This window comes from Streptomyces sp. NPDC048479 (assembly GCF_040651435.1).
Lineage (GTDB): Bacteria > Actinomycetota > Actinomycetes > Streptomycetales > Streptomycetaceae > Streptomyces.
On sequence record NZ_JBEZKA010000004.1, the window covers coordinates 224,275 to 280,646 of the forward strand.

A 56,372-nucleotide genomic window follows, 5' to 3' on the forward strand; every position below is an offset into this window, starting at 1 on the left:
GGATCCCGGCGACACCGACACTGCTGCAGCCGCTGGTCGCGACCGTGCCGCTGCAGGTCTTCGCGTGCGAACTGGCGACGGCGCGCGGCAACGAGGTCGACCAGCCGAGGAATCTCGCGAAGTCGGTGACAGTGGAGTGATCATCGGGGTGGGGATCGACGTTGCCGAGATCGACCGCTTCGCCGCGTCGATGCGGCGTACACCGGGGATGGCCGGACGAGTGTTCCTGGAGGAGGAGTTGTTGCTGCCGAGCGGTGAGCAGCGCGGCTACGCCTCCTTGGCGGCACGGTTCGCCGCCAAGGAGGCGGTCGCCAAGGCGCTCGGCGCGCCCGGCGGGCTGCACTGGACGGACGCCGAGGTGTACGTCGAGGACAGCGGACAGCCGCGGCTTCGGGTGCGCGGGACGGTCGCGGCACGGGCGGCGGAACTCGGTGTGCGGTCGTGGCATGTCTCGCTGAGCCATGACGCGGGGGTGGCGTCGGCCGTGGTGATCGCGGAGGGTTGACCGTATGCGTACCGCTTACAGCGTGGAGACCGTACGGGCCGCCGAGGCCGAGCTGATGGCGCGGCTGCCGGAAGGCGCGCTCATGCAGCGCGCGGCCGCCGGACTGGCCGCCGCCTGCGCCGCTCTGCTGGGCCGGGTGTACGGGGCGCGGGTCGTCCTGCTCGTCGGGAGCGGGGACAACGGCGGCGACGCGCTGTACGCGGGGGCCCGGCTGGCCCGCCGCGGGGCCGGGGTCGCGGCGGTGCTGCTGGGGGCCCGCGCACACGAGGGCGCCCTCGCGGCCCTCCTCGGCGCCGGCGGACGGGTCGCGGACGACCCCTTCGAGGTACTGGCCGTCGCGGACCTGGTCATGGACGGCGTCACCGGGATCGGTGGGCGCGGCGGGCTGCGTCCCGACACGGTGCCGGTGGTGCGGGCCGCGCGCGGGTCCAACGCCGCCGTGGTCGCCGTCGACCTGCCGAGCGGCGTCGAGGCGGACACCGGTGAGGTGCGGGGCGAAGCCCTGCACGCGGATGCGACGGTGACCTTCGGTACGTACAAACCGGGGCTGCTCATCGACCCGGCACGGGAGTACGCAGGGACGGTACGGCTCGTCGGCATCGGGCTCGAGGACCATCTGCCGTCCGTGCCCGATCTCGAGGCACTCCAACACGAGGATGTGGCATGGCTGTTGCCGGCGCCGGCCGCGGAGAGCGACAAGTACCGGCGGGGTGTCGTCGGCGTCGTCGCCGGGTCCGCGCGCTATCCGGGCGCGGCGGTGCTCTCGGTGGCGGGTGCGCTGCGCGGCGGATCCGGGGCCGTGCGGTATGTCGGGCCCGCGGCCGACGCGGTGATCGCCCGCTTCCCCGAGACCCTGGTGCACAGGGGGCCGCCCGCGAAGGCGGGACGGGTCCAGGCGTGGGTCGTCGGGCCGGGGATCGGTGACGACGCCGAAGTGGTGGGCGAAGTCCTGGACTCCGACGTCCCCGTGCTGGTCGACGCGGACGGGCTGCGGCTGCTGGACGCGGCGGCGGTACGGGACCGCGGCGCGCCCACGCTGCTGACCCCGCACGCCGGGGAGGCGGCCGCGCTGCTCGGCGTGGCGCGCGAGGAGGTGGAGTCGGCGCGGCTGGCCTCCGTACGGGAGCTGGCCTCGCGCTATGGAGCGACGGTGCTGCTCAAGGGCTCGACGACACTGGTTGCCGCGCCGGACGACGGCCGGTCCCCGGTCCGGGTCAATCCGATGGGCACGCCTTGGCTGGCCACGGCGGGCAGTGGCGATGTGCTCTCCGGCCTCGCCGGCTCGCTGATGGCCGCGGGGCTCGACGCGCGGGACGCGGGGTCGGCCGCCGCGTATCTGCACGGGCTGGCTGCCCGCCATGCGGCGTCCCGGGGCACGCCGATCACGGCGTACGAGGTGGCGGCGGCACTCCCGGCCGCCTGGCGCGACGTGCACGACTGACGGGCGGGCGTGATGGGGGCGTGATGCGGGCGTGGCGCGCCGGTGTGACATGCCTGCCTGACGCGCCTGTGTGACGCAGCCGCCGCTTGTTGCGCCCCTGGTGGTACGAGTGTTGTCGTACGGCTCTGAGACACTGGGCGCGATGAGCACGACACTGCCCCTCCGAGCCCGCGCCGAGATCGACCTCGCGGCCCTGCGCGCCAATGTGCGCGCGCTGCGCGCCCGCGCGCCCCGCGCTGCCCTGATGGCCGTGGTGAAGTCGGACGCGTACGGACACGGCATGGTGCCCTGCGCCAGGGCGGCGCTGGAGGCCGGCGCCACCTGGCTCGGCACCGCCACGCCCCATGAGGCCCTCGCGCTGCGCGCCGCCGGCATCCAAGGGCGGGTGATGTGCTGGCTGTGGACGCCGGGCGACCCCTGGCGCGAAGGCGTCGAGGCCGATCTCGACATGTCGGTGAGCGCCCTGTGGGCGCTGCGCGAAGTCACCGCCGCGGCCCGGGAGGCCGGGCGTACGGCCCGTATCCAGCTCAAGGCCGACACCGGCCTGGGGCGCAACGGCTGTCAGCCCGCCGACTGGCCCGAGCTGGTCGCGGCCGCGCTCGCCGCCGAGGCCGAGGGCACCGTCAAAGTCACCGGTCTGTGGTCGCACTTCGCCTGCGCCGACGAGCCGGGACACCCGTCGATCGCCGCGCAACTGGACGTGTTCCGGGAGGTGGTGGCGTACGCCGAGAAGGCGGGCCTCGAGCCCGAGGTCCGGCACATGGCCAACTCCCCGGCGACGCTGACCGTCCCGGAAGCGCACTTCGATCTCGTACGAACCGGCATCGCGATGTACGGCGTCTCGCCCAGCCCCGAGCTGGGCACGCCCGAGGACTTCGGGCTGCGGCCCGTGATGACGCTCGCCGCGTCCGTGGCGCTGGTCAAGCAGGTCCCGGCGGGGCACGGCGTCAGCTACGGGCATCACTACGTCACGACATGCGAGACGACGCTCGGCCTGATTCCCCTCGGTTACGCGGACGGCATTCCGCGCCATGCCTCGGGCCGCGGCCCGGTGCTGGTCGGCGGCGAGTGGCACCGGGTGGCGGGCCGGGTGGCGATGGACCAGTTCGTGGTCGACCTCGGCCCGGACGGCGGCTCGGTCGCGGAAGGGGCACAAGCGCTGCTGTTCGGACCGGGCGACCGGGGCGAGCCGACCGCCGAGGACTGGGCCGAGGCGGCGGACACCATCGCATACGAGATCGTCACCCGCATCGGAACGAGGGTTCCGCGCGTCTATCTGAACGAGGACTCCGACGAGTAGGAGCGGCACGGTGAGCGAGACCAGCACGGGGGACGCCGTGGCGGCCGCGGTGACGGCTGCCACGACGGGCAACTGGCGCCGGGCGGGCATCGCCGGCGCCGCGATAGGTGTGATCGCGGCCGGTGCGGCGGCGGGCGTGGCGATCGAGCGGATGACGGTCGGCCGCGGTATGCGCCAGAAGGCGCGGCTGGCGCTGGACGCGTCCGGGCCGTACGGCTCACTGCGCGGCCTGCCGGGCAAGGCGCTCGCCGACGACGGCACGGAGCTCTACTACGAGGCCGACGAGGTGGACCCGGAGGCGGGCGGCCCGCGCCGGCGCCGGCTCTTCGGCCGCAAGGCGCCGGCGCCGGTCACTGTGATCTTCAGCCATGGCTACTGTCTGAGCCAGGACTCCTGGCACTTCCAGCGGGCCGCGCTGCGCGGTCTGGTGCGTACGGTGCACTGGGACCAGCGCAGCCACGGCCGTTCGGCCCGCGGCGAGGCGCAGGCCGGCCCGGACGGCGTGCCGGTCTCCATCGACCAGCTGGGCCGCGACCTCAAGGCGGTCATCGACGCGGCAGCGCCCGAGGGCCCGTTGGTACTGGTCGGCCACTCCATGGGCGGCATGACGATCATGGCGCTCGCCGACCACTTCCCTGAGCTGGTACGGGAGCGGGTCGTCGGCGTCGCCTTCGTCGGCACCTCGTGCGGAAAGCTCGGCGAGGTCAACTACGGGCTGCCGGTCGCGGGCGTGAACGTGGTACGGCGGGTGCTGCCCGGTGTGCTCAAGGCCCTCGGCTCGCAGGCCGAACTGGTCGAGCGGGGTCGCCGGGCCACCGCCGATCTCTTCGCCGGCCTCATCAAGCGGTACTCCTTCTCGTCCAAGGACGTGGACCCGGCGGTGGCGCGGTTCGCGGAGCGGCTCATCGAGTCGACCCCGATCGATGTGGTCGCGGAGTTCTATCCGGCGTTCGTGGAGCACGACAAGGCCGAGTCGCTCGCCGTCTTCCTCGAGGTGCCGGTGCTGGTCCTGGCCGGTGACAAGGACCTGGTCACGCCGAGCTCGCACAGCGAGGCGATCGCGGACCTGCTGCCGGACTCGGAGCTGGTGATCGTGCCGGACGGCGGGCATCTGGTGATGCTGGAGCACCCGGAGGTCGTCACGGACCGCCTTGCGGACCTGCTGGCCCGGGTCGGGGCGGTTCCGGCAGCGGCTAACGTTGGCCCGTATGGAAGCACCGCACAGCCCGGCGGCTGAGACCACCGCCGCCAACGTCACCGTCACTGCCCGCCTTGCCGTTGAATCGCCCGAGCAGATGCAGGAGCTGGGGCGCAGGCTCGCGAAACTGCTGCGCCCCGGCGATCTGGTGATGCTCACCGGCGAGCTCGGCGCGGGCAAGACGACGCTGACCCGCGGCCTGGGGGAGGGCCTCGGGGTCCGTGGCGCCGTCACGTCCCCGACCTTCGTCATCTCGCGCGTCCACCCCTCGCTGACCGGCGGCCCGGCCCTGGTCCATGTGGACGCGTACCGGCTGGGCGGCGGCCTCGACGAGATGGAGGACCTCGATCTCGATGTCTCGCTGCCGGAGTCGGTGGTGGTCGTGGAGTGGGGCGACGGCAAGGTCGAGGACCTCACGGAGGACCGGCTGCATGTGCTGATCCACCGGGTCGTGGGCGACACGGACGACGACCGCCGCGAGGTCACCCTGACCGGGTTCGGCGCGCGATGGGCGCAGGTGGATCCGGCTCTCCTGGCCGGCTGACGCCCCACCGGGCTGAGCCCGAAAGGTTGGTCGTTCCGACAAGACGTCGGCAAAGTGTTGCGCGGGCCCTGCTGCGCGTGGTCACATGGTACGGAGACCTGGTTAGGTCTACCTAACCACGCCTGCCCCCGGAGACCCAGGAGGCGTCCATGCCGGCATCCGAGCGCGAACCGCTGCCACGGCAGCAGTCGGCACAGCCGGCGACGCTGAAGCCGTCGGCCCTGTCGATGAGTGATCTGCTGGCGTCGTGCGCGGCGGCCAGCGCGGTCTCCACACCGCCCCGTGAGGAACGCCTTGCCGAAGAGCGTGCACCGCACCGCGACGCGGCGTAATCCACGCACCGCGACGCGGCGTACTTCATACGGGCGATATTCGTCAGGGCTGCGAGAGCTTCGGGACGACCCGTCGGGGCAGCCGCGCGACTTCGGGGAGCTACGGGAGCCCGCGGGAGCTGGGGAACGACGGCTAGGGAACGACGACGACCCTTGTGCCGATCGCCGCGAACTTCCACAGCGCGTCGCCGTCCGCCCGCTTCATCCGTACACCGCCGGTCTTCTTCTCCGGGTCCGGGCTCGCCATCGACCCGTCCCGCGCCGCGCTGAAACCGACCGGCACACCGCCGACGCTCGCGAACCGCACCACGTGCTCGATCAGCACCCCGTCCGAGCCGGGCACCGTCCCCGCCCGCGAGGTCACCGGGTACACACCGGGCTGCGGGCTCACCGTCGACGGCATGACCTGGAAGGTCCGCCTCAGCTGCCCCTTCTCGCCCACCAGCCACACCCGCCGGTCGCCCAGCGAGTACACGACGCGCACGCCCGCGCCCGACTTCGCGGGCACCGTCAGCGGGTTCCTGGGCTTCTGCTTGGGGCCGCCGGAGGCCTCCGCGGACGGGACCGCACTCGGGTTGCTCGGCTTGCCCAGATGGTCGGGAGCGGTCGCCGACGCCTGGTAGGCGAGGAAGCCGACGACGGCCAGAGCGGCCGCTGTGAGCCCGGCCACCAGTCCCGAGCTGCTCCGTGCCACCGTGCCGCCCACCTTTCGTACGTACGTATCCGTGGTGACGTTAGCAGCAGGCACCCTGTCCGACGGGGCACCGTGCCCCGGTCTCCGGAGCCGTAGGCTGTTTGCGTGCTCCTGCTTGCCGTTGATACCGCCACGCCCGCCGTCACCGCCGCCCTCCACGACGGCAGCTCCGTCGTCGCCGAGTCCAGTCGCGTCGACGCGCGCCGGCACGGGGAGCTGCTGCTGCCCGCCGTAGACCGCGTCCTCGCCGAGGCCGGGGTGAAACTCGACGCCGTCACCGGTCTGGTGGTCGGGGTCGGGCCCGGCCCGTACACCGGACTGCGCGTCGGCCTGGTCACCGCCGCGACTTTCGGCTCGGCGCTCGGGGTGCCGGTGTACGGGGTGTGCACGCTGGACGGGCTGGCGTACGCGTCGGGGCTCGACGGGCCCTTTGTGGTCGCGACGGACGCGCGCCGCAAGGAGGTCTACTGGGCCCGGTACGACTCCTCCCGCAAGCGAGTGGGCGAACCCGCCGTCGACCGGCCCGCCGATATCGCGGACCAGGTCGCGGGCCTGCCCACCGTCGGCGCCGGTGCGCTGCTCTACCCCGACACCTTCCCGGACGCCCGCGGGCCCGAGCATGTCTCGGCCGGAGCGCTCGCGGCGCTGGCCGCCGAGAAGCTGGCCGCCGGTGAGACCGACTTCTTCCAGAACCAGGGGGGCCTGCCGCCGAAGCCGCTCTATCTGCGCCGGCCCGACGCACAGGTGCCCAAGAACTACAAGGTGGTCACGCCGAAGTGACCACCCAAGCGACCGCTGTGCTGCGTGAGATGCGCTGGTGGGACCTGGAGCCGGTGCTCGCGCTCGAGCATGCGCTCTTTCCCGAGGACGCCTGGTCGCCGGGGATGTTCTGGTCCGAGCTCGCGCATGCGCGCGGCCCGCAGGCCACCCGCCGCTATGTGGTCGCCGAGGAGGACGGGGAGATCGTCGGGTACGCCGGGCTGGCTGCGGCCGGTGGGCTCGGAGACGTACAGACCATCGCCGTCGCCCGCGGCCAGTGGGGTACGGGCCTCGGCTCCCGGCTCCTCATCGACCTGCTGCAGCACGCCACCGCCTTCGAGTGCGACGAGGTGCTCCTCGAAGTGCGCGTGGACAACACCCGGGCCCAGAAGCTGTACGAGCGCTTCGGCTTCGAGCCCATCGGATTCCGCCGCGGCTACTACCAGCCCGGCAATATCGACGCCCTCGTCATGCGGCTCCACGTACAAGGAACAGAGACTCACTGATGGCTGGACTGACTGATGGCTGACGAACCGCTCGTACTCGGCATCGAGACCTCCTGCGACGAGACCGGCGTCGGCATCGTCCGCGGTACGACCCTGCTCGCGGACGCCGTCGCATCGAGCGTGGACACGCATGCCCGCTTCGGCGGTGTGGTCCCGGAGATCGCCTCGCGCGCGCACCTCGAGGCGATGGTGCCGACCGTGGAGCGCGCGCTGAAGGAGGCGGGCGTCTCGGCGCGCGACCTCGACGGCATCGCGGTGACGGCCGGTCCCGGCCTGGCGGGCGCGCTGCTGGTCGGAGTCTCGGCGGCGAAAGCGTACGCGTATGCGCTGAACAAGCCGCTGTACGGGGTGAACCACCTGGCCTCGCACATCTGCGTCGACCAGTTGGAGCACGGCCCGCTGCCCGAGCCGACGATGGCGCTGCTGGTCTCCGGCGGCCACTCCTCGCTGCTGCTCGCACCGGACATCACCAGCGATGTACGGCCGATGGGCGCGACGATCGACGACGCGGCCGGCGAGGCCTTCGACAAGATCGCTCGGGTGCTGAACCTCGGTTTCCCCGGCGGTCCGGTGATCGACCGGCTGGCGAAGGAGGGCGACCCGGCCGCGATCGCGTTCCCGCGCGGTCTGTCCGGCTCGCGCGACCCGGCGTACGACTTCTCCTTCTCGGGACTCAAGACCTCGGTGGCCCGCTGGGTCGAGGCCAAGCGGGCGGCCGGCGAGGAGGTGCCGGTACGGGATGTGGCGGCGTCCTTCCAGGAGGCGGTCGTGGATGTGCTGACCCGCAAGGCGGTGCGCGCCTGCAAGGACCAGGGTGTGGACCACCTGATGATCGGCGGAGGTGTGGCCGCCAACTCGCGGCTGCGGGCGCTGGCGCAGGAGCGGTGCGAGCGGGTGGGGATCCGGCTGCGGGTGCCGCGGCCGGGGCTGTGTACGGACAATGGCGCGATGGTGGCGGCGCTGGGCGCGGAGATGGTGGCGCGGGGCAGGCCGGCCTCGGACTGGGAGCTGTCGGCGGACTCGTCTCTGCCGGTGACGGATCCGCATGTGCCGGGCCAGACGCATGGGCATACGCATGACCATGTGCACGAGATCAGCAAGGACAACCTCTACTCATGACGGTCGGGTACTCATGACGGTCGCGCTGATGTGGGAGGCCCGGGCGGTTCAGGGCCGGGGCGCGGAGCTGCTCGAATGGGCGCGGGCCCAGGAGCTGGCGCACGAGCCGCTGCGCCGTGAGACCTTCCGCGGCGGGCAGGACCGGGTACTGGTGATCACCTGGTGGGAGGGGTCCGACGTGGGCGCCGAGCTGCCGGAACTGCCGGAGCCGACGGCTGACTTGATCACACGGCCGGTGCACCGCTGGCGCTTCGAGTCGCTCGGCTGAGAATTCCTCGGAAGAATTCCGGTGACGATGTCGATCCGGCCGTCTCCCGTTCGACGCATGGGTGAGAGGCGGGGAACGGCCCCGCCCTCCCGACCCGAGGAGTCGCAATGCCGCGCTACCTGTCGATGGTCCGTATCAACGAGAACGAGATGTCCGGGGAGGACTTCCCCGAGGACTTCAACGAGCGCATGGGCAAGCTGCTCGAGGAGATCACCAAGGCCGGCGTCATGCTGGATACGGCCGGTCTCACCCCGACCGCCGAGGGCACCCGGGTGTCCTGGTCGGACGGCAAGGTGTCGTACACCGACGGGCCCTTCACCGAGAGCAAGGAAGTCGTCGGCGGCTACGCCCTCATGCAGTGCAAGGACAAGGCCGAGGCCCTTGAATGGACCAAGCGCTTCCTGGAGATCCACCCGGAGAACTGGAACATCACCTGCGAGCTCCGCGAGCTCGCCGAGGGCTGAGCTGTTTGCCGCCGCGCTTCGGGGCTGCTCTGATGGTTGCCCGTGACGGCAGCAAGCGCGGTGGAAGCGGTATTTCGGATCGAGTCGGCGCGGATCATCGCCGGTGTCACCCGCATCGTGCGCGACGTGGGCATCGCCGAGGAGATCGCGCAGGACGCTCTGGTCGCCGCGCTGGAGCAGTGGCCGGAGTCAGGTGTGCCGGACAAGCCGGGCGCCTGGCTCATGGCCACCGCCAAGCACCGGGCGATCGATCTCGTACGCCGCAAGGAGACGTACGCCCGCAAGCTGGCGGAGGTCGGGCGCGACCTGGAGGACGTGCCGCCGCCTGAGCCATCGGGTCCCGACGACATCGACGACGACCTGCTGCGGCTGATCTTCACCGCCTGTCATCCCGTGCTGTCGACGGACGCACGGATCGCCCTCACGCTGAAACTCCTCGGCGGCCTGACCACCGAGGAGATCGCGCGCGCCTTCCTGGCCACGGAGCCGACGGTCGCGCAGCGCATCGTCCGGGCGAAACGCGCCCTCGCCAAGGCGGACGTCCCCTTCGAGGTCCCGTACGGCCCCGAGCGCGCCGAGCGCCTTTCGTCGGTCCTGGAAGTCATCTACCTCGTCTTCAACGAGGGCTACTCGGCGACCACGGGCGACGACTGGCAGCGCCCGGCGCTCTGCGAGGACGCGTTGCGGCTGGGCCGTGTGCTGGCCGGCCTCATGCCCCAGGAGCCCGAAGTCCACGGCCTGGCAGCGCTGTTGGAGATCCAGGCTTCCCGCACGGCAGCGCGTACCGGCCCGGACGGCGAGCCGGTGCTGCTCGCCGACCAGAACCGCTCCCGCTGGAACCAGCTGCTGATCCGGCGCGGTTTCGCGGCGCTCGGCCGCGCGAACGCGGTGTCGGGCGGGGCCTCGGGCCCGTACGCGCTGCAGGCCGCGATCGCCGCCTGCCACGCACAGGCGGTGCGTTACGAGGACACGGACTGGTCCACGATCGCCGTCCTGTACGGCCAACTCGCGGCGCTCGCCCCGTCCCCCGTGGTGGAGCTGAACCGTGCGGTCGCGGTCTCGATGGCGGAAGGACCGGAGGCGGGGCTCGCGATGGTGGACGAACTGGCGGCGGAACCGGCGCTGAAGGAGTACCACCTGCTGCCGAGCGTGCGCGGCGATCTCCTGGCGCGCCTCGGCCGGCTGGCGGAGGCCCGGGCGGAGTTCGAGCGGGCGGCTTCACTGACGCGCAATGAGCGCGAGCGTGAGCTGCTGCGGGCGCGGGCGGAGGAGTGCGGCCGACCGTAGGCGATCAATCCTCCGATACGGTCGGGGCATCCACCGGCCGACCACACCCGAGAAGGAACCGCATGCCCAGCCGTACGCTGCCACCGCCTCCGCCGCCCGAGGAGATACGGGCCTGGCCCGACCGCGAGGCGCTGCTCGCCGACCGGGCCGGTGCGATGGGCGAGTTGAGCAGGCGCAGCATCCGGGTGTCGCGACTGCTGCTGCTGTGGCTGACGGTGGCCGGTTTCGCGGCGGGCTGGGGCCTGGTCGGTGCGGCACTCCAGACCTTCACGGGGCCCTTGGACCCGTTCTACGTCCTGTTCGGCGTGATCTTCCTGGGCGTCGGACTCGCGTTCATGGTGCCGACCGCAATCGTGATCGGGTTCGGCATCCGCCACGACGGCCAGGTGCGTGAACGCCTGCGCCAGTGGTCGTCGCTCGACCGCGACCCGGCGCGCGACGCCCGTTACCGGTCGCCCGGCGAGAGCCTGTGCTGGTTCGTGCCGTCGTTCCTGCTGTGCGCGGTGGGCCTGTGGCTGTGCTTCGCGGTCCCGGCCGGCGCGAAGCAGGGGCAGGGGACGTACGCGGAGGTCATCCTGCTGATGGGGATGGGCTTCATCCTCTGGCTGACGGGTCTGCTCGGCATCGCGAAGGCGGTGAGCCACTACCGGTGGGCGGTGCGGCTGGTGGCGGTCGTCCCGGCACGGGTGGGTGGCGGCGCGCACCGCTGACCTCGCTTCAGGGGCGGTGGCGTGCGCGCATGTGTGCGTGGCCGAGGTCGGTGAGGGTGGCCAGGGCGGCAGACGTCGCGCCGGACGCGTACGACTCAAGGGCGCTTGCGAAGCGTCCGGACTGCGCGCAGAGTGCCAAGGCCTCCATCGCCTGAGCGATGATCGGGACGAGTTCCCGGTCGCAGAAGGGGTGTTCGGCATCGATGCGTCCCTGGACGCTTGCTTCGAACGAGTCGTACTCGTCGTCGTACGCCCAGTTGCCGAGCGCGAGCAGGAGCGGAAAGCGCGCCCGTACCTCCCACTCGACCAGCGGTATCTCGTCGTAGTCGGGATCCAGGTCCCGGTCCGCGACGCGAAGCAGCATGGCGAGCTCCCTCATGAACTCGGCGACGGACTTGTTCCCGGCGGCGGTGGTCCAGGCTTCCTGCGCCGCAGGAGGGCAGGACGCGAAGAAGTCCTTGGTGAGAGTGGCAGCCATGTAGTCGAGTTGGGAGGCAAGGGGCTGCATCGGATGACGCCAGTGCGCATCCCAGTACTCGGTCCGTACGATCCGCTGGAGTCGCAGGACCTGCCACTCCAGCGGATCGTCGTGCCAGGCGGCCAGGCTCACGAGCTGGAACAGCGGGCCGCTGGTGAATATCCCTTCCGGGTGCAACGCCATGCTCATCCCTCCCGGTCAGGGAACTCGGCTGTCCGCCGGCGGCGGCTGGCTTGAATCAGCCGACCGACTGCGGCCCCGGAACGATCGCCCAACTCGGGCAGGAGCATGAGGTGACGACCGCCGTCAGATGGCATTGAACGACCAGAAGATCCCGACCTCCGCGTCGTTCATCACGGCCGCGGAGTCGAGCATCCAATCCGAGTGCAGGCGCGGGCCCGTGGCGACGAGTGAGTACTTGTCGTCGAACAGCCGGAGGGCCGCGGCCTCCCACGCGTCACGTCCCACGTTCACCGTCATCGAAGGCGAAGTTGGTCGGCCAGCATCGTGAGCCAGGCGCCGGGGGCGTAGGGGGGATCGACCTCCATACCCAGCTCGGCCACGGCGAGCACGTAGTCGGAGTCGTTCAGGGGGAGCGCCAGTAGCTCGTGCAGTTCGCCCGTGAGCTGGGCGATCAGGCCGGAGTCGGTGGTGTCGAGGTAGTCCTGGAGCGCGGCGTCGTGGCTCTCGAACTCGTCCGGCATGTCCTGGGAGAACCAGCCGCCGAGCAGCTGCCCGAGCTCGGGGAAACGGGCGTGCCACTCCCAGTGGGTCTGCGGGGTGGCGGGCGGCGGGGCCTCGCCGGTCTCGATGCTGTGCTTGAGGTGGTCGGCGAGCTGCTCCAGCCATGCCTGGATCGCGGTGTCGGGCAGCCCGACATCGGGTACGGGATAGAACTCGCCCAGACGGAGCCGCAGTCGGCCCGGCGGATTCTTTGCGTACTCGCGAAGCTGGTGCTCGGCGACGGCGATCGCCCAGGGGCGCGTGCGCCAGGTGTGCCGTACATATGCGTCGAGCGCGGCGGAGCGCTTCTCGGGATCGTCGTCAGCCGGCCGGCCCAGATACGCGCGGATAACCTGGTCCAACTCGCCCTATTTGCGGTCGTGTTCGAGCGGTTTCAGGGACACGGATGCCTCTAGAGGTAGATCGGGAACGTGGCGTGCACGGCGAAGCCGTGCGGGCTCGCAGAGTCGCGCTTGAGGATCACTCGTGCGGCACGCACGTCGATGGCGTCGCGTCCGGCGAGCATCATCGACTGCAGCAGGACGCGCCCGGCCGGCTCGGACCGGGACGGCCAGGCGGCCTCGATGGTCAGGCGCTGCCGGGTCGACTGGGCGAGCCAGCGGTGGATGACTTGCTCATTGCGGGTCACCACCTGCTGAGCGCACCACTGGGAGGTCTCCCGGTCGGGGTAGGAGGAGCTGCGGGTTCGCATGGTCAACTGCCTATCGAGAGGGACGATGCGTCAATCGTCAGTGCGGCTGGGCCATATGCGCCGCAGCCAGCCGGATGATGTCGTCCAGGACTGGACGAGAGACCCAGGAGATCTCGCCGCGCACCGCGTGGGTGAGTTCTTCGTCGCTCGGGAAGAGCATCAGGAGTTCTTGAACTTCTGCTGCCAGCAAGGGGATTACGTCGAGGCAGTGGGAGGGGTGTTCGCTCTCCACGCCCGCAGTGATCGCCTCTTCGTCGGTCGTATGCTCTCCGGGTGCGATCCAACTCAGTCCAAAGTCAATGGTCCTGGGAAACCTGACCCGAATTTCCAGGGACCCCAGCGGGAGTTCGCGGACCGACGGGACGGCCTGCCGGTCGAAAGGCCGGATAAGCTCGGCCAGCATGCGCAGATACTCAGGGCCTGCCATCTCTCCAGCGGCTCGGTGCAGCTTCTGACCGAAACGCTCCGGGATTGTCCCCGGGGCGGCGGTGCTCACCTTTTCAGCAGTGAGCTCAAGCAGCGCAGCCACCGCGTTGAGCGGCATGACCCAGTCGGCCTGGGCGGAGTTCCGTACCGTACGGCAGAACCGTACGAGGTCGTCCTCCTGCGCAGACCCGCCCATGAAATCGAGAAGCCGCAGAATGGGGCCATCTTCGAAGAGATCGCCGAAATCGAATGCCATTCCGTGTCCTTACTGGGGAGGCGCCTGGTCGGTCGGCATGGATGTCAGCACGACGTACGGGGGATGCCCGCCCGGCACCCGGCTTCAAGGTCACGATGACATTGTAGGCATCGTGTGCCGACGAGTCGCCGCGGTCCCAGGTGCGACCCGTCGGGTCGTTGAAGGTGAGTCCGACGTTTCGCTTGGAGGACTCCCCGGGGTTGCCGTTGAGCCAATTCTGGATCCTGCGCTCATTGTCCGGGTCGTCCATAACAGCCTGGGTCAGTTTCTGCGCGGACTCGAGGTCGTCGAAGGAGGATGCCGCCTTCGGCCGAATGTCGCCATTCCTGATCATTTGCTGGTCGCGCAGTCGCTGTTCGAGCTGCTCGTCCGTCTTCCCGACGTGCTTGTCGATGACGTGACTGTTGCCTATGCCCTCTTGATTGGCCAGGTCGACGGGGTACTTGTGGTTGCTCTCGTCATCGCCGGGCACGGTGTAGAGCTGGCTCTTCTTGAAATCGTTCAGGGCACGGGCCCCGAACGCCTCGGCCCGCACGGACTCGGCCCGGAAAGTGGGCGCGCTAAGGAATGCCTCGTCCAGTGCGGGCAGCAACTTGTTGAGCTCGGGCACCTGCCGCTGGACCCGGTTGTTGTACGCCTCGACCGCAGCGTTCAGTGCCTAGTCAGATGTCGAGAATGCTGCTGCGCGGCGCGGACGGTGCGGTGCCTTCGGAAAGATCGCGCGCCTCGCGCTCCACGTCCACCTGGCTCTGGGCCCTGCGCATCCGCCGGAGGTTTTCCAGCTCCTGCTGGCTGAAGCCGTCCCGGCCCGCCCCCATCGCCTCTTCGAGGACGACGAGGATCTCCCGGATCCGTACGGCGTCCTCCGCCGCGCCCCTGTGCAGGGCGCGATACCCCTTGGCCGCTTCGCCCTTCCAGCCCGCCGCGATACGGTCGACGATCGCGTCCATCCGGCGCACCTGGCTGTCCAGGTGGCGCTGCATATCGTCGAGATCCCCGGCGAGCCGGGTCAGGTCGTCGTCCGATACGTGGAGATCGGCGTGATCCACCATGCTTCCCCCTTGGTTCCCCCTGCGTGGCGCCCAACCCGAAACCCTAACAACTCGGGCTGACAGCACAGAGGTTGTATATTCCGGGGCGCCTGTGACCTGAATTACACGGGCCGCCCGATCAGCATCGTCGGCGCCCCCGCCACTCTCGTCAGAAACACCGTCGCCGCGTTCGGCCCCTTGGGCTTCACCTTGCGGCGCAGTTCCTCCGGCTCGATCGCCGAGCCGCGCTTCTTCACCGTCAGATTGCCGACTTCGCGTTCCCGCAGCAGCGCCTTCAACTTCTTCAGGCCGAAGGGGAGTTCATCGGTGATCTCGTAGGCGGTGGCGTACGGGGTCGGCCGCAGCTCGTCCGCCGTGATGTACGCGATCGTCTCGTCGATCAGCCCGCCGTCCAGCTCCTCCGCGACCTCGGCGACCAGATGCGCGCGGATCACCGCGCCGTCGGGCTCGTACAGGAAGCGGCCCACCTTGCGGACCTCGGGGTCCGGCAGCCCGCGGCCGGTCAGCGAGCGCGGGCCCGGCAGCAGCGTCGCACCGACCGTGCCCGGACGGGTGCCGAACCAGAGCACCGCCTCCTTCACATCGCCGCCGTCCGAGATCCACTCCGCCTCGGCGTCGTCCGGGACCGCCTCGTGCGGGATGCCGGGTGCGATCTTGAGGGCAGCGTGCGGGCGGGTGCGGGCCGCGCCGATCGCCCAGGAGAGGGGCGGGGAGTACGCCTCCGGGTCGAAGATCCTGCCCCGGCCGCCCCGCCGGGCCGGGTCCACGAACACCGCGTCGTACCCACCCGTGTCGATCTCCGTGACGTCCGCGCACCGGACCTCGATCAGCTCGGCCAGGCCCAGCGCCTCCGCGTTCGCACGCGCGACCTCTGCCGTCAGCGGGTCGCGGTCCACCGCCAGGACCGAGATGCCGGCCCGGGCCAGCGCGATCGCGTCGCCGCCGATCCCGCTGCACAGGTCCGCCACGCTCCGTACGCCCAGCGCCGCGAAGCGCCCGGCCCGGTACGTCGCGACCGAGGAGCGGGTCGCCTGCTCGACGCCGTTCGGGGTGAAGAACATCCGCTGTGCGTCCGCCGCGCCGAACTTGGCCACCGCCCGCTGTCGCAGTCGCGCCTGTGTGAGCGCCGCCGTGACCAGCCCGACCGGGTGCTCGCGGCGCAGCCGGGACGCGACCGCCAGTTCCTGGGCCGGGTCGTAGTCCCGCAGTGCGGCGAGCAGTGCCTGGCCCTCGTCGGTCAGCAGGGTCGAGAAGGGAACGAGATCGGTCACCCGGCCCATTGTGGGCCAGGTGGGGGATGGTGCGCCCGCGGTGGGCGGTGTCGGCCCCGTGCCGGGGCTGCGCACTGACAGGATGCGGCGCCATGCACCCAGTACGACAAAAAGGAAAAATGACAGCCAATCGGGGCCATGCGGTCCTGGCTGTGCTCCTGGTCGCCGCCCTCGGCTCCGCCTGTGCGGCCGAGTCCTCGGGTGGTTCGCGCGGTTCCGGCGGCCCCGGTGCCGCCGGCGGCGTCAAAGCCGCCCCCGGCGGGCAGGCGAAGCCGCGGTCCGGCCCGGCCGGCGCGCTCACCGCCTACGTGGAGAAGGTGAAGCGCGCCCAGGCCGCCCGCGCCGTCGCAGCCAAGAAGTGGGGCCTGGAGAAGCCCCCGCTCGCCGCGCCCCAGCCGCCCGCCGTCAAGCCGGAGATCACCACCCGTGAGGGCTTCGAGGTCGAGGACGGCGAGTCCCTGCCGCCCGTCTTCACCACCGTGCCCGTCAAGGACAAGGTCGTCTTTCTGACGATCGACGACGGCTGGGAGAAGGACCCCGCCCTGCTGCGGATGATGTCCGAGCTCAAGATCCCGTACAGCGCCTTCCTCAGCGACTACTTGATCAGCAACAACTACGACTACTTCAAGGAGATGCGGGACCGCGGGGTCTCGCTGTACAACCACACCCTCAACCACCTCTATCTGCCCGGCCTTTCGTACGCCGAGCAGGAGCGGGAGATCTGCAACCAGCAGACCAAGCTCGAGGAGCGGTACGGGAAGCGGCCCTCGCTCTTCCGTCCGCCGTACGGCAACTACAACCGGGACACGCTGCGCGTGGCCAAATCGTGCGGCATCAAGGCCGTGCCGCTGTGGGCCGCCGAGGCGTTTCCGGACCACATGGAGTGGCGCGAGTGGGACCAGGATCTGCACCCCGGCGACATCATCCTGACGCACTTCCGCGGCCCCGAGGAGTGGAAGGCCACCATGCCCGACCTGATCCGGCGGGTCATGAGGACGATTACCGACAAGGGCTACGCCGTGGCGAAGCTGGAGGACTACGTATGAGACGCGCGCACCGGCTGCTGGCCGGAGTGCTGGCGGCCGGTGCGCTTCTCGCCTCGGGGTGTGCGCAGTCGGTGGACCCGATCGAGCGCCTCGGGCGCAAGGCCGCGCAGCGGGTCTCCCCGGGCGCGGGCGTACCGGGCTCCGCGCACAAGCGGTGGGGGCTGGCCGCGCCGCTCGCGGCCGCGCCGAAGCCGCCCGCGCGCAGGCCCAAGGTGCCGTACGTGGTGAACCGGGTGCCGACCCGCGAGAAGGTCGTCTTCCTCACCTTCGACGACGGCGTGGAGCGCGACCGGGAGTTCCTGCGGATGGTCGGCGATCTGAAGCTGCCGATCAGTACGTTCCGCACGGGCGGCAGGACCGATCTGCGCACGCTCTCGTACGAGGACCAGCACGACGAGATCTGCCGCCGGCGGGAACGGCTGCTCCGTCCACCACGCGGCGCGTACAACGCCGACACACTGCGGGCGGCGGCCGACTGCGGGGTCCGTGCGGTGGTGCTGGGACGGGCGTATGCGGAGGGTGAACGGCTGCGGCCCGGTGACATCGTGCTCGCGCACACGAGGACGACGGGGCGGATGCTGCGCCGTATCCAGGCGCAGGGGTACGCGGTGGCGCGTCTGGAGGACTACGTCTGAGGGGCAGGCCGGCCGTATTGCTGGTGCCGTATTGCTGCCGTGCCGTGATTGCTGTCGTGCCGGGCGGAATTGCTGCTGTACCGCGCGGAACCCGGGGCGCCCGCGCCGCGTTCTCCGTATCGGACCGACCGTGACACCCCGACGCCACACCGGCGGATTGGCACTCCGCTTGACCGAGTGCTAATCGCAGTCATAGTCTCAGGTCTGGCACTCCCCACTGGAGAGTGCCAACACAGCGACGGGCAGGTCCGGCACCCGCGACGACGGATCCACCTGGTCGCCACCTCAGACAGTTAACCCCGTGAGATCTCCGAAGGGGGAGGTCGGATCGTGACGACCGCCAGCTCCAAGGTTGCCATCAAGCCGCTCGAGGACCGCATTGTGGTCCAGCCGCTCGACGCCGAGCAGACCACGGCCTCTGGCCTGGTCATCCCGGACACCGCGAAGGAGAAGCCCCAGGAGGGCGTCGTCCTCGCTGTGGGCCCGGGCCGTTTCGAGAACGGCGAGCGGCTTCCGCTCGACGTCAAGACCGGCGACGTCGTGCTGTACAGCAAGTACGGCGGCACCGAGGTGAAGTACAACGGCGAGGAGTACCTCGTCCTCTCGGCTCGCGACGTGCTCGCGATCATCGAGAAGTAATTCACCCGAAGTTTTATATCTGCGCCCCTGGCCCCCGCGACATATGTAGCCGGGTGCCCAGGGGCGCAGTTCGTTCGAGAGGACAGAGAAGCTCCCATGGCGAAGATCCTGAAGTTCGACGAGGACGCCCGTCGCGCCCTCGAGCGCGGCGTCAACAAGCTTGCCGACACGGTGAAGGTGACGATCGGCCCCCGCGGCCGCAATGTCGTCATCGACAAGAAGTTCGGCGCCCCGACCATCACCAACGACGGTGTCACCATCGCCCGTGAGGTCGAGGTCGAGGACCCGTACGAGAACCTCGGCGCCCAGCTGGTGAAGGAGGTGGCGACCAAGACCAACGACATCGCGGGTGACGGCACCACCACCGCCACCGTGCTGGCCCAGGCGCTGGTCCGCGAGGGCCTGCGCAACGTCGCCGCGGGCGCTTCCCCGGCCGCCCTGAAGAAGGGCATCGACGCCGCGGTCAAGGCCGTGTCCGAGGAACTCCTCGCGACCGCCCGCCCGATCGAGGACAAGGCCGACATCGCCGCCGTGGCCGCGCTCTCCGCGCAGGACCAGCAGGTCGGCGAGCTCATCGCCGAGGCGATGGACAAGGTCGGCAAGGACGGTGTCATCACCGTCGAGGAGTCCAACACCTTCGGCCTGGAGCTCGACTTCACCGAGGGCATGGCCTTCGACAAGGGCTACCTGTCGCCGTACATGGTGACCGACCAGGAGCGTATGGAGGCCGTCCTCGACGACCCGTACATCCTGATCCACCAGGGCAAGATCTCCTCGATCCAGGACCTGCTGCCCCTGCTCGAGAAGGTCATCCAGGCGGGTAGCTCCAAGCCGCTGCTGATCATCGCCGAGGACGTCGAGGGCGAGGCCCTCTCCACCCTCGTCGTGAACAAGATCCGCGGCACCTTCAACGCGGTGGCCGTCAAGGCCCCCGGCTTCGGCGACCGACGCAAGGCGATGCTCGGCGACATGGCCGCCCTCACCGGTGCCACCGTCATCGCCGAGGAGGTCGGCCTCAAGCTCGACCAGGCCGGTCTGGACGTGCTGGGCACCGCCCGACGCGTGACCGTGAGCAAGGACGACACCACCGTCGTCGACGGTGGCGGCAAGCACGAGGACGTCGTCGGCCGCATCAACCAGATCAAGGCCGAGATCGAGTCCACGGACTCCGACTGGGACCGCGAGAAGCTCCAGGAGCGCCTCGCGAAGCTGGCCGGCGGCGTGTGCGTGATCAAGGTCGGCGCCGCCACCGAGGTGGAGCTGAAGGAGAAGAAGCACCGTCTGGAGGACGCCATCTCCGCGACCCGCGCCGCGGTCGAGGAGGGCATCGTCTCCGGTGGTGGCTCCGCGCTCGTCCACGCCGTGAAGGTGCTCGAGGGCAACCTCGGCAAGGAGGGCGACGAGGCCACCGGTGTCGCCGTCGTCCGTCGCGCCGCCGTCGAGCCGCTGCGCTGGATCGCCGAGAACGCCGGTCTCGAGGGCTACGTCATCACCGCCAAGGTCGCCGAGCTCGAGGCCGGCCAGGGCTTCAACGCCGCGACCGGCGAGTACGGCGACCTGGTGAAGGCCGGCGTCATCGACCCGGTCAAGGTCACGCGCTCCGCGCTGGAGAACGCCGCGTCCATCGCCTCCCTGCTGCTCACGACCGAGACCCTGGTCGTCGAGAAGCCGGCGGAGGAGGAGGCCGAGGCGGGCCACGGTCACGGCCACAGCCACTGACGCCGTACGACACATGTGAAGGCCCCCGTTCCCGCCGCTCGGCGGTAGGAACGGGGGCCTTCGGCGTCCGGCCGGGTGTGCCGGGGCCCCAGCGACGCCGCTGCTAGCCCAGCGCGCCGAGCTGCCGCATCAGGCGCATGACGTCGTAGTGCCACCAGCCTTCCTGGACCTTCCCGTCCTGGAAGCGGAAGATCGTGGTGCCGGTCATGGTGCACTGTTTGCCGGTGGGGGCGATGCCCAGGAAGTCGCCCTTGTGTGTGCCGGTCCAGGTCCACAGCGTCACGACGTCGTCGCCCTCGGTCACTTGCCTGTCCAGGTTGAAGGTGAAGTCGAACGCGTCGCGCCAACCGGTGACATCGCTGCGCATGTTCTCCAACCCGGTGGCGGTGTCCTCTGCCCTGATGATGTCGTGGTCCCGGTAGTCGGCCGCGAACAGCTCGTCGATGGCGTCGAGGTTGCCTCCGACGGCGATCTCGTGGAAGAAGCGGCGGGCGGCTGCCGCGTTCAGCTGTTCGTCGCGGACCACATCGAGGTCGGTGAACGACGGCATCCCGTCGCAGAGCGCCACCATCTCCTGGAAGATCCGGTCGGTCTCGGGTAGATGGGAGTTCTTCATCGCCTCTTCGTACGAGGGGAATTCGACGATCTCGACGTAGTGGGAGTCGTCGGAGCGGTCCTTGCCGGTGAGGGTGTGGGTGGCGGTCCGCTTGCCCTTGGTCTGATCGACCCACTTGTCCATGAGCTGGTTCATGGTGTCGAACTGCTCGGTCTTGTAGTCGACTATCTGTACGAATTTCATGGCGCCTCCCGTAAATGGGTGGGATGCGTCCAGTTTAGTGAGAATTGCGCCCAATGATGAGCTAAGCGGAATGTTTAAGTGCCCCGGGACGGACCGGGTCCGCGAAGGGCAGCCCGGCCGCGAACCGCTCCACCTCGTCCAGCGCCCGGTCGGCCATCCGGTGCAGCTCGCGGCCGAGCGAGCCCGCTATGTGCGGAGTGAGCAGGACGTTCGGCAGGTCGTACAAGGGCGAGTCGGCGGACGGGACTTCAGGGTCCGTCACATCCAGTACGGCATCGAGGCGTCCGGGGACGAGCTCGGCGAGCAGGGCCTCCTGGTCGACCAGCGAACCGCGCGCGGTGTTGACCAGCGTCGCGCCGTCGGGCATCAGTGCCAGCTGCCGGGCGCCGATCATATGGCGGGTGGCCGGGATCTGCGGGGCATGGACCGTGACGACGTCGCTGCCTGCGCAGAGCACGTCCAGCGGCACGGTCTCGACGCCGAGCCGGTCGGCCTCGGCCGACCCGACGTACGGGTCGTACAGCAGAACCCGCAGGTCGAACGGGCGCAGCAGCTCGATCACCCGGCGGCCGATCCGGGACGCGCCGACGATCCCGACCGTACGGCCGTAGTTGCCCGCGCCGTCGAGTTCCAGGCGCCAGTCGTGGTGGGTGCGCAGCGCGCGGTAGCGGTGCCGGGTGTGCAGAACGCGCTTGTTGGCGAAGAGGATCGCGGCGAGCGTGTACTCGGCGACGGGCAGGGCGTTGGCTGCGGCCACCGAGGTCACCGCGATGCCGCGCTCCCAGCAGGCCTCGGTGATGTGGTTCTTGACGGAGCCGGCGGCGTGGACGACTGCGCGCAGCCGCGGGGCCGCCGCGAGGACCTCGGCGGTGAGCGGGGTCGTGCCCCAGCACGTCAGCAGTACTTCGGCCGTGGCGAGCGCGTCCGCGACGGGTGGCGAAGGGGCGGTCAGATCGTGGGCGACCAGGTGCGGATCGGTACGGGCGAGGGCGGTGAGACGGTCGCGGTGGCGGTCGTCGAGCAGGCGCTCGGCGATGCCGGGGCCCATGGCGAGCAGGAGGGACGGTCGGCCGCCGAAGTCTTCTGCGGTGCTCTCGCCGTGGTTCTCGCCGTGGTGCTCTCCGCCGTTCCCGCCGGGGCGACTGTCGGGAGACCGCCGTCCGGACGGTTTCCGCGACACGCTCACTGCGGACCGTACTTCCGGCCTGTCCTGGATGTGATCCCGCCGAGCAGCCCGCGCGGCGCCAGCTTCACCGCACCCATCAGCGCCTTGTAGCGCGGGTCGGGGATCGAGAGCGACTTCCCGCGAGCCAGGTCCGCCAGCGCTGTGGAGACCAGCTTGTCCGCGTCCAGCCACATCCACCCAGGGATGTTGTCCGTCCCCATCCCGGCCCGTTCGTGGAACTCCGTCCGTACGAATCCGGGGCACAGGGCCATCAGCCGTACGCCCGACCCCGCCAGATCCCGCGCGGCACCCTGCGTGAACTGCACGACCCACGCCTTCGAAGCGCCGTACGTCCCGCGCGGCACGAACGCGGCCACCGACGCCACATTCACCACCCCACCCCGCCCGCGCTCCCGCATCGACTCCGCCGCCGCCGCCGTCAGCCGCAGCACCGCCTCGCAGTGCACCTTCAGCATCGTCAGTTCGTCGGCCATGGACACCTCGAGGAAGCGTCCCTTGTTGCCGAACCCCGCATTGTTGACCAGCAGGTCCACCGGGTTCTTCCGGTCGGCGAGCCGCTTCTCGACCGCGCCGATCCCGGCGTCCTGCGACAGATCGGCGGTCAGCACCTCCGCCTCGATGCCGTGCCGGTCATGCAACTCGGTGGCCTGCTCGTGCAGTCGCTTGGTGTCGCGGGCCACCAGCACCAGGTTGTGTCCCTCGGCCGCGAGCCGCCGCGCGAACGCGGCGCCGATACCCGCGGTCGCTCCCGTAATCAGTGCAGTCGTCATAGGCGGCACGTTAGTGCCCTGTGTGGGAGTGCGCTGTACGCCCCTTGCCCGCCCGAATTCCCTTGCCTTCCCGAAGGCCTTGTCCGAGGTTTCCCTACCTGCCCTGCTTGGCGACGTACTCGCGGGCGTCCTTCAGCAGCTCGGGGTGGAGCGCCTCGCCGGCCGCGAGCAGACGAGGCAGCAGCTCACGCTCCGTGGTGTCGGCCCGGAACGAGAGCTCGACCGTCACCTCGTGATCCGGCCGGTGCACGATCTCGATCGCGTCGCCCGCGCGGATCTCGCCGGGTTCGACGACCCGCAGATACGCGCCGGGCGCGCCGTGCCGCGTGAAGCGCTTGACCCAGCCCTTCTCACCCAGCCAGCTCGCGAACGTACGACATGGAATGCGGCCGCTGGTCACCTCCAGCACCAGCCCGTCGCCTATCCGCCAGCGCTCGCCGATCTTCGCCCCGCTCACATCGAGCCCGCTCGTCGTGAGGTTCTCCCCGAAGGAGCCGTTGGCCAGCGGCCGCCCCAACTCCCGCTCCCAGAAGTCCAGATCCTTGCGCGCGAAGGCGTACACGGCCTGGTGGGTCCCGCCGTGGTGCCGCAGATCGCAGACCGTGTCCCCGACGACCCCGCTGGCCCCTTGCCCTTTGGGGCCCGGCTCCATCACCCGTACGGCCCCATCGGCCGGCCGCTTGTCGATGCCGGTCGTGCCGCCCGCGCCGTCGGTGTAGTCGACGGCCTTCGGCCGTCCCACGTTCACGGTCAGAACCTTCATGGACGCCACGCTACCCCCCGCTCTCAAACGAACCATCCAATTATTGTTCTTCCCTCCAAGGGCCCCTTATATTCGAAGAGTGATCGAAGCCCGTCATCTCCGTGTCCTGCGTGCCGTTGCCGCCACCGGCTCGTTCTCGGCGGCCGCGCGCACGCTGGGCTGCACACAGCCCGCCGTCAGCCAGCAGATGAAGGCGCTCGAGACGTCGGCCGGTACCCCGCTGCTGATTCGTACAGGCCGCGCAATGCGCCTGACCCAGGCGGGTGAGGCGCTCGTGCGGCACGCCTCGGGCATCCTGGCCGGGCTCACCGCCGCCGAGGAGGAAATCGCCGCCATCGCCGGTCTGCGGGCCGGCCGGGTCCGGCTGGTCTCGTTCCCCAGCGGCAGCTCGACCCTCGTACCGACCGCGCTCGCCGCTCTGCGCGCGGCCCACCCGGGCACCCGGGTCTCTCTCGTCGAGGCCGAGCCGCCGCGCTCGGTGGAGATGCTGCGGGAGGGTGACTGCGATGTGGCGCTCGCCTTCCGTTACGGCGCGACAGACACGGAGTGGGACGACCTGATCGTCCGCCCGCTGCTCACCGACCGCCTTGTGGGCCTCGTTCCCGAAGGGCACCGGCTCGCCGAATCGGAATCCGTCACCATCGGCGATCTGGCCGGTGAGCCCTGGATCGCGGGCTGCCCGCGCTGCCGCCGCCAGCTCGTCGAGGTCTGCGAGGAGGCGGGCTTCACCCCTCGTATCGACTTCGCCACCGACGACTACCCGGCGGTGATCGGCCTGGTCGCCGCGGGTCTGGGGGTGGCGGTGCTGCCCGAGCTGGCCATGGAGTCGGTTCGGCCCAAGGCCGCGCGCACCGTGACCGTGGAGCCGGCGGTCCAGCGCGAGATCGTGGCGCTCACGCTCCCGGACCTGGCGCAGGTCCCGGCGGTCGCCGCCACTCTCGACCAGCTGACTCTGGCGGCGCCACGACGGCCCTGAGCGCCCCTCGCCAGGGCAGAGTCGCTGCAGGAACGTTTCTTCGGATCTTCCGTACCGCGGGGGTCAGCCCCGCGGTACGCCTCCCACGCTGTTCGCCGGGATCAGTCGATGCCGCGCACGCCCCATCAGCTCCTCGCGCTCGTCCTCGGTCAGTCCGCCCCACACGCCGTACGGCTCCCGCACCGCCAGTGCGTGTGCCGCGCACTCCGCGCGGACCGGGCACCTCATGCAGACCTCTTTTGCCGAGTTCTCGCGCGCACTTCGTGCAGCGCCACGCTCACCCTCGGGGTGGAAGAAGAGAGAGCTGTCCACCCCGCGGCAGGCTGCGAGGAGCTGCCAGTCCCACAGATCGGCGTTGGGTCCGGGAAGGCGGGAGAAATCTGCCATAGCGCTTGTCCCCTTGAAACCGTGCTGAGTGGATACAGGACAGGTCGGATCAGACGCGATACGAGTCGGATCCGGCACTCGTACCGTGACCACGACCGTACATCTACGGTGTTAGTAGATGTAAATATGACTCATTGCGAATCTAGCCACAGACACCAGGAAAAGGGAAGAAAAGCCGCTAAATGGGGCATAGCTGACTGATGAAGGACGCATGACCTGCGGTGCTCTCCTCTGCGCACGACCCCTCACGTAGAGTGCTGAAGGCGGCTGTCCGACCCGTAACTCTTTCGAGTGACCGTCGTTGAGAGTGCGGAGGCGGTTGAAACAACAAGCGCTCGGGCACATGTCCGAGAGCGTTCAACCGCACAGGTGACGAAACGTACTCAGCCTGGAGGCTCAAGGTGACGCGCATCAGCTGCGGAGGGCGGCCATGACATCCGTCCTCGTCTGCGACGACTCCCCGCTTGCCCGAGAGGCGCTCCGCCGCGCGGTTGCGACCGTGCCCGGCGTCGAGCGCGTGACGACCGCGGCCAACGGCGAGGAAGTCCTCCGCCGCTGGGGCGCCGACCGCTCGGACCTGATTCTGATGGACGTACGCATGCCCGGACTGGGCGGCGTCGAGACGGTCCGCCGGTTGCTCTCCGCCGATCCCGGCGCCCGGATCATCATGCTGACCGTCGCCGAGGACCTGGACGGCGTCGCGCTCGCGGTCGCCGCCGGTGCTCGCGGCTATCTGCACAAGGACGCCTCGCGCGCCGAGTTGCGGGCGACGGTCACCCAGGCGCTCGCCGATCCGACCTGGCGGCTGGCACCGCGCCGGCTGCGTTCGGCGGAAATGGGCGCGGCGCCGACGCTCACCGCGCGTGAGATCCAGGTGCTCGAAGGAATGAGTCACGGCCGGTCGAACGCCGAGATCGGCCGCGAGCTCTTCCTCTCCGAGGACACGGTGAAAACGCACGCCAGGCGGCTTTTCAAGAAGCTGGGCGCTTCGGACCGGGCGCACGCCGTCGCGCTCGGATTCCGCTGGGGCCTGGTCCGCTAGGTAATCGCGAGTGGTTACCACGGCGGTACGACGGATCCCGCCCGCCACTCGGCGGGCGGGGCGGCGGACAGCCGTGGGCATCCGTTTCCCGCGCGATGCCGCATGCTTGAGATGTGGAGTTCCTCGGGGACAAGTCGGTCGAGCGGGAGGGGAGGGCGCAGGAGATGAGTTCCGGCGCACCTGCTCATAACGCTTCGGTGCACAACATTGGACGCAGTGCCACGGATTCTCAGCCGCCAAGGCACCATGGACCGATGCGCGACGACGAGACCACGGTGATCGGTGCACTCGTTCACCGTGCCGTCGATGGCGACGAGCAGGCTACGCACGACCTCCTCGCGCATGTCCATCCGCTCGCGCTGCGCTTCTGCCGTGCCCGGCTCAGCCGGCTGCCGGGCGACGCGCGTCACTTCGTGGAGGACCTTGCGCAGGAGGTCTGTGTCGCGGTGCTGATGGCGCTGCCGCGGTACAAGGACACCGGAAGGCCCTTCGAGGCTTTCGTCTTCGCCATCGCATCCCACAAGGTCGCCGATCTGCAGCGGGCGGCCATGCGGCATCCGGGATCCACGGCCGTGCCGTCCAACGAGATGCCGGAGCGTCCTGACGATTCGCTCGGTCCCGAGGAGCGCGCGCTGCTCAGTGACGATGCCGAGTGGGCCAAGAGGCTGCTCGCCAATCTGCCGGAGAACCAGCGGGAGCTGCTGGTGCTGCGGGTCGCCGTGGGACTGACCGCCGAGGAGACCGGGCAGATGCTGGGAATGTCACCCGGCGCAGTGCGTGTCGCCCAGCACCGGGCGCTCAGTCGGCTGCGCGCCCTGGCCGAGCAGTAGCCCGCGGGCCGAACCGAACGGTTGGCCGAGCACTGAACCGAGCAGCGCGTCTCGTACGTATGAATGTACAAAGCTGCTCGCTGATCTTGATCGTGGAATGAGACCGCTGCTGAGCCCGTTAGCATGGACATCCGCACCGATCAAGGCCATTTGGGGAAGGTGTCATGACCAACGTCGACGGAGTGCCCGATAAATTCGCGACACTCGGGCTGACCTACGACGATGTGCTGCTGCTGCCGGGCTGCTCTGACATGGCGCCCGACCAGATCGACACCTCCTCGTACATCTCGAAGAACGTACGGGTGAAGATTCCGCTGCTGTCCGCCGCGATGGACAAGGTCACCGAGGCCCGTATGGCCATCGCCATGGCCCGGCAGGGCGGCGCCGGTGTGCTGCACCGCAATCTCTCCATCGCCGACCAGGCCAACCAGGTCGACCTGGTCAAGCGCTCCGAGTCCGGCATGGTGAGCGACCCGATCACGGTGAGCCCGGACGCGACGCTCACCGAGGCCGACCAGCTGTGCGCCAAGTTCCGTATCAGCGGCGTCCCGGTGACCGACCGCGCCGGCAAGCTGCTCGGCATCGTCACCAACCGCGACATGGCCTTCGAGTCGGACCGTACGCGCCAGGTGCGCGAGGTCATGACTCCGATGCCGCTGGTCACCGGCAAGGTCGGGATCTCCGGTGTGGACGCCATGGAGCTGCTGCGCCGGCACAAGATCGAGAAGCTTCCGCTGGTCGACGAGGCCGGTGTGCTCAAGGGCCTGATCACGGTCAAGGACTTCGTCAAGGCCGAGAAGTACCCGAACGCCGCCAAGGACAAGGACGGCCGGCTGCTCGTCGGCGCGGCCGTCGGTGTTGCCGGTGACGCGTACGAGCGGGCCCAGGCGCTGATCGAGGCGGGCGTTGACTTCATCGTCGTCGACACCGCGCACGGCCACTCCCGGCTGGTCGGCGACATGGTCGCCAAGATCAAGTCGAATGCGGCCGGAGTCGATGTCATCGGCGGCAACATCGCCACCCGCGACGGCGCACAGGCGCTGATCGACGCCGGTGTCGACGGCATCAAGGTCGGTGTCGGACCGGGCTCCATCTGTACGACGCGTGTGGTCGCCGGCATTGGCGTACCGCAGGTCACCGCGATCTACGAAGCCTCCCTCGCCGCCAAGGCGGCCGGCGTCCCGGTCATCGGTGACGGCGGTCTGCAGTACTCCGGCGACATCGCGAAGGCGCTGGTCGCGGGCGCGGACACGGTGATGCTCGGCTCGCTGCTCGCCGGCTGCGAGGAGTCGCCGGGCGAACTGCTCTTCATCAACGGCAAGCAGTTCAAGTCGTACCGCGGCATGGGTTCGCTGGGCGCGATGCAGACCCGTGGCGAGCAGCGTTCCTTCTCGAAGGACCGTTACTTCCAGGAGGGCGTGGCCTCCGACGAGAAGCTGGTGCCCGAGGGCATCGAGGGCCAGGTGCCCTACCGCGGTCCGCTCTCCGCGGTCGTGCACCAACTGACTGGTGGTCTGCGGCAGTCGATGTTCTACGTCGGCGGACGTACGGTGCCGGAGCTGCAGGACCGCGGCCGGTTCGTACGGATCACGTCGGCGGGGCTCAAGGAGAGTCACCCGCACGACATCCAGATGACGGTCGAGGCGCCGAACTACACCAGGCGCTGACAGCTGTGTGCTGAACGCATGCGGTGAGGGGCGGCTCCGGGGTTCCGGGGCCGCCCCTCCCGTGTGTGTCGGGGATACTGGAACCGCAGACGTAGAGGGAAAGGCCACACATCGTGACTGAGATCGAGATCGGGCGCGGAAAGCGCGGCCGCCGGGCGTACGCGTTCGATGACATCGCCGTCGTACCGAGCCGGCGTACGCGGGACCCGAAGGAGGTCTCGATCGCCTGGCAGATCGACGCCTACCGCTTCGAGCTGCCGTTCCTGGCCGCTCCGATGGACTCGGTGGTCTCTCCGCAGACCGCGATCCGCATCGGTGAGCTGGGCGGACTGGGTGTGCTCAACCTCGAGGGCCTGTGGACCCGGTACGAGGACCCGCAGCCGCTGCTCGACGAGATTACTGAGCTCGACGAGGACGCCGCGACCCGCCGTCTGCAGGAGATCTACGCAGCCCCGATCAAGGAGGAGCTGATCGGGCAGCGGATCAAGGAGGTGCGCGACTCGGGTGTGGTGACCGCCGCCGCGCTCTCGCCGGGGCGCACCGCGCAGTTCTCAAAGGCCGTGGTGGACGCGGGCGTCGACATCTTCGTCATCCGCGGTACGACGGTCTCCGCCGAGCATGTCTCTGGCGCGGCCGAGCCGCTGAACCTGAAGCAGTTCATTTACGAGCTCGATGTGCCGGTCATCGTGGGCGGCTGCGCCACCTACACGGCCGCGCTGCACCTGATGCGTACGGGCGCCGCGGGCGTCCTGGTCGGCTTCGGCGGCGGCGCCGCGCACACCACGCGCAACGTCCTGGGCATCCAGGTTCCGATGGCGACCGCTGTCGCCGATGTGGCCGCGGCCCGCCGCGACTACATGGACGAGTCCGGCGGCCGGTACGTCCACGTCATCGCGGACGGCGGCGTGGGCTGGTCCGGCGATCTGCCGAAGGCGATCGCCTGCGGCGCGGACTCGGTGATGATCGGCTCCCCGCTGGTCCGTGCGACGGACGCGCCGGGCAAGGGCCACCACTGGGGCATGGAGGCAGTCCACGAGGACGTGCCGCGCGGCAAGCTGGTGGACCTGGGCATCGTGGGCACGACCGAGGAGGTCCTCACCGGTCCCTCGCACAGCCCCGACGGCTCGATGAACTTCTTCGGCGCGCTGCGCCGGGCGATGGCGACGACGGGCTACAGCGAGCTCAAGGAGTTCCAGCGCGTCGAGGTGACGGTGGCGGACTCGCAGCACCGCCGCTGACACCGCCGCCGGCGGTCGTACGGTCTGTACGGGTCGTACGGCTCGTACGGTCAGTACGCACAAGGGGCCCCGCACCTGGTGGTGCGGGGCCCCTTCGCTTGCGTGGATCAGCCGTTGGCCTTCTTGGCACCGGCGAACGCGGCGACCGGGCCGATGGCGAGGAAGACGTAGGACATGAAGTCCGCCGCTTCCTTCCACACCTTGGTCAGGTCACCGAAGTGGCCGAAGAAGTACTCCGTGAAGGAGAGGTCGCCCAACTTCGTGAAGATGACCGCGATGGCGACCAGCTGGCCCAGGTACACGGCACCGAGCGCGAGCACCGCGCTGATGACGGGCAGGGCCGGGTTGCGGCCGCCGACCTTGGCGGCGGCGAAGCCGACAAGGAAGCCGACGCCGATGGCTGCGTAACCGATCTCGCGCTCGATCGCACCGCCGATGGCGCCGTACGCGCCCGCGGCGACCAGGGCGGCGACGACGGCGGCCACCAGGCCGAGGCCGACGTTGTCGCGGACCGGGGCCGGCGGCGGAGTCGGGGCGTACGGGGCGCCTTCGCCGGCGAACGGGTTGCCGGACGGCGGTGGAACAGGCTGGCTCATGTGGAATTTCCCCCAGGGACGAATGCATCGCACGACCGTGCGAGCGGAGGTCCCGGAGACTAGCAGCCCGGTCCGACGGTGCAGCATTCAGTTATCGAGCCGTTGTGAGGGCTCAGAGGCGGTGCGCTGCGCCGACCGGGGTGGCTCCCCTTGTGTCCAGCAGGAGTTGGGCCTTGACCGCGAGACCCTGGAGGTCGTACGTGCGGTGGTGCTGGAGAAGCACCGTCAGATCCGCGCTGGCGGCGGCCTCGTAGAGCGAGTCGGCCCGAGGCACCGGCTGATCGCCGACGCGCCAGTCGGGGACGTAGGGGTCGTGGTAGCTGACGGCTGCGCCGAGGTCCAGCAGACGGCGGGCGATCTCGGTCGCCGGGGAGCTCTCCAGGTCGGCGAGGTCCGGCTTGTAGGTGATGCCCATGAGCAGCACGCGCGCGCCGCGGGCCGATTTGCCGTGTTCGTTGAGGAGGGTGGCGCAGCGCTGGATGACGTACTGCGGCATCCGGGTGTTGATCTCCTGGGCTAGGCCGACCATTCGCAAGGGGTGGCCGGTGGTACGGCCGGTGTGCGGGAGGCAGTTGGGGTCGAGGGGGACGCCGTAGCCGCCGACGCCCGGGCCGGGGCGGAAGGCATGGAAGCCGAACGGCTTGGTCTCGGCGCAGCGGATGACGTCCCACAGGTCGACGCCGAGGTCGTGGCAGAGCACCGCCATCTCGTTGACCAGGGCGATGTTGACATGTCGGAAGTTCGTCTCGAGGACCTTGACGGTCTCGGCCTCGCGCGGTCCGCGAGCGCGGACCACTTTGTCGGTGAGCCGGCTGTAGAAGGTGGCTGCCGATTCGGTGCAGGCCGGGGTGAGACCGCCGATGACCTTGGGGGTGTTGGCGTAGTCGTGGGTGCGGCTGCCCGGGTCGACGCGGCTGGGGGAGTAGGCGAGATGGAAGTCGCGGCCGGCCCGCAGTCCGGAGCCTTCCTCGAGGATGGGGCGGAGGAAGTTCTCCGTGGTGCCGGGCTGGACGGCCGATTCCAGCAGCACGGTGGTGTGCGGGCGCAGTCGGGCCGACAGTGCCCGGGCGGCTTCGGCGACCGCTGTGAGGTCGAGGGTGCCGTCCGCGCCGAGAGGTGTGGGGGCGCAGATGACGGCGGTGCGTACGCGGCCGAGTTCGCCCGGGTCGGTGACGGTCCGGAAGCCCCCCGAGAGCATCCGGCGGATGTCGGCGGGGGTGCGTCCCGCGGCCGGTTCCGTGAGGTGGCGTGGGTCGGTGTCGTAGCCGATGGTTTCGATGCCGACGGCTACGGCGGCTTGGGCGAGGGGCAGGCCGAGGTGGCCGAGTCCGATGACGGCGAGATCTGCGGGCATGGCGTTGGCCGTCCTTCCCTTAGCCGGAGGGGACAGAGAGCGCAAGCCCTGTGGGCAGAACGAGCGTGCGCAATGTCAGACTAGGCGTAAATATGACCGATATGCCGCATTGCAAGCTTGTGGCTGGCCGAGTGTTATCCACAGCCGGTGGCTGAAGTCGCCGAGTGCGGACAGAATCGACGTTGTGAGCCCGACCGCAGGGGACACACGGGGGCGACGGGAGGCAACAGTGAGGACAGCGACACTGGGACCCGCGGAGCGCGCCGAGGCGCTCGCCGGGATGGCCGAGCGTGAACTGGACGTGCTGGTAGTGGGCGCGGGCGTGGTCGGAGCCGGGACCGCGCTGGACGCCGCGACGCGCGGGCTCTCGACCGGTCTGGTCGAGGCGCGCGACTGGGCATCGGGCACGTCGAGCCGGTCGAGCAAGCTGATCCACGGCGGGCTGCGCTATCTGGAGATGCTGGACTTCGCGCTCGTACGGGAGGCGCTGAAGGAGCGTGGGCTGCTGCTGGAGCGGCTGGCACCGCATCTGGTGAAACCGGTGCCGTTCCTGTATCCGCTGCAGCACAAGGGCTGGGAGCGGCTGTACGCCGGATCGGGCGTCGCGCTCTACGACGCGATGTCGGTGTCGTCGGGGCACGGGCGCGGACTGCCTGTCCACCGTCATCTCTCCAAACGGCGCGCGCTGCAGGTCGCGCCCTGTCTGAAGAAGGACGCCCTGGTCGGGGCCTTGCAGTACTACGACGCCCAGATGGACGACGCACGCTATGTGGCGACGCTGGTGCGCACGGCGGCGAGCTATGGCGCCCAAGTCGCCAGCCGGGCCCGGGTGGTCGGGTTCCTGCGGGAGGGCGAGCGGGTCGTCGGGGCGCGGGTGCAGGACGTCGAGGCCGGCGGGGAGTACGAGATCCGGGCCAAACAGGTCGTCAACGCCACGGGTGTGTGGACGGACGACACCCAGGCGCTGATCGGGGAGCGCGGGCAGTTCCATGTGCGCGCGTCCAAGGGCATACATCTGGTGGTGCCCAAGGACCGGATCCACTCGACGAGCGGGCTGATCCTGCGGACCGAGAAGTCGGTGCTGTTCGTCATCCCGTGGGGCCGGCACTGGATCGTGGGGACGACGGACACCGACTGGGACCTGGACAAGGCCCATCCGGCGGCATCCAGCGCGGACATCGACTATCTGCTGGAGCACGTCAATTCGGTGCTGGCGGTGCCGCTGACCCGGGACGACGTCGAGGGTGTGTACGCCGGGCTGCGGCCGCTGCTCGCCGGGGAGTCGGACGCGACCAGCAAACTGTCGCGCGAACACACGGTGGCGCATCCGGTGCCGGGTCTCGTGGTCGTCGCGGGCGGTAAGTACACGACGTACCGCGTGATGGCGAAGGACGCGGTGGACGAGGCGGTGCACGCGCTCGACCAGCGGGTGGCCGCGTGCGTCACGGAGGACGTGCCACTGGTCGGGGCCGAGGGATACGGCGCGCTGTGGAACGCGCGGGCGAGGATCGCGGCGCGGACCGGGCTTCATGTGGTGCGCGTGGAGCATCTGTTGAACCGGTACGGCTCGATGATCGAGGAGCTGTTGACCCTGATCGCCGACGATCCGACGCTCGGTGAGCCGCTGGGCAGTGCGGACGACTATCTGCGGGCCGAGATCGTCTATGCCGCCTCGCACGAAGGGGCGCGGCACCTCGACGACGTACTGACACGACGGACCCGGATCTCGATCGAGACCTTCGACCGGGGGACGCGGAGTGCGCGCGAGTGTGCGGAGCTGATGGCGCCGGTGCTGGGTTGGGACAAGGAGCACATCGAGAAGGAGGTGGAGCACTACGAGAAGCGGGTCGAGGCGGAGCGTGAATCGCAGCGGCAGCCGGACGACCTGACGGCGGACGCGGCGCGGCTGGGGGCGCCGGACATCGTGCCGATCTGACCTCTGGAGATCTGTCCGGCTCCCTGCTTCCGGCCCCGAACCGGCGGAAATCGGCCTCTGGAAAGGTCGGTTCGGGGCGGCGAGTGGAACGGAGGGGTGCCGTCCGTTTGGCCGGGCAGGGCTACGACCAGCGGAGCGGTGAGCTTCACCGCGAGTAATGGCATTGTGGGTGGTCCCATGCTTCCGGACCCGTCCCGGCGGACGGCGGACCCGGGAGAAACGCCGGTCCTGGAGTAGGGGACAATGGGGGCTCTGCCAGGGCGGGTTACCGCATCGCGCGGGAAGCGGCAGGCGCGGGCGAAGATCAGGGATCGCAGAGGGGACGCATGTCGGAGGCGGAGCAGTCGCGGGAGCCCCAGCGGGACACGGCCGAGGAGCCCCAGCGGGACGCCGGGCAGGATTCCGGGACGGAGCTCGAGGCGGAGTCCAAGGACTCCAAGAAGGAGCTCGGCAAGGAGCCCGAGCCGGGGCCCAGGTCGGAGCCCGTGAAGGGATCCGGGACCGGGTCCGGGGCGGGGCCCGCGAAGGGTTCCGGGGGGACTGACCGGGGCTCAGGGTGGGGTGCGGAGAAGGTTTCCGGTCACGGTGCCGAGGCCGGGTCCGGTGCTGGGTCTGCGGACTCCGCGGCCGGGGCAGGGTCCGCTGAGCGTGGGGCCAAGGCTGGGTCTGCGGGGTCCGGGGCAGGGTCCGGGTCCAAGGCCGGGGCCGTCGCGTCCGGAGCCGGGCAGGGCGCTGCCAAGGCTGCCGCGGGCGGAAAGGGGTTCGGGCGGGAGACCGAAGGGCGGCTTCTCGCCGGGCGTTACCGGCTCGGAGGCGTGCTCGGGCGCGGTGGCATGGGCACGGTCTGGCGAGCCGTCGACGAGACGCTCGGCCGTACCGTCGCCGTGAAGGAACTGCGCTTCCCCAACAGCATCGACGAAGAAGAGAAGCGCCGGCTCATCACGCGTACGCTGCGCGAGGCCAAGGCGATCGCCCGGATCCGCAACAACAGCGCGGTGACCGTCTACGACGTCGTCGACGAGGACGACCGCCCGTGGATCGTCATGGAGCTCGTCGAGGGCAAGTCCCTCGCCGAAGCCGTACGTGAGGACGGCACGCTGACTCCGCGGCGGGCCGCCGAGGTCGGGCTGGCGATCCTCGACGTACTGCGTTCCGCGCACCGCGAGGGCATCCTGCATCGCGATGTGAAGCCGTCCAATGTGCTGATCGGCGCGGACGGGCGTGTGGTGCTCACCGACTTCGGTATCGCGCAGGTCGAAGGCGACCCGTCGATCACCTCGACCGGCATGCTCGTCGGCGCCCCTTCGTACATCTCGCCCGAGCGCGCCCGTGGCCACAAGCCCGGGCCGGCCGCCGACCTCTGGTCGCTGGGAGGCCTGCTGTACGCGAGCGTCGAGGGCTGCCCGCCGTACGACAAGGGCTCCGCGATCGCGACGCTGACCGCCGTGATGACCGAGCCGCTCGACCCGCCGAAGAACGCGGGCCCGCTGGAGGAGGTCATCTACGGCCTGCTCGCCAAGGACCCCGATCAGCGTCTTGACGACGCGGGCGCACGGGCGTTGCTCATCGATGTATTGCACGCGCCCGAGGCGCCGGAGCGGGTCGCCGAGCCGGAGCCGTCGCCCGAGGCCACCCGGGCCATCGCGCTGCCGCCGCTCCCTCCGAAGCCGCCGGAGGCGAAGCCGAAGGACTCCTCGGCCGACCGGGTGCGCGGTGCGCTGCGCTCCGTACGGAACGCGGCGGCGGCCGCGAAGCCGGAACAGAAGCCGAACCCGCGGCCCACGCCGCAGGCACCCGCCGCGCGGCCCGCGCCGGTGCGGGCGCCGCTCACCGATGTGGTGCCGCGCCGCACGCTGGTGATCATCGCGGTCCTCGCCGCGCTCGCCGTGCTGTCCACCGGGCTCTATCTGACGCTGGGCGGCGACGACAAGGGCGGCAAGGGCAAGCCCAAGGGCGACAAGTCCGCTTCGGCCGGGGCCACGAACGGCGGCAACGGCAACGGCAAGGGCACGGACGCCGGCAAGGGCACCGGTAAGGGCACGGACACGGGCACGGGCGGCGGCAAGGATGACACCGGCGGCAGCGGCGCGGCCGGGCAGCCGTCGGGCAAGCCCAAGACCGACGACTCCGCGGGCGGGAACGGGCTGCCGGCCGGGTACGCGATGATGTCCAACGACCAGTTCCACTTCACCATGGCGATGCCCAAGGGCTTCAAGCTCACCGGCATCGCGGGTGAGAACTCCGGCGGGATTTTCAGCGCCGGTGGTGGATTCCCGCGCATCCAGGTCGACTTCAACCCCAGCCCCAAGGACGACGCCGCCGCTGCCTGGAATGCGGCGATGCCGGGGACCGCAGGCAGCAGCAGTGGCTACAAGCACCTCGGGATCCGCGCGGTCGAGTACAACGGCTATCCGACCGTCGCCGACTGGAAGTTCGAGCGCAATCAGGACGGCAAGCGGGTACGGATCCTCAACAGGGGCTTCAGGGTGGATGCCACGCACGGCTACTCGATCATGATCACGTGCGTGGCGAGCGAGTGGGGTAGCGCGGAGTGCGAGACGCTGCGCAAGACGGCGTTCGCCACATTCAAGCCCAAGGACTGAGTAAGGCCACGTATCGTGAGAGCTCGCGGACGGTACGCAGCCGCGAGGGGTCGTAAGAGGCCGTCAAACGACCGGAATTGACGGTTTGGTGTCGGCCTCCGGGACCAGCCGGGGGACAGCGCGCTCGTGGGGAGGCGTCGTGGACGACTATGCGGGACGGGTGCTCGCCGACCGCTACCGCCTGCCGCTGCCGCCTTCCGACGCGTACGAACTGGTCGAGACCCGCGCGTTCGACACCTACAGCGGACAGGAAGTCCTGGTGCGGCAGGTGCCGTTACCGGAGGTCGTGGACGCAGAGGTGCTCGACGCGGACGGCATGGCCGGTGCCGCGGTACCAAGGAGAGCCCAGGGGCGCACGACGCGACGGCCCACGGACCCGGCGGTGCGGCGGGCCATCGACGCGGCGCAGGCCGCGGCACAGATCCCCGATCACCCGCGCCTGGACCAGGTCTTCGACGTCTTCGCGGAGGGCGGCTCGCTCTGGATAGTGAGCGAACGCGTCGCGGCCCGGCCGCTGGCGGCGCTCCTCGCGGAGAAGCCGCTCAGTCCGTATCGCGCGGCCGAGGTCGCCTCCGATGTGCTCACCGCGCTCCGTGTACTGCACGCGCACGGCTGGACCCACCGGAACATCACCGTCCGCACAGTGCTTGTCTGCGACGACGGGCGCGTGGTTCTGACCGGACTTGCGTCCGGTGCGGCCGAGGAGGCGCTCTGCGGATACGCCCCGGTGCCGGCGCCGCCGGAGGAGAGTGACCAGCAGGACGAGGTTATTGACGCGGAGTTGGAGCCGCTGCCGGCGGCGGGAGTTCCCGCATCGCCGGGGCGGGCAGCGCTGGAGACCGCCCGCTCGGAAGATGCGGACGACGAGGCGGATGCGGATGCCGCGGCGGATGCGGATGCGGATGCGGATGCCGAGGATGACGGTCCGTACGAGGCGCCCCCAGCACCGGTCGCGCTGCCGGGCAGCGGGACCCGCGGTGGTGTGCCGGATGTCCGCGCCGCCAGGGCGGGCGCGATCGCCGCGTATCGCGCGGGCGCCAGGGCCGCTGCACGCGTCAGCGAGAACCAGCGCCCGGACGAGGGGCCGGGCGATCCGGTGGACCGCCCGGTGCAGACCGGCTACGACCCGGACTGGTGGGCCCAGCGACCGGGCGACCTGCGCCCGGCCATCGACGTGGACGACATCGACGACGACGAGGACGACGAGGACGACGGGGACGACGAGGGTGGCTGGTATCCGGGCGACGGCTCTCGCGGTCCCGGCCACGCCCGGCTGGCCGGGACGTGGCACGACGGGCCGTTCCCGGGCAGTGAAGGTCCCGGACCCGTACCCGCGGGCGGCAGCGGCATGCCCGCCGGAGGCAGGCCCGTACAGGGAGTCCCCACAGGTGCCGGGCCCGCCGACGGTGAACTGCCGTACGGTGTGCGCCGGGCGGCACCGGACAGCGGCCATCGCTCCGACCGCGACCGCTCCGACCGCGACCGCTCCGACCGCGACCGCTCAGACCGCTCAGACCGCTCGGGACGCTCCGAGCGCTCCGACCGCGACCGCTCCGGTGGCAGCCCTTACGGCGGTTCCCCTCCCGCGCTGCCCGCCCCCCGGCCCGGAGGCGGACGCGCCCCGCAAGGCAGCAGCGACCCCTACGGCGCCCGGCCCGCCCTGCCCGGCGCCCGCTCCGGCGCCCCGTCCGGCCCCCGGCCCGCCGCCCCCGCCGCAGGCAGCAGCGGGAGTTGGGAGCACGGCGGTGGCGGGGACGCACTGCGCGCAGACGCCCAACGGCAGCCCGTCGTGGCCGGCAGCAGCGCCCCCACCGGGCGTTGGGACGAGATCGTCGCGAGCGGCGGCACCCCCGCGTACCGCGGCCCCGCCACGCCCCTCGCCGCCGAGCGCGCCCGGCAGGCGCGCATCGCGGTCGTCGGTGCCGTCACCGAGCGATGGGCGCCCGAGCAGGCCGGACCCGTCCACGAGAACTGGCAGTTGGCCGCCCCGGTCGGCCCCTCGACCGATCTGTGGGCGCTCGGTGCGCTGCTCTACCGGGCCGTGCAGGGCCATGCCCCGTACCCCGAGGAGAGCGCCGTCGAGCTGGTCCAGCTCGTCTGCGCCGAGCCGCCCGCGTTCGCCGAGGAGTGCGGTCCGCTGCGCCCCGTCGTCGAGTCGCTGCTGCGGCAGGACCCCACCGAGCGCCCGGACTTCGAGGAGCTGCGCGGCTGGCTGCGTTCACTCGTACGGTCCGCGCCCGAGCCCGAGGCCGGTATGGACGTCGTGCCGCTGCCGGCGAGCGCCGTCGACGGCACGCGGCTGCCCGTCGTACGCCGCCGGGGCGAGCTGGTGCGCAAGCGCCGCGCCGGCTCGGCCGAGGTGGTCCACGGCCGCCACCGCCACGCGAAGTCGAAGCGGGAGCGGCGCAGACGCGGCGAGCGCGGGCTGCGGGCGCTCGGCCGCACCCTCCTGCTGCTGATCCTGGTCGTCCTGGTGGCCGCCGTCGCGTACGCGGTGCTGTTCATGCCGAAGTCCGGCCAACAGCAACAGGACCAGCCGCTGCCCAAGAACGGCGCCCGCCCGCCGGCCAGCAGCGCGAGCCCGGACCGCACCGCCCCGGACACCCCGCCCGCGACCTCAACCGGCAGCCCCGGGAGTGCCCAGCAGCCGCAGACCTCGGCCCCGGCCGGGAAACTCCCGGACGGCTATGCGCTGCGCAAGGACCCCGAAGGCTTCCAGATCGCCGTCGACAAGACCTGGCAGCGCCGTTCCATCAATGACAGCGGCCAAGTCCGCTACACCGACGGAATCTTCACACTGATAGTCGTCCCCGGCCGGGACCCCGTGAAGACCAACGGCAACGACCCGCTGGCATACCAGCGAGACAAGGAGCGCGAGCTCCAGCCGTTCCGGGACTCCTCCTGGGCCGGGGCGACCGGACTGCGCCGTATCGACGTCGGGCAGCAGGCCATGGCAGAGGGCCAGTTCACTTGGCAGGACAGCAGCGGCCGTGAGGTCTATGTGCGCAACCTCGCCCTGATCGTCGACGGCAGCTATCACGTCATCCAGGTGATCGGCCCTGAGGACCGGCGCGACAAGGTGACGGAGGCCTACCAGGAAGCCACGAACGCCTACCGCGCGACCCGTTAGACACCTGGACACCTGCCGTACACCCGTTAGCGGGCGTTTTGGCTGTCGTTGCGCAGAGTCACAAGCATCACAGTGAGGTCACTTGAGCCATCCGAGGTTCCGCGCCCGTACTTCACCTCCGTAACCTGTGATCCCAAGGAAACGGGGCGGGGGACGTGGAACACTCTCAGAGCACGGGCGCGGGTCTCTTGCTCGCCGGGCGTTACCGGCTGAGCGAGACGATCGGCACCGGCGGCATGGGCAAGGTCTGGCGCGCACACGACGAGGTGCTGCACCGGGTCGTCGCGGTCAAGGAGCTGACGGCGGGTCGGTATGCCTCCGAAGCCGACCGGATCGTCCTGCATGCCCGCACTCAGAAAGAGGCCCGGGCCGCCGCCAGGATCAGCCACCCCGGTGTCGTCACCGTCCATGACGTACTCGAGCACGACTCGCGCCCCTGGATCGTCATGCAGTACGTCGACGGGCCTTCGCTCGCCGACGCGGCCAAGGAGTCCGGACGGATCCAGGCGCTCGAGGCCGCCCGCATCGGGCTGCACGTGCTGCGCGCGCTGGGTGCCGCGCACGCCGCCGGTGTGCTCCACCGGGACGTCAAGCCCGCCAACATACTGCTCAATCGCGACGGCCGGGTCCTGATCACCGACTTCGGAATCGCCGCGATCGAGGGCGACTCGACGATCACCCGCACCGGGGAAATAGTCGGATCCATCGACTACTTGGCTCCCGAGCGGGTGCGCGGCGCCGATCCGGGGCCGGCTTCCGACCTCTGGTCACTGGGCGCGACGCTCTACACGGCGGTGGAGGGCGAGTCGCCGTTCCGTCGCTCCTCGCCGCTCTCCACCATGCAGGCGGTGGTGGCCGAGGAGCCGCGCCACCCCGACTCGGCCGGTCTGCTCACGCCCGTGATCATGGAGCTGCTGCGCAAGGACCCCGCCGCCCGCCCTTCGGCCGCCGAGGCCGAACGGATGCTGCTGGCGGCGATGGACGGCCGCGGGCCGGCCCCGAAGCAGCCGCAGGTGCCCACTCAGCGGACGACCCAGCGGAACGTGCGGCCCGAGACCGCCAGGACGCCCGCGCCGACGCGGCCCGCACCTGTCCCGGTCCCCGCCCACACCAATACCAATACCAACACCAACGCCAACACCCACGTCAACACCACCGCTTCGGCGTCGGCACCGCGGCGCGGCGGTCGGCTGCGCATGGCGGCAATCGTCGTCGTACTCGCCGCCGTCGTCGGCGGTGGCGCGGGACTGGCCGCCATGAAGTACGCGGCCGGCAAGAACGGCCCGGACAGTACGGGCACCCAGTCGACCCCGGACACCTCCCCGTCGGCGTCCGCACCGTCCGGCTGGCACCGCGTCGACGACCCGGAAGGCTTCAGCCTGCTGGTGCCGAAGGGCTGGACGCGCCAGACGGACGGCGACCAGATCGACTACACGCCCGACAACGGCCGTCACCGCATCCGGATCAGCAGCGACACCTCGCCGGACTTCGAGAATCCGTACATGCACATGCTGGACATGGAGAAGAGTGTCAAGCGCCTGCCCAAGTACCAGAAGGTGAAGCTGCGCCCCAATACCTTCCGCGACCATACGAACTCCGCGCTCTGGGAGTTCTCCTGGACCGAAAAGACGGACTTCCCGGGCAAGCGGCGGGCCATCGACCAGATCTACTACGAGGACGACGGCACGGAGTACGCGCTCTATATGTCGGGCCCGGCCGAGGACTGGGCGACGACCCGCGAACAGTTCGACACCATGCTCGGCGGCTGGCAGCCTCCGGCATGATGGACGCAGGCTGATCGAGAAGGAGTTGCGTGTCCGAGGAATCGCGGCTGATCGCGGGCCGCTACCGGCTCCTGGACCTGCTTGGGCGCGGGGGCATGGGCACCGTGTGGCGCGCGGACGACGAGCTGCTGGGCCGTCGTGTCGCCGTCAAGGAGCTCCATCCTGACGACGGGAATTCCGGCCGTCCGGCGTCTCCGTACACCTCGGCGGCCGCACCCCTGCGCGAGGCCCGCGCCGTCGCCCGGGTCAAGCACCCGCATGTCATCGTCGTCCACGACGTGGTGGTGGATGACGGACTCGCGTACATCGTCATGGAACTGGTCGACGGTGGCTCGCTCGCCGAACGGATCTCCCACCGGGGTCCGGTCGATGTGGCGGAGGCGGCGCGGATGGGGCTCGCGCTGCTCGGCGCGCTGCGTGCCGCGCACGGGCTCGGGGTGCTGCACCGGGATCTGAAGCCCGCCAACGTACTGCTGGAGGAGTCCACCGGGCGGGTCGTCCTCACCGACTTCGGCATCGCGCACTTCGCCGGGGCCACCACGATCACCGAGTCGGGGTCGTTCGTCGGATCGCCGGAGTACACCGCGCCGGAGCGGATGTCGGGCGACATGGCCGGTCCCGCGTCCGATCTGTGGTCGCTCGGTGTGCTGCTGTGCGCGGCGCTCAGCGGTGAATCGCCGTTCCGCCGCGACTCCTTGGGCGGCATTCTGCACGCCGTCGTCGAGGACGAGATCCGTCCGCCCGCGCAGGCAGCCCCGCTGCTGCCCGTCGTCATGGGGCTCCTCGAACGGGACCCGGAGCGCCGGCTCGGTGCGGCGGAGGCGGAGGATCTGCTGCGTACGTACATCACGACGGGCTCGCTGCCGGTGGTCGCGGCGCAGTACACACCCACCCGCCAGGACACGCCGCCCGCGTCCTCGCCCCGGCAGCCGGTCGCCGCGCCGGCGCCCCCGTCCGCGCCCCGCCGTCGGGCGCCGTTCCTGGTCGCCGCCGCCGTGGTCGCCGCGCTGGCCGGAGCGGGAGGGGCGGCCGCGGTGCTGCTGCAGGACGACGGGCCGGGCGGCGCACAGGCCGGAAGAACGCCGAGCCCCACGGTCGTGAGCAGTACGCCGCCGGTACGCACCGCACAGTCACCCGCCCCGGGCGCGCAGCCGACCCCCACGGTGACCGTCACCACCTCTGCCGCCGCCGCCAACAGGCCCGTGGCGCCGGACGGTTACCTCACCGTGGCCGACCCGGACGGGTTCGCGCTCGCCGTCCCCGAGGGCTTTGTCCGCTCCGAGGACGACAAACGGGTCTACTTCATGGCGTCGGACAAGAGCATCAGGATCGGCGTCCGCGTGCAGAACCCCGCCTCCGACGGGCCGCTCGGTTCGATGCGACGTTCGGACGCCGACGGCCCGAACACCAATCCCGGCTACCACGACGCCAAGGTCACACCGACCACGCACAACGGACTGTCCGCCGCGCTCTGGGAGTTCACCTGGAACGGCTACTCCCAGGCCGAGGGGCCCCGGCACACGTACGACATCTGCTGGGACGAGGACGGCACGATGTACGACGTCTGGGTCTCGGCGCCGGTCGGCCGACTCGACGAGGCGCGACGGCACTTCGACACCGCGCTTGACTCCTTCACGCCGCACAGATGACGCGCGGACACGGTCACGGGTCTGCATCCGCTCCGCTGGGCCGGTGGTATCCACATCCACTTATGGTCAGGATGTGAGCATGACCAACGATGGGGGACGGGCGAACGAGCCCACCAGCTATGGACTCCGGCCGCCGAACGCCGCGCAGGTGCCGTCGCAGAGCGGCGCGTACCTGCCCACGCAGGCGTCCGAGCTGCCCGGTTCGCGCTCTGGAGATGCCGCCGCTTCCGGCGCCGGTTCCGGTTCGGGCGCCGGCGTCGGTTCGGGTGCCGGGACCGATCCCGAGGTGGGGCGGCTGATCGGCGGTCGCTACCGCCTCGTCTCGCGCCTCGGACACGGCGGAATGGGCACGGTCTGGCGGGCCCGCGACGAGGTCGTGGACCGCGACGTCGCGGTCAAGGAGCCACGCCTGCCGGACCATGTGAACGAGCGCGAGCGGGACAAGGTCTATCTGCGGATGCAGCGTGAGGCGCGCGCCGCGGCCCGGATCGACCACCCTTCCGTCGTCACCATGCACGACGTGGTGATCGAGGACGCCAAACCGTGGATCGTCATGGAGCTGGTGCACGGCCAGTCGCTCGCCGACCGGCTGCAGGACGGGACGCTCGACGTTCGTGAGGCGGCCAGGATCGGTCTCGCCGTACTCGGCGCGCTCTCCGCGGCCCACGAGGCCGGCGTGCTGCATCGCGATGTCAAACCGGACAACGTCCTGCTGGGGCGCGGCGACCGGGTCGTACTGACCGACTTCGGTATCGCGCAGGTCGAGGGCGAGCAGGGGCTGACGGAGACCGGGGCCTTCGTCGGGTCGCCGGAGTTCATCGCGCCGGAGCGGGTGCTGGGTCAGCAGCCGGGTCCCGAGTCGGATCTGTGGTCGCTGGGTGTGGTGCTGTACGCGGCGGTCGAGGGCATGTCTCCGTACCGCCGCTCCAACAGCCCCGCGACGCTGCAGGCGGTGCTCTCCGCCGAGCCGCAGACGCCCGCTCGCGGTTCCGGGGCCTTCGGCACGCTGGTGATGCAACTGCTGCGCAAGGACCCGGCGATGCGGCCGGACGCCGCGGAGATCCGGCAGACGCTGGAGTCGGTGGCGCGGCCGCCCCAGGTCCCGCTCGATGCGACCAGGCTTCTGGCGGGCGCCCCCGGCCAGGGCGCCGGCAGCCCGGCCGGGCGTGGGAGCCGGTGGGTGCCGCCGGTGCTGCAGGGCAACCGGCCGGCGCAGTTCGGTCTCGGCGGCGGGGTGCTCGCGGTGGCCGTCGCCCTGGTCCTGATCTTCGCCGATCCCTTCGGCGGCGACGGGATCCCGGAGGGCTGGGAGGTCCGCCCGGACCGTGAGGTCGTCTCGGCGAACATCGCCGTTCCGGCGGAGTACGAGCGGGTCGAGGGCGACGGCGGCAACAGCGTCACGTACTGGGATCCGAGCGGTGTCTTCCAGGTCTACATGGAGCGCATCGAGACCAAGACCGTGGAGGGCGAGCTCAAGCCGGAGGCCGACGTCTGGCGGCAGTACTACGAGAAGGGCGGCAAGGACGGCACCGAGATCAAGGACCAGGAGGTGAGGTCCTCGTCCACGACGCAGCAGGGCAGGAAGGCGTTCGACACGCTTGTCGACTATGTGCAGTTCAGCGACTCGAACGACGACCCGATCCGGTATCGCTGGCACGAACGCCTCGTCGGCACGGGCAAGGGCGCGGACGAGGTCTACTGGCGGCTGCGGGTGGCCGGGCCCGCGGAGGGCTGGGCGGCGAGGGAGGGCACCAAGCTCTTCGACGGGGTCGTCGAGCATCTGAAGATCCAGGATCTGTGAGCCCGGCGGGGCAGCCGGAGCCGGCAGACGGGGGCGACGGCAACAGGAGTGACGGCAACAGGAGTGACGGCGGCAGGGGCGAGGGCGGCAGCGGTGGGGGCCGGCTGATCGGCGGCCGATACCGGCTGACCGTACGTGTCGGGTCCGGCGGCATGGGCACGGTCTGGCAGGCGCGCGACGAACTCGTCGGCCGCGACTGCGCGGTGAAGGAGCCACGGCTGCCCGGCGACCCCCGCGAGCCGTCCCAGCAGCGGCTCTACGAAAGGCTGCGGCGGGAAGCCAGGGCTGCGGCCCAGGTCGAGCACCCGGCGGCCGTGGCCGTCCACGATGTCGTGATGGACGGCGGACTCCCTTGGATCGTCATGGAGTTGATCCGCGGCGAATTGCTCCATGAACGGCTCAAGCGCGGTTCGCTGCCTCCGGCAGAGGTGGCACGGATCGGGCTCGCCGTGGCGGGCGCGCTGGGCGCGGCGCACACGAAGGGGATCGTCCACCGCGATGTGAAGCCCGCGAATGTGCTGCTCGGCCCGCACGGCCGGGTGGTGCTCACCGACTTCGGTATCGCGCGGATCCAGGGCGAGGAGCCGCTGACCGTGAGCGGTGAGTTCGTCGGCTCGCTCGAATTCATCGCGCCGGAGCGGATGTCGGGCGTCACGGCCGTTCCGGAGTCGGATCTGTGGTCGCTGGGTGTGCTGCTGTACTCGGCAGCGGAGGGCTGGTCGCCCTTCCGCCGTACGACCCTGGAGTCGACGCTCGCCGCCATCCTCCAGGCCGAGGCCCCGAAGCCGGTCAAGGCGGGCCCGCTGGCGGAGTTGATCGTCCGCCTGCTCTCGAAGGTCCCGGAACACCGGCCGTCCGTCGACGAGGTGGAGACGGAACTGGCGGCGGTCGCGGAGGGCAGCGCGTCGACGCTGCGGCCACCGGCCCCGGCGGAGACCGAGAGCCCGCCGACCCCGCCGACCCCGCCGGAGACAGAGAACCGGCCGGAGGCGGCGTGGCCAGGGTCCGAGGTGGACTGGCCCGTGGCCGGGTCCACCGGAGCCGGCCGGCTGCCGGGAAGGCGGGAGGCCCAGCAGGCGGCTACGGACGACTCCGGCCCGGTCGACTCCGACTCCGGGACCGTACGGCTCGGAGGCCGCGCATCCGCCCCGTCGGCCGCTCCCGACCCCTCGACGCCACCAAGGCCCCCCGCCCGCGCCCGTGTCGCCCTCGCCGCAATCGCCGTCGCCGTCGGTGTCGCGGTCTGGGCGTACGCACCCGGCTCGCCGGACACCGGCAACGACAAGCGCGCCGGCGCATCCACCCGTACCACCCCGCCGCCGATGGAGACCCCGGAGGCATGGCAGACCTGGCGGCCCTACCTCGAGTCCCGGCTCGACGCGGAGATCTCCGTCCCCTCCACGTACACACGTGAACCCGTCACCTCCGAGGCCGAGCTCGCGAAGGACAAGGAGATCACCTTTGAGGAGCGCGGCAACCCCGTCCGGGTCGAGCTCAAGCGCGCCGGCAAGGCGACGGACACAGCCGTCCAGTGGGCGCGGGGCGAGCTGAAGTGGCTGACGGACGGCGGCCCGCGCGCGGGTGGGTTCACCGCGTCCGAGGCGAAGGGCACCGTCGTGGCGGCCAACCACCACGGCGTCGACGCGGCCCTGCTCGACGTGACGTACTTCGCGCAGGAGAGCGACACTGCGCGTCCCGTCCACCGCCTGGCGTTCTACGTCGTCACCGAGGCCGGCGAGCGCTACACGGTGCTCGTCGAGATGCCCGAGGGCGGCAGGGAAGAGGCTGCCGGGCAAGATCTGTTCCGGGGCGTACGCAAGCGGTTGAAGCTTGGAAAAGCCGAGACAAGCCCCTGATCAGGCCTTATCTGCCAGTGATCGCTGGCGCGATGGTGAGGGCCTGGTGAAAAGCCGTTACCGACGGGTACCCAAAGTTCCGGATGCGGCATACTCTCGCCCCCATGACGGACTCGCAGGCCCCCGCCGCCGCCCCCGGCACCAACCCGACAGCCGCCTCGCCGGCCGGTGCGCGCACCGCAGCCGATGTGGTCACCCCCGAGGTGGTCGCCCAGCTCACCCGTGGTGTGGTCGGCTCCGGCCGTACCGCCAACCACACCCCGTTCACCGGGGAGAAGCTGGCGGACCTGCCCGAGTCCACCCCCCAGGACGTGGCGGATGCTTTCGAACGCGCCCGCGCCGCCCAGCCCGTCTGGGCCGCGACGCCGGCCCGCGCCCGCGCCGCCGTCCTGCTGCGCTTCCACGACCTGGTCCTGGAGCGCCAGGCCGAAGTCCTCGACCTCATCCAGCTGGAGACCGGCAAGGCCCGGCTGCACGCGCACGAAGAGGTCCAGGCCGTCGCCGTCGCCGCCCGCCACTACGGCCGCAAGGCGCCCGCCTATCTGAAGCCCAAGCGCCACACCGGTGTCGTTCCCGTCCTCACCAAGACCACCGAACTGCGCCAGCCGCGCGGCGTCATCGGCCAGATCGCGCCCTGGAACTATCCGTTCGAGCTCTCCGTCGGCGATGCGCTGCCCGCGTTCGTCTCCGGCAACGCCGTCGTGATGAAGCCCGACACCGAGACCGCGCTCACCGCGCTGTGGGCACGCGATCTGCTCATCGAGGCGGGCCTGCCCGCAGGCGTCTTCCAGATCGTCCTCGGCGAAGGGCCGGTCGTCGGCCCCGAGGTTGTCAAGCACGCCGACTATGTCTCCTTCACCGGCTCCACCCGCACCGGCCGCGAGGTCGCCCAGGGTGCCGCGGCCCGCCTGGTCGGTGTCTCCCTCGAACTCGGCGGCAAGAACGCCATGCTGGTGCTGAAGGACGCGGACATCGAGAAGGCAGCGGCCGGAGCGGTACGCGCCTGCTTCTCCTCCGCCGGCCAGCTGTGCATCTCCATCGAGCGGCTGTACGTGCACGAGTCGATCGCCGACGCGTTCGTGGAGCGCTTCGCCACCCGTACGAAGGCGATGCGCCTCGGCAAGTCCCTCGCGTACGGCGCCGACATGGGCTCGCTCGTCGGCGAGCGCCAGCTGGAGACCGTCACCCGCCATGTCGAGGAGGCCGTCGCCAAGGGCGCGACGCTCGTCGCGGGCGGCGTCGCCCGCCCCGACATCGGCCCGCTGTTCTACGAGCCGACCATCCTCGACGGCGTCGAGGCGCCGATGGCCGTCTGCACCGAGGAGACCTTCGGCCCGGTCGTCTCCATCTACCGCTTCACGGACGAGGACAAGGTCGTCGAGCAGGCGAACGCCACTCCGTACGGGCTGAATTCGAGCGTCTGGACCAAGGACGGCAAGCGCGGCCACGCGGTCGCGGCGAAGCTGCGCACCGGCACGGTCAACATCAATGAGGGCTACGCCCCGGCGTACGGAAGCGTGCAGTCCCCGATGGGCGGCATGAAGGACTCCGGCCTCAGCCGGCGGCACGGCTCCGAGGGCATCCTCAAGTACACCGAGGCACAGACCGTCGCCCAGCAGCGCCTGATGCCGCTGGGGCCGTCCTTCGGCATGGACGACGAGAAGTACGCCGCGTTCATGAGCCTCAGCCTGAAGGCGATGAAGGCCCTGCGCCTGCGCTAGTTTCCGCTGTTTTCGTACGAGGAGAGCCATGTCCCAGGTACCCCCTGCCCAGAATCAGGCCGCCGAGAGTGACGAACAACTGCTCTCCGAAGCGGTCTCCGAAGCGGTCTCCGACCAGGCCTTCGACCCGGCGTACGACTACGACGTGATCGTCGTCGGCTCGGGCTTCGGCGGTTCGGTCACCGCGCTGCGGCTGACCGAGAAGGGCTACCGGGTCGGGGTCCTGGAGGCGGGCCGCCGCTTCACCCGCGAGACCCTGCCCAAGAATTCCTGGGACATCAAGAACTATCTGTGGGCGCCCCCGCTCGGCCTGTACGGGATCCAGCGCGTGCATCTGCTCGGCAAGGTGATGGTGCTGGCGGGCGCGGGTGTCGGCGGCGGCTCGCTCAACTACGCCAACACGCTGTACGTACCGCCCGCTCCCTTCTTCGAGGACCCGCAGTGGAAGGACATCACTGACTGGCAGGAGGAGCTGTCGCCGTACTACGACCAGGCCAAGCGGATGCTGGGCGTACGGCTCAACCCGACGATGACCCCCTCCGACGTGCATCTCAAGGCGACTGCGCAGGCGATGGGTGTCGGCGACAGCTTCCACATGGCCCCGGTCGGCGTCTTCTTCGGTGACGGCGAGGACGCCGACGGTACGTCGAAGGCCGGTCCGGGCTCGACGGTCGAGGACCCGTACTTCGGGGGCGCGGGCCCGTCGCGCAAGGCGTGCACCGAGTGCGGCGAGTGCATGACGGGCTGCCGGCACGGCGCGAAGAACACCCTCAACGAGAACTACCTCTACCTGGCCGAGAAGGCGGGGGCCGTCATCCACCCGATGACGACGGTCGCCTCGATCAGCGAGGACCCGGAGGGCGGCTTCCACGTCACGACGGTCCCCACCGACGCCCGCAAGAAGGCCGAGCCGAAGCTGCTGAGGGCCGGGCGCGTGGTCGTGGCGGCGGGCACGTACGGCACCCAGACCCTGCTGCACACCATGAAGGACCAGGGTCTGCTGCCGCATATCTCGGCCCGGCTCGGCGAGCTGACCCGTACCAACTCCGAGGCGATCGTCGGCGCCCAGACCGACAACCGCCGCTACCGCAAGCGGCATGGCGTGGACAAGGTCGACTTCACACGCGGAGTGGCGATCACGTCCTCGGTCCACCCCGACGAGAACACCCATATCGAGCCGGTCCGCTATGGCAGGGGCTCGAACGCGATGGGTGGGATGACGATCCTCCAGGTTCCGTACAGTGCGCGGGGGCGGGTCGCCGGCTGGTTCGGCAATATGGCCAGGCACCCCTGGCTCGCGGCCCGCGCGCTCTCCAACCGCCGCTGGTCGGAGCGGACCATCATCGGGCTGGTCATGCAGTCGCTGGACAACTCGCTGACCACGTACCGCAAGCCGGGCGGCATCGGAAAGGGCCTGCTCACCGCCCGCCAGGGCCACGGGGCACCGAACCCGAACCAGATTCCCGAGGCGACGCGCGCGGCCTCGCTGCTCGCCGAGGAGATCAACGGCTTCGCGGGGTCCAACATCGGCGAGCTGATGGGCACCCCGCTGACGGCCCACTTCCTGGGCGGCTGCCCGATCGGCGCCTCGGCAGAGGAAGGCGTCATCGATCCGTACCACCGGCTCTACGGCCACCCGGGCATCTCGGTCGTCGACGGCGCGGCGGTCTCGGCGAACCTCGGTGTGAACCCGTCCCTGACCATTACGGCGCAGGCCGAGCGGGCGATGTCGTTCTGGCCCAACAAGGGCGAGGAGGACCCGCGTCCGGAACAGGGCGCGGCGTACGAACGGCTGGCGGCGGTCGCGCCGAAGTCACCGGCGGTCCCGGAGGAGGCATTCGGCGCGCTGAAGCTGCCGTTCCTGGGCATCCCGGCGGTCCCGCCGAAGAAGTGACCCGGCCTCCGGACGTCGTACGAAGGCCGGAGGTACGAAGGTCGGAACGCGCGAAGGCCGCTGCACCCCCCTCCGAGTGCAGCGGCCTTCTGGCGTGTGGGCCCGGTGTTACGCGGTGGCGTCGCCGCTGCGGCGGCGCTTCATCGCGAAGACGACACCGGCGCCGGCGACGATGGCGATGCCACCGGCGATACCGACGGTCGGCAGCATGGAGCTGGAACCGGTCTCGGCGAGGTTGCCGGTGACCGGGATCTCCTTGGCGCCGCCCTGCGGCTTGACGTCCTTCGGCTTCTCACCGCTCGGCTTGGCGTCGTCGACGTCGCCCGCGTTGCTGCCGGCCTTGAGAACGTCGAACTCGTAGAACTCGCTGTCCTCGAAGCAGTCCTCGCCCTTGTCGTAACCGCCGGCGGCGAGGGCGATGCCCTTGCCCGCAGGGGCCGCCTTGTCGATGCGAACGCGCAGCTTGATCGAGCGCTTCTCGGCCTTCTTGAGGTCGATCACGTCGAAGTAGAAGCCGTTGTTCATTCCGGAGAGGTTGCCGCCCGCCTTCCACTCACCGGACGACTTGTCGAAGTACTCGAAGTGCGCGTACTCCTCGATCAGGCGGTCCTGCTCGCCGCCGATCAGGTCGTCCTCGTACGAGGCGAAGGTGAAGAGACCGAAGTTCTCGATCTTCTCCTTGCTGTTGTTCTTGACGTCCAGGCTGAACTTCTTCCAGCCACCGCCCGCGACGATCTTGTTCGGGAAGCCGGAGAGCTTCACGTCGACCGCGGACGCCTTGCACTCGAAGTCCGGGTCCTCGTCGCCCTCGCCCGGCTCGCTGGCGGTGGCGCTCGGCGTCGCGGCGGCCGAGGTCGCGGGGGTGCTCGGCGTCGCGGCGGGCGAGCTCGGGGTGTTGGCCGGCGCGCTCGGCGTCGTGGCCGGGGTGCTGCTCGGCGCCTCCGACGGGGCGCTCGGCGACTGGGACGGGGTGGTGCTCGCCGTCTCGGTCGGCGTCGGCGACGGGTCCGCGAACGCGGCCGGAGCCGACAGGAGCGCGGCGGGGGCTATGACAGCGGTCGCTGCAGCGACGGCCATAGCGCGGCGAAGCTTCATTAAGACCTCAGTGAAGTCCGGCGTACCGCATGACGCGGCACGGAGTCTGGAGGGCCTACCGAGGTGGGGGTACACGGGTGAGGCCGTTGTTTCGCATGCATGACCTGTGACCAGCCTGAATGGTTGCCCTGGGACTCACAGAATCTTTATGTGACAGCCGTCACACGCAACCTTCTCCTCCTGGCCCGGGTCGAACTCGTGGTGCTTTCCGGTCCCTTGCCGTCCCGTGGCAACTTCAGCACCCATTGATGAGAGTCCTGATGAGACGGTTTGGCGTCGCTGTCGTCGCCGCGGTCTGCCTTGTGACACTGGCCCTGGGTGCAGCCGCGTGTTCGGGCGCCGACGGCGATGGCGCAGGGAGCGCCGCACCCACGCCGTCTTCGTCATCGCCTTCGACAACGCCGACGACCGCGCTCCCGACGCCGTCCGTGCCGTGCCCAGCCTGACGGCGAAGCCGCGCAGGACGAAGGCGCCGGGCGGTCGGAGCAGCAGCGGCGGGCAGTCGTCGGCGTCGGCTGTGCCGCAGAATCCCAACCGCGGCTCCAACCCACCGCCCGCGCCGTCGGCCCCCGAGCCGACGGCGGAGTGGAGCGACGCCAACTGGAAGCCGGGAGACCCGAACGCGACGAGGTAGCCCCGCGCGCGGGACAAGCAAGGGCCCCGCGGATGCATGATCCGCGGGGCCCCTGGTGGTCAGCACCGACGTCAGGGCGGCGCCGGTGCCGAGGTGCGGCGCCGGGGGGTAGCGCCGCGTGGGGAGGGTCGCCGACCCGGCGCACTTGGGGCGCACGAGTGGTATCGACCTTTGGCAATTTGGTTGCGCAGAGTGGGACGCGCTTGTCTTGCATGGTGCTGGAAGGGCTGCGGCCTGCGCAACCGTTTCGACCGGATGCGGTCGGCCCCGGGCGTCCCCGGAGCCGACCGCCCTTGGGGTGACCGGGCTGCTGTCCCCTGCCGACCGGTCACGCGCGCTGGGGCGAGGTCCCACGACGTACCTGCAGTACGTCACACGCCCCAGCGGAGCCACGCGTGGTTTCCTTCATCACCCGCCCCTGGCTGGCACGGACATCGGTACCAACGACGCCCCGGTGCGTGCGGTCACGCGCCGTACGGGTGAGAGTGCGCCCGAACTCAGGTCCGTGCGTGGATGCCTGCGCAGGCTCGGACACGCCTCAGATCCGGCCCCGGCAGAGCTCGAGCAGCGTCATCGCGAGCGCCGTTCCCGGCTTTCCGAGCGCGTCGCGGAAATGGCTGAGAACCTCCATTTCGCGGGACAGATTCACCCGCCGGCCGCCGGAGGAGATCCGGGCTTCCTGGATGACGGCCGAGACGGCCATCCGTTCCTGGATCAGCCCGATGATCCGGTCGTCGAGCGTGTCGATGCGGCTGCGGGCGTCGCCGATGAGGGAAGCGGCCTCGTCGGTACGGGCTCCGGTGTCGGTGGTGACGGTCATGCGGGGCTCCTTGTCGGGGTCGGTGCCCCGGAGCGGCAAGGCCCGGAAATGACAGAACGCCCCGGGCCTTGTCGGCCCGGGGCGCCTGGGAAGTTGCTTGTCAGTGGCTCAAGCAGCACGACCATGGCAGCCGGACGGGCCGGTGCCATAGGTAAAGACGAAGGTCAGCTGCTTGTGCATGGGTGGAGTATGGACCTCCTGCCGTCCGCGGCCAAAACCGGATTCGGATGGTGAGACGAAAAGCGGGTCCGCCACGCCGGTAGAATCGACAAATACCGACCCCCTCCCACCGCCGGAAGGCCGCCACCCGTGCCAGCAGCACCCTCCGCCGCCCCCGACAGCAACGCTCCGGACGTCGTCCTCGTTGTTGACTTCGGCGCGCAGTACGCACAGCTCATCGCCCGCCGCGTCCGTGAGGCCCGGGTCTACAGCGAGATCGTCCCGTCCACGATGCCCGTGGCCGAGATGCTGGCCAAGAACCCGAAAGCGATCATCCTCTCCGGCGGCCCGTCCTCCGTGTACGCGGAGGGCGCCCCGCGCCTCGACCGCGCGATCTTCGAGGCCGGGGTCCCCGTCCTCGGTATGTGCTACGGCTTCCAGCTGATGGCGACGACGCTCGGCGGAACCGTCGACAACACAGGAGCGCGTGAGTACGGCCGTACGCCGCTGCATGTCTCCAAGACCGGCTCGACGCTCTTCGAGGGCACCCCGGCCGAGCAGCCGGTGTGGATGTCGCACGGCGACGCCTGCTCCGCCGCCCCGGAGGGCTTCACGGTCACCGCCTCCACGGACGTGGTGCCGGTCGCGGCCTTCGAGAACGACGAGAAGAAGCTGTACGGCGTCCAGCACCACCCCGAGGTGATGCACTCCACGTACGGCCAGCAGGTCCTGGAGCACTTCCTCTACCGCGGCGCCGGCATCGAGCCCAACTGGACCACCGGCAATGTCATCGAGGAGCAGGTCGCGGCGATTCGCGCGCAGGTCGGCACCAAGCGCGCCATCTGCGGTCTGTCCGGCGGCGTGGACTCCGCGGTCGCCGCTGCACTCGTGCAGAAGGCCATCGGCTCCCAGCTGACCTGCGTGTACGTCGACCACGGTCTGATGCGCAAGGGCGAGACGGAGCAGGTCGAGAAGGACTTCGTCGCGGCGACCGGCGTGCAGCTGAAGGTCGTCGACGCGCAGGAGCGGTTCCTGAAGGCGCTGGCCGGGGTCTCCGACCCCGAGGAGAAGCGGAAGATCATCGGGCGCGAGTTCATCCGGGTCTTCGAGCAGGCGCAGGCCGAGATCATCGCCGAGGCCGCGCATGGCGAGGACGTCGCCTTCCTGGTGCAGGGCACGCTCTACCCGGACGTGGTCGAGTCCGGTGGCGGCACCGGCACCGCCAACATCAAGTCCCACCACAATGTCGGCGGGCTTCCGGAAGACCTCGAATTCGAGCTCGTCGAGCCGCTGCGCCAGCTGTTCAAGGACGAGGTCCGGATGGTCGGCCAGGAGCTCGGTCTGCCGGACGAGATCGTCCAGCGCCAGCCCTTCCCGGGCCCGGGCCTTGGCATCCGTATCGTCGGCGAGGTCAACAAGGACCGCCTCGACCTGCTGCGTGAGGCGGACGCGATCGCCCGCGAGGAGCTCACGGCGGCCGGTCTGGACCGCGACATCTGGCAGTGTCCGGTGGTGCTGCTCGCGGATGTGCGCTCCGTGGGCGTACAGGGCGACGGCCGTACCTACGGCCACCCGATCGTGCTCCGTCCCGTCTCGTCCGAGGACGCGATGACGGCGGACTGGACGCGGATGCCGTACGACGTACTGGCGAAGATCTCGACCCGGATCACCAACGAGGTCGCGGACGTCAACCGCGTGGTGCTGGATGTGACCTCCAAGCCGCCGGGCACCATCGAGTGGGAGTAACCCTCTCCGCAGGGCCAACGCCGACGCCGTCGCTCACCATGTGTGAGCGGCGGCGTCGCCGTATCCAGGACGGCTTCCCGGATCTAGGACGGCTCCCGTATCCAGGACGGCTTCCCGGATCTAGGACGGCTCCAGCTCGAAGTCGTCGTAGTGGAAGCCCGGCGCGACGATGCACGTGACCAGGACCGGTTCGTCGCCCGCGGGTTCCGCGGCCTGCCACGTGCCGGCCGGGACCAGGAGCTGGGGCTGTTCGCCGGACTCCACCGACGGGCCCAGGGCCAGGGTCGTGACTCCGGAGGGCTTCTCGTCCGTGCCGCCGAGGTGCAGCTGGAGCGGGCCGCCCCGGTGCCAGAGCCAGAGTTCGTCGGAGCGTACGCGGTGCCAGCGCGAGCTCTCGCCGGGGTGGAGCAGGAAGTAGATACCGGTCGCGTACGCGCGCGGACCGGGGTAGCCCGGCGGGGTCGTCGAGCCGGCCGTCTTCCAGGTCTCCTTGAACCAGCCGCCCTCGATGTGCTTCTCGAGGCCGAGGAGAGAGACCAGTGGGGATGTCGGTTCGGTCATGGGCGCATTCTCGTGGAAGCCGTGCGAGGCGCGTGAAGTCTCTGGTCAGTTGCGGTACCCGAAGGTAGCTTCCCAGCCATGACTGAGACGCCCGCTCCGATCCCCGTCGAGCAGCTGCGATTCGCCATGCCGCCCGTGCATGAGTCCGTCGTGGACGAGCGGGCGTACCGGAAGGAGCGTCTCGCCGGGGCGCTGCGGCTGTTCGGGCGTTTCGGCTACGAGGACGGGGTGTCCGGTCATATCACCGCACGGGACCCGGAGTTCACCGACTGCTTCTGGGTGAATCCCTTCGGCGTGCCGTTCGCGCATGTCGCCGCCGGTGATCTGATCCTCGTGAACGAGGAGGGGCAGGTCGTCGTGGGGCGGTACCACGTCAACCAGGCAGCGTTCGCCGTACACGCCCAGGTGCACCGCGCCCGGCCCGAGATCGTCGCCGTCGCGCACACCCATTCCGTGCACGGGCGGGCACTGTCCGCGCTCGGCGAGCTGATCGAGCCGATCACCCAGGAAGCCTGCGGTTTCTACGAGGACCACGCCCTGGTCGACAGGTACACCGGAGTGGTCGTCGACGAGGAGGAGGGGCGGCGGATCGCCGGTGCCCTCGGTACGTACAAGGCCGTCATCCTGCGCAACCACGGGCTGTTGACCGTAGGCGACTCGGTGGACGCGGCAGCCTGGTGGTTCATCTCCATGGAGCGTTGCGCGCAGGTTCAGCTCGCGGCGCGGGCGGCGGGCAAGCCCGTGCTGATCGAGCACCGGGACGCGGTCGCCACGCGCGAGCAGCTCGGCACCGATCTGGTCGCATGGATCAACTACCAGCCCCTGTGGCGGCAGATCAGCCGGGCCGAGCCCGACCTCCTGCAATAGGGACTGGTCAACCGGGCAATGGCGGATTCACCCGCTGTGGCCTCGGGCGCCGCGGCAGGCGCCCCTTCCGTACGGCACAATTCCCAGCAATCAAAGGGAAGTTCAGTCGGTGCGGGGCGGGGAAGGCGGCGTCGGTCGTGGCGGTGCAAGAAGCGGGACAGTGCGACGAATGTACGCACGGGGCGCGCGAAGGGCATCGGCGGGCAGTGGCAGCCTTCCTCGCCAAGCGGGACGAGCTGGCCACCGGGCAGGGATTACCGGTCGCCCTCTCACACTCGCCGGTCGCCTCGCGCCAGTGGGTGTCGGACGAGCTGACGCAGTCGGCGCGCACCGTCGCCGATCGCAGCCGTGAGGCGGGCGAGGCCTGGCTCCAACTGGTCTGGTGCCGCACGCTGTTGGTCGTATGGGCCGGCCTCGCGGTCCT

The 56,372-nt window shown here is 70.3% G+C and carries 54 protein-coding genes and 1 pseudogene (2 of these 55 only partly in view); 36 read left to right on the forward strand and 19 right to left on the reverse strand.

The window, feature by feature from the left end:
* From glmS to AB0D12_RS08665, 7 genes are all read left to right on the forward strand, one after another.
* Positions 1 to 140: the 3' end of a glutamine--fructose-6-phosphate transaminase (isomerizing) gene (gene glmS / locus AB0D12_RS08635; protein WP_362678358.1), read on the forward strand. Its footprint begins 1,708 nt before the window's first position; only the last 140 of its 1,848 coding nucleotides appear in the window; the start codon falls outside the window, past its left edge; its stop codon occupies positions 138 to 140.
* Entirely contained in the window at positions 137 to 505 is a 369-nt protein-coding gene (locus AB0D12_RS08640; RefSeq protein WP_362678360.1) for a holo-ACP synthase, read from the forward strand. The genes glmS and AB0D12_RS08640 overlap by 4 nt, the downstream gene beginning before the upstream one ends.
* A gap of 4 nt (positions 506 to 509) precedes the next feature.
* Positions 510 to 1,946: an NAD(P)H-hydrate dehydratase gene (locus AB0D12_RS08645; protein ID WP_362678362.1), complete on the forward strand. Its 1,437-nt coding sequence runs from the start codon at positions 510 to 512 to the stop codon at positions 1,944 to 1,946.
* Positions 1,947 to 2,088: 142 nt separating this feature from the next.
* A complete protein-coding gene (gene alr / locus AB0D12_RS08650) occupies positions 2,089 to 3,246 on the forward strand; it encodes an alanine racemase (RefSeq protein ID WP_362678364.1) in 1,158 nt (385 codons plus the stop codon).
* A gap of 10 nt (positions 3,247 to 3,256) precedes the next feature.
* Positions 3,257 to 4,483, forward strand: a complete 1,227-nt coding sequence (locus AB0D12_RS08655; protein WP_362678366.1) for an alpha/beta hydrolase — start codon at positions 3,257 to 3,259, stop codon at positions 4,481 to 4,483.
* The gene (tsaE, locus tag AB0D12_RS08660) at positions 4,455 to 4,988 is read left to right on the forward strand and encodes a tRNA (adenosine(37)-N6)-threonylcarbamoyltransferase complex ATPase subunit type 1 TsaE (RefSeq protein WP_362678368.1); all 534 of its coding nucleotides are present in this window, start codon (positions 4,455 to 4,457) and stop codon (positions 4,986 to 4,988) included. The genes AB0D12_RS08655 and tsaE overlap by 29 nt, the downstream gene beginning before the upstream one ends.
* A gap of 149 nt (positions 4,989 to 5,137) precedes the next feature.
* A complete protein-coding gene (locus AB0D12_RS08665) occupies positions 5,138 to 5,320 on the forward strand; it encodes a hypothetical protein (protein ID WP_362678370.1) in 183 nt (60 codons plus the stop codon).
* Between the two features lie 133 nt (positions 5,321 to 5,453).
* Here the strand turns inward: AB0D12_RS08665 and AB0D12_RS08670 are convergent, their stop codons facing one another.
* Complete coding sequence (locus AB0D12_RS08670; protein ID WP_362678372.1) at positions 5,454 to 6,014, reverse strand: L,D-transpeptidase; 561 nt, start codon at positions 6,012 to 6,014, stop codon at positions 5,454 to 5,456.
* A 105-nt stretch (positions 6,015 to 6,119) separates the two neighbouring features.
* Between AB0D12_RS08670 and tsaB the strand changes: the two genes are divergently transcribed.
* The 7 genes from tsaB (at position 6,120) to AB0D12_RS08705 (ending at position 11,127) form a co-directional block, all read left to right on the forward strand.
* Complete coding sequence (tsaB, locus tag AB0D12_RS08675; protein WP_362678374.1) at positions 6,120 to 6,794, forward strand: tRNA (adenosine(37)-N6)-threonylcarbamoyltransferase complex dimerization subunit type 1 TsaB; 675 nt, start codon at positions 6,120 to 6,122, stop codon at positions 6,792 to 6,794.
* A gap of 29 nt (positions 6,795 to 6,823) precedes the next feature.
* Positions 6,824 to 7,279, forward strand: a complete 456-nt coding sequence (rimI, locus tag AB0D12_RS08680) for a ribosomal protein S18-alanine N-acetyltransferase (RefSeq protein ID WP_362678800.1) — start codon at positions 6,824 to 6,826, stop codon at positions 7,277 to 7,279.
* Positions 7,280 to 7,294: 15 nt separating this feature from the next.
* A complete protein-coding gene (tsaD, locus tag AB0D12_RS08685; RefSeq protein ID WP_362678376.1) occupies positions 7,295 to 8,398 on the forward strand; it encodes a tRNA (adenosine(37)-N6)-threonylcarbamoyltransferase complex transferase subunit TsaD in 1,104 nt (367 codons plus the stop codon).
* A 13-nt stretch (positions 8,399 to 8,411) separates the two neighbouring features.
* Positions 8,412 to 8,666, forward strand: a complete 255-nt coding sequence (locus AB0D12_RS08690) for a hypothetical protein (protein WP_362678378.1) — start codon at positions 8,412 to 8,414, stop codon at positions 8,664 to 8,666.
* Between the two features lie 107 nt (positions 8,667 to 8,773).
* Complete coding sequence (locus AB0D12_RS08695; protein WP_362678380.1) at positions 8,774 to 9,130, forward strand: YciI family protein; 357 nt, start codon at positions 8,774 to 8,776, stop codon at positions 9,128 to 9,130.
* A gap of 42 nt (positions 9,131 to 9,172) precedes the next feature.
* The gene (locus tag AB0D12_RS08700) at positions 9,173 to 10,417 is read left to right on the forward strand and encodes an RNA polymerase sigma factor (RefSeq protein ID WP_362678381.1); all 1,245 of its coding nucleotides are present in this window, start codon (positions 9,173 to 9,175) and stop codon (positions 10,415 to 10,417) included.
* 62 nt (positions 10,418 to 10,479) lie between these two features.
* Entirely contained in the window at positions 10,480 to 11,127 is a 648-nt protein-coding gene (locus AB0D12_RS08705; RefSeq protein ID WP_362678383.1) for a hypothetical protein, read from the forward strand.
* Positions 11,128 to 11,134: 7 nt separating this feature from the next.
* Here AB0D12_RS08705 and AB0D12_RS08710 read toward each other — a convergent pair whose 3' ends face one another.
* The 8 genes and pseudogenes from AB0D12_RS08710 to AB0D12_RS08745 all read right to left on the reverse strand — a co-directional run bounded on the left by AB0D12_RS08710 (position 11,135) and on the right by AB0D12_RS08745 (position 16,054).
* Positions 11,135 to 11,788 (reverse strand): hypothetical protein, encoded by a 654-nt coding sequence (locus AB0D12_RS08710; RefSeq protein ID WP_362678385.1) that lies wholly within the window; start codon positions 11,786 to 11,788, stop codon positions 11,135 to 11,137.
* A gap of 123 nt (positions 11,789 to 11,911) precedes the next feature.
* A complete protein-coding gene (locus AB0D12_RS08715; RefSeq protein WP_362678387.1) occupies positions 11,912 to 12,085 on the reverse strand; it encodes a hypothetical protein in 174 nt (57 codons plus the stop codon).
* Positions 12,082 to 12,690: a contact-dependent growth inhibition system immunity protein gene (locus AB0D12_RS08720; protein ID WP_362678389.1), complete on the reverse strand. Its 609-nt coding sequence runs from the start codon at positions 12,688 to 12,690 to the stop codon at positions 12,082 to 12,084. Before AB0D12_RS08720 ends, AB0D12_RS08715 begins: the two co-directional genes overlap by 4 nt.
* Positions 12,691 to 12,740: 50 nt before the next feature.
* Positions 12,741 to 13,040 carry an RNase A-like domain-containing protein gene (locus AB0D12_RS08725; protein WP_362678390.1) on the reverse strand — a complete coding sequence of 100 codons (300 nt, stop codon included), beginning with the start codon at positions 13,038 to 13,040 and terminating at the stop codon, positions 12,741 to 12,743.
* A 37-nt stretch (positions 13,041 to 13,077) separates the two neighbouring features.
* Positions 13,078 to 13,722: a hypothetical protein gene (locus AB0D12_RS08730; protein WP_362678843.1), complete on the reverse strand. Its 645-nt coding sequence runs from the start codon at positions 13,720 to 13,722 to the stop codon at positions 13,078 to 13,080.
* Between the two features lie 91 nt (positions 13,723 to 13,813).
* Positions 13,814 to 14,332 (reverse strand): annotated as a pseudogene (locus AB0D12_RS08735) (RNase A-like domain-containing protein); the annotation flags it as partial.
* Positions 14,333 to 14,384: 52 nt separating this feature from the next.
* Positions 14,385 to 14,774, reverse strand: a complete 390-nt coding sequence (locus AB0D12_RS08740; protein WP_362678392.1) for a WXG100 family type VII secretion target — start codon at positions 14,772 to 14,774, stop codon at positions 14,385 to 14,387.
* A gap of 101 nt (positions 14,775 to 14,875) precedes the next feature.
* Positions 14,876 to 16,054 (reverse strand): methyltransferase domain-containing protein, encoded by a 1,179-nt coding sequence (locus AB0D12_RS08745; protein ID WP_362678394.1) that lies wholly within the window; start codon positions 16,052 to 16,054, stop codon positions 14,876 to 14,878.
* 110 nt (positions 16,055 to 16,164) lie between these two features.
* Between AB0D12_RS08745 and AB0D12_RS08750 the strand changes: the two genes are divergently transcribed.
* From AB0D12_RS08750 to groL, 4 genes are all read left to right on the forward strand, one after another.
* Complete coding sequence (locus tag AB0D12_RS08750) at positions 16,165 to 17,091, forward strand: polysaccharide deacetylase family protein (protein ID WP_362678396.1); 927 nt, start codon at positions 16,165 to 16,167, stop codon at positions 17,089 to 17,091.
* Complete coding sequence (locus tag AB0D12_RS08755; protein WP_362678398.1) at positions 17,088 to 17,726, forward strand: polysaccharide deacetylase family protein; 639 nt, start codon at positions 17,088 to 17,090, stop codon at positions 17,724 to 17,726. Before AB0D12_RS08750 ends, AB0D12_RS08755 begins: the two co-directional genes overlap by 4 nt.
* A 330-nt stretch (positions 17,727 to 18,056) precedes the next feature.
* Positions 18,057 to 18,365, forward strand: a complete 309-nt coding sequence (gene groES / locus AB0D12_RS08760; protein ID WP_003948573.1) for a co-chaperone GroES — start codon at positions 18,057 to 18,059, stop codon at positions 18,363 to 18,365.
* A 96-nt stretch (positions 18,366 to 18,461) separates the two neighbouring features.
* Positions 18,462 to 20,084, forward strand: a complete 1,623-nt coding sequence (groL, locus tag AB0D12_RS08765) for a chaperonin GroEL (protein WP_362678400.1) — start codon at positions 18,462 to 18,464, stop codon at positions 20,082 to 20,084.
* Between the two features lie 103 nt (positions 20,085 to 20,187).
* Here the strand turns inward: groL and AB0D12_RS08770 are convergent, their stop codons facing one another.
* The 4 genes from AB0D12_RS08770 to AB0D12_RS08785 form a co-directional block, all read right to left on the reverse strand.
* Entirely contained in the window at positions 20,188 to 20,883 is a 696-nt protein-coding gene (locus tag AB0D12_RS08770) for an ester cyclase (protein WP_362678401.1), read from the reverse strand.
* A 61-nt stretch (positions 20,884 to 20,944) separates the two neighbouring features.
* Positions 20,945 to 21,931 (reverse strand): hydroxyacid dehydrogenase, encoded by a 987-nt coding sequence (locus AB0D12_RS08775; RefSeq protein WP_362678803.1) that lies wholly within the window; start codon positions 21,929 to 21,931, stop codon positions 20,945 to 20,947.
* Between the two features lie 134 nt (positions 21,932 to 22,065).
* On the reverse strand, positions 22,066 to 22,839 hold the full coding sequence (locus AB0D12_RS08780) for an SDR family oxidoreductase (protein ID WP_362678402.1): 774 nt from the start codon (positions 22,837 to 22,839) through the stop codon (positions 22,066 to 22,068).
* 94 nt (positions 22,840 to 22,933) lie between these two features.
* Positions 22,934 to 23,602: an MOSC domain-containing protein gene (locus AB0D12_RS08785; protein ID WP_362678403.1), complete on the reverse strand. Its 669-nt coding sequence runs from the start codon at positions 23,600 to 23,602 to the stop codon at positions 22,934 to 22,936.
* Positions 23,603 to 23,681: 79 nt separating this feature from the next.
* Between AB0D12_RS08785 and AB0D12_RS08790 the strand changes: the two genes are divergently transcribed.
* A complete protein-coding gene (locus AB0D12_RS08790; RefSeq protein ID WP_362678405.1) occupies positions 23,682 to 24,578 on the forward strand; it encodes a LysR family transcriptional regulator in 897 nt (298 codons plus the stop codon).
* 63 nt (positions 24,579 to 24,641) lie between these two features.
* On the opposite strand, the gene AB0D12_RS08795 is transcribed toward AB0D12_RS08790, so the two are convergent.
* The gene (locus tag AB0D12_RS08795) at positions 24,642 to 24,965 is read right to left on the reverse strand and encodes a WhiB family transcriptional regulator (protein ID WP_327325527.1); all 324 of its coding nucleotides are present in this window, start codon (positions 24,963 to 24,965) and stop codon (positions 24,642 to 24,644) included.
* Between the two features lie 430 nt (positions 24,966 to 25,395).
* Here AB0D12_RS08795 and AB0D12_RS08800 point away from each other — a divergent pair, with 430 nt between their 5' ends.
* The 4 genes from AB0D12_RS08800 to AB0D12_RS08815 all read left to right on the forward strand — a co-directional run bounded on the left by AB0D12_RS08800 (position 25,396) and on the right by AB0D12_RS08815 (position 29,742).
* A complete protein-coding gene (locus AB0D12_RS08800; RefSeq protein ID WP_003948568.1) occupies positions 25,396 to 26,007 on the forward strand; it encodes a response regulator transcription factor in 612 nt (203 codons plus the stop codon).
* 254 nt (positions 26,008 to 26,261) lie between these two features.
* A complete protein-coding gene (locus AB0D12_RS08805; protein ID WP_326652003.1) occupies positions 26,262 to 26,837 on the forward strand; it encodes a sigma-70 family RNA polymerase sigma factor in 576 nt (191 codons plus the stop codon).
* Positions 26,838 to 27,001: 164 nt separating this feature from the next.
* The gene (gene guaB / locus AB0D12_RS08810; RefSeq protein ID WP_362678407.1) at positions 27,002 to 28,504 is read left to right on the forward strand and encodes an IMP dehydrogenase; all 1,503 of its coding nucleotides are present in this window, start codon (positions 27,002 to 27,004) and stop codon (positions 28,502 to 28,504) included.
* Positions 28,505 to 28,617: 113 nt separating this feature from the next.
* On the forward strand, positions 28,618 to 29,742 hold the full coding sequence (locus AB0D12_RS08815) for a GuaB3 family IMP dehydrogenase-related protein (protein ID WP_362678409.1): 1,125 nt from the start codon (positions 28,618 to 28,620) through the stop codon (positions 29,740 to 29,742).
* A 107-nt stretch (positions 29,743 to 29,849) separates the two neighbouring features.
* On the opposite strand, the gene AB0D12_RS08820 is transcribed toward AB0D12_RS08815, so the two are convergent.
* Both AB0D12_RS08820 and AB0D12_RS08825 read right to left on the reverse strand, forming a co-directional pair.
* Positions 29,850 to 30,338 (reverse strand): hypothetical protein, encoded by a 489-nt coding sequence (locus tag AB0D12_RS08820; RefSeq protein WP_362678411.1) that lies wholly within the window; start codon positions 30,336 to 30,338, stop codon positions 29,850 to 29,852.
* Positions 30,339 to 30,450: 112 nt separating this feature from the next.
* Positions 30,451 to 31,692, reverse strand: coding sequence for a nucleotide sugar dehydrogenase (locus AB0D12_RS08825; RefSeq protein ID WP_362678413.1), 1,242 nt, complete (start codon positions 31,690 to 31,692; stop codon positions 30,451 to 30,453).
* Between the two features lie 229 nt (positions 31,693 to 31,921).
* Between AB0D12_RS08825 and AB0D12_RS08830 the strand changes: the two genes are divergently transcribed.
* The 9 genes from AB0D12_RS08830 to AB0D12_RS08870 all read left to right on the forward strand — a co-directional run bounded on the left by AB0D12_RS08830 (position 31,922) and on the right by AB0D12_RS08870 (position 50,066).
* Entirely contained in the window at positions 31,922 to 33,628 is a 1,707-nt protein-coding gene (locus AB0D12_RS08830) for a glycerol-3-phosphate dehydrogenase/oxidase (RefSeq protein ID WP_362678415.1), read from the forward strand.
* Positions 33,629 to 33,954: 326 nt separating this feature from the next.
* A complete protein-coding gene (locus AB0D12_RS08835; RefSeq protein ID WP_362678417.1) occupies positions 33,955 to 36,231 on the forward strand; it encodes a serine/threonine-protein kinase in 2,277 nt (758 codons plus the stop codon).
* A gap of 139 nt (positions 36,232 to 36,370) precedes the next feature.
* A complete protein-coding gene (locus AB0D12_RS08840; protein ID WP_362678419.1) occupies positions 36,371 to 39,361 on the forward strand; it encodes a protein kinase in 2,991 nt (996 codons plus the stop codon).
* 155 nt (positions 39,362 to 39,516) lie between these two features.
* The gene (locus AB0D12_RS08845) at positions 39,517 to 41,145 is read left to right on the forward strand and encodes a serine/threonine-protein kinase (protein ID WP_362678420.1); all 1,629 of its coding nucleotides are present in this window, start codon (positions 39,517 to 39,519) and stop codon (positions 41,143 to 41,145) included.
* A 29-nt stretch (positions 41,146 to 41,174) separates the two neighbouring features.
* Positions 41,175 to 42,794 (forward strand): serine/threonine-protein kinase, encoded by a 1,620-nt coding sequence (locus AB0D12_RS08850; protein ID WP_362678422.1) that lies wholly within the window; start codon positions 41,175 to 41,177, stop codon positions 42,792 to 42,794.
* 79 nt (positions 42,795 to 42,873) lie between these two features.
* Positions 42,874 to 44,595 (forward strand): serine/threonine-protein kinase, encoded by a 1,722-nt coding sequence (locus AB0D12_RS08855; protein WP_362678424.1) that lies wholly within the window; start codon positions 42,874 to 42,876, stop codon positions 44,593 to 44,595.
* 104 nt (positions 44,596 to 44,699) lie between these two features.
* The gene (locus AB0D12_RS08860; protein WP_362678806.1) at positions 44,700 to 46,451 is read left to right on the forward strand and encodes a serine/threonine-protein kinase; all 1,752 of its coding nucleotides are present in this window, start codon (positions 44,700 to 44,702) and stop codon (positions 46,449 to 46,451) included.
* Positions 46,452 to 46,555: 104 nt separating this feature from the next.
* Positions 46,556 to 48,172 (forward strand): succinic semialdehyde dehydrogenase, encoded by a 1,617-nt coding sequence (locus AB0D12_RS08865; protein WP_362678426.1) that lies wholly within the window; start codon positions 46,556 to 46,558, stop codon positions 48,170 to 48,172.
* 28 nt (positions 48,173 to 48,200) lie between these two features.
* Entirely contained in the window at positions 48,201 to 50,066 is a 1,866-nt protein-coding gene (locus AB0D12_RS08870; RefSeq protein ID WP_362678428.1) for a GMC family oxidoreductase, read from the forward strand.
* Positions 50,067 to 50,174: 108 nt separating this feature from the next.
* On the opposite strand, the gene AB0D12_RS08875 is transcribed toward AB0D12_RS08870, so the two are convergent.
* Positions 50,175 to 51,143 carry an LPXTG cell wall anchor domain-containing protein gene (locus tag AB0D12_RS08875; protein ID WP_362678430.1) on the reverse strand — a complete coding sequence of 323 codons (969 nt, stop codon included), beginning with the start codon at positions 51,141 to 51,143 and terminating at the stop codon, positions 50,175 to 50,177.
* 346 nt (positions 51,144 to 51,489) lie between these two features.
* Here AB0D12_RS08875 and AB0D12_RS08880 point away from each other — a divergent pair, with 346 nt between their 5' ends.
* Positions 51,490 to 51,795, forward strand: a complete 306-nt coding sequence (locus AB0D12_RS08880; RefSeq protein ID WP_362678432.1) for a hypothetical protein — start codon at positions 51,490 to 51,492, stop codon at positions 51,793 to 51,795.
* 538 nt (positions 51,796 to 52,333) lie between these two features.
* On the opposite strand, the gene AB0D12_RS08885 is transcribed toward AB0D12_RS08880, so the two are convergent.
* Complete coding sequence (locus AB0D12_RS08885) at positions 52,334 to 52,615, reverse strand: chorismate mutase (protein ID WP_362678434.1); 282 nt, start codon at positions 52,613 to 52,615, stop codon at positions 52,334 to 52,336.
* A 309-nt stretch (positions 52,616 to 52,924) separates the two neighbouring features.
* Between AB0D12_RS08885 and guaA the strand changes: the two genes are divergently transcribed.
* Entirely contained in the window at positions 52,925 to 54,520 is a 1,596-nt protein-coding gene (guaA, locus tag AB0D12_RS08890; protein ID WP_362678436.1) for a glutamine-hydrolyzing GMP synthase, read from the forward strand.
* 120 nt (positions 54,521 to 54,640) lie between these two features.
* Here the strand turns inward: guaA and AB0D12_RS08895 are convergent, their stop codons facing one another.
* A complete protein-coding gene (locus AB0D12_RS08895; RefSeq protein WP_362678438.1) occupies positions 54,641 to 55,081 on the reverse strand; it encodes a cupin domain-containing protein in 441 nt (146 codons plus the stop codon).
* A gap of 78 nt (positions 55,082 to 55,159) precedes the next feature.
* On the opposite strand from AB0D12_RS08895, the gene AB0D12_RS08900 reads away from it, so the two are divergent.
* Both AB0D12_RS08900 and AB0D12_RS08905 read left to right on the forward strand, forming a co-directional pair.
* Entirely contained in the window at positions 55,160 to 55,948 is a 789-nt protein-coding gene (locus AB0D12_RS08900; protein WP_362678440.1) for a class II aldolase/adducin family protein, read from the forward strand.
* Positions 55,949 to 56,085: 137 nt separating this feature from the next.
* Positions 56,086 to 56,372: the 5' portion of a hypothetical protein gene (locus tag AB0D12_RS08905; protein WP_362678442.1), read on the forward strand. 955 nt of this gene lie beyond the right edge of the window; 287 of the gene's 1,242 nt are visible here — the first part of the coding sequence; the start codon lies at positions 56,086 to 56,088; its stop codon lies off the right edge, out of view.

Bases quoted from the DNA above. Each gene is read 5' to 3' on its own strand.
- AB0D12_RS08705 (WP_362678383.1), top strand. From the start codon at position 10,480: ATGCCCAGCCGTACGCTGCCACCGCCTCCGCCGCCCGAGGAGATACGG.
- AB0D12_RS08745 (WP_362678394.1), bottom strand. From the start codon at position 16,054: ATGGGCCGGGTGACCGATCTCGTTCCCTTCTCGACCCTGCTGACCGAC.
- AB0D12_RS08875 (WP_362678430.1), bottom strand. From the start codon at position 51,143: ATGGCCGTCGCTGCAGCGACCGCTGTCATAGCCCCCGCCGCGCTCCTG.
- AB0D12_RS08730 (WP_362678843.1), bottom strand. From the start codon at position 13,722: ATGGCATTCGATTTCGGCGATCTCTTCGAAGATGGCCCCATTCTGCGG.
- AB0D12_RS08770 (WP_362678401.1), bottom strand. From the start codon at position 20,883: ATGAAATTCGTACAGATAGTCGACTACAAGACCGAGCAGTTCGACACC.
- tsaE (WP_362678368.1), top strand. From the start codon at position 4,455: ATGGAAGCACCGCACAGCCCGGCGGCTGAGACCACCGCCGCCAACGTC.
- AB0D12_RS08805 (WP_326652003.1), top strand. From the start codon at position 26,262: ATGCGCGACGACGAGACCACGGTGATCGGTGCACTCGTTCACCGTGCC.
- groL (WP_362678400.1), top strand. From the start codon at position 18,462: ATGGCGAAGATCCTGAAGTTCGACGAGGACGCCCGTCGCGCCCTCGAG.
- AB0D12_RS08645 (WP_362678362.1), top strand. From the start codon at position 510: ATGCGTACCGCTTACAGCGTGGAGACCGTACGGGCCGCCGAGGCCGAG.
- AB0D12_RS08780 (WP_362678402.1), bottom strand. From the start codon at position 22,839: ATGACGACTGCACTGATTACGGGAGCGACCGCGGGTATCGGCGCCGCG.
- AB0D12_RS08710 (WP_362678385.1), bottom strand. From the start codon at position 11,788: ATGGCGTTGCACCCGGAAGGGATATTCACCAGCGGCCCGCTGTTCCAG.
- AB0D12_RS08855 (WP_362678424.1), top strand. From the start codon at position 42,874: ATGACCAACGATGGGGGACGGGCGAACGAGCCCACCAGCTATGGACTC.
- AB0D12_RS08795 (WP_327325527.1), bottom strand. From the start codon at position 24,965: ATGGCAGATTTCTCCCGCCTTCCCGGACCCAACGCCGATCTGTGGGAC.
- alr (WP_362678364.1), top strand. From the start codon at position 2,089: ATGAGCACGACACTGCCCCTCCGAGCCCGCGCCGAGATCGACCTCGCG.
- AB0D12_RS08825 (WP_362678413.1), bottom strand. From the start codon at position 31,692: ATGCCCGCAGATCTCGCCGTCATCGGACTCGGCCACCTCGGCCTGCCC.
- AB0D12_RS08865 (WP_362678426.1), top strand. From the start codon at position 46,556: ATGACGGACTCGCAGGCCCCCGCCGCCGCCCCCGGCACCAACCCGACA.
- AB0D12_RS08695 (WP_362678380.1), top strand. From the start codon at position 8,774: ATGCCGCGCTACCTGTCGATGGTCCGTATCAACGAGAACGAGATGTCC.
- AB0D12_RS08800 (WP_003948568.1), top strand. From the start codon at position 25,396: ATGACATCCGTCCTCGTCTGCGACGACTCCCCGCTTGCCCGAGAGGCG.
- AB0D12_RS08750 (WP_362678396.1), top strand. From the start codon at position 16,165: ATGACAGCCAATCGGGGCCATGCGGTCCTGGCTGTGCTCCTGGTCGCC.
- AB0D12_RS08870 (WP_362678428.1), top strand. From the start codon at position 48,201: ATGTCCCAGGTACCCCCTGCCCAGAATCAGGCCGCCGAGAGTGACGAA.
- AB0D12_RS08690 (WP_362678378.1), top strand. From the start codon at position 8,412: ATGACGGTCGCGCTGATGTGGGAGGCCCGGGCGGTTCAGGGCCGGGGC.
- AB0D12_RS08835 (WP_362678417.1), top strand. From the start codon at position 33,955: ATGTCGGAGGCGGAGCAGTCGCGGGAGCCCCAGCGGGACACGGCCGAG.
- AB0D12_RS08725 (WP_362678390.1), bottom strand. From the start codon at position 13,040: ATGCGAACCCGCAGCTCCTCCTACCCCGACCGGGAGACCTCCCAGTGG.
- AB0D12_RS08785 (WP_362678403.1), bottom strand. From the start codon at position 23,602: ATGAAGGTTCTGACCGTGAACGTGGGACGGCCGAAGGCCGTCGACTAC.
- AB0D12_RS08900 (WP_362678440.1), top strand. From the start codon at position 55,160: ATGACTGAGACGCCCGCTCCGATCCCCGTCGAGCAGCTGCGATTCGCC.
- AB0D12_RS08715 (WP_362678387.1), bottom strand. From the start codon at position 12,085: ATGACGGTGAACGTGGGACGTGACGCGTGGGAGGCCGCGGCCCTCCGG.
- rimI (WP_362678800.1), top strand. From the start codon at position 6,824: ATGCGCTGGTGGGACCTGGAGCCGGTGCTCGCGCTCGAGCATGCGCTC.
- AB0D12_RS08665 (WP_362678370.1), top strand. From the start codon at position 5,138: ATGCCGGCATCCGAGCGCGAACCGCTGCCACGGCAGCAGTCGGCACAG.
- AB0D12_RS08820 (WP_362678411.1), bottom strand. From the start codon at position 30,338: ATGAGCCAGCCTGTTCCACCGCCGTCCGGCAACCCGTTCGCCGGCGAA.
- AB0D12_RS08895 (WP_362678438.1), bottom strand. From the start codon at position 55,081: ATGACCGAACCGACATCCCCACTGGTCTCTCTCCTCGGCCTCGAGAAG.
- AB0D12_RS08755 (WP_362678398.1), top strand. From the start codon at position 17,088: ATGAGACGCGCGCACCGGCTGCTGGCCGGAGTGCTGGCGGCCGGTGCG.
- AB0D12_RS08885 (WP_362678434.1), bottom strand. From the start codon at position 52,615: ATGACCGTCACCACCGACACCGGAGCCCGTACCGACGAGGCCGCTTCC.
- guaB (WP_362678407.1), top strand. From the start codon at position 27,002: ATGACCAACGTCGACGGAGTGCCCGATAAATTCGCGACACTCGGGCTG.
- tsaD (WP_362678376.1), top strand. From the start codon at position 7,295: ATGGCTGACGAACCGCTCGTACTCGGCATCGAGACCTCCTGCGACGAG.
- AB0D12_RS08775 (WP_362678803.1), bottom strand. From the start codon at position 21,931: ATGGGCCCCGGCATCGCCGAGCGCCTGCTCGACGACCGCCACCGCGAC.
- AB0D12_RS08740 (WP_362678392.1), bottom strand. From the start codon at position 14,774: ATGGTGGATCACGCCGATCTCCACGTATCGGACGACGACCTGACCCGG.